Source organism: Gordonia sp. WA4-43 (assembly GCF_020520305.1).
Classification (GTDB): domain Bacteria; phylum Actinomycetota; class Actinomycetes; order Mycobacteriales; family Mycobacteriaceae; genus Gordonia; species Gordonia hongkongensis.
The window spans coordinates 634,387-692,057 of record NZ_CP084736.1 but is presented as its reverse complement, the minus strand read 5'-3'; the positions used below and the strand labels follow the sequence as shown (position 1 = coordinate 692,057).

The 57,671-nt window shown below is 65.0% G+C and carries 41 protein-coding genes, 3 pseudogenes and 1 other annotated feature (2 of these 45 only partly in view); of the genes and pseudogenes, 20 read left to right on the top strand and 24 right to left on the bottom strand.

Going from position 1 to position 57,671, the window contains the following annotated elements; translation table 11 throughout:
- The 4 genes from LEL84_RS03170 to LEL84_RS03155 form a co-directional block, all read left to right on the top strand.
- On the top strand, positions 1-1,152 hold the 3' portion of the coding sequence (locus LEL84_RS03170; protein WP_226513317.1) for an McrC family protein. It extends 135 nt beyond the left edge of the window; only the last 1,152 of its 1,287 coding nucleotides appear in the window; the start codon falls outside the window, past its left edge; the stop codon is at positions 1,150-1,152.
- Positions 1,153-1,434: 282 nt separating this feature from the next.
- The gene (locus LEL84_RS03165) at positions 1,435-4,062 is read left to right on the top strand and encodes an AAA family ATPase (RefSeq protein WP_226513316.1); all 2,628 of its coding nucleotides are present in this window, start codon (positions 1,435-1,437) and stop codon (positions 4,060-4,062) included.
- Positions 4,063-4,412: 350 nt separating this feature from the next.
- Positions 4,413-4,592 carry a hypothetical protein gene (locus LEL84_RS03160; protein WP_226513315.1) on the top strand — a complete coding sequence of 60 codons (180 nt, stop codon included), beginning with the start codon at positions 4,413-4,415 and terminating at the stop codon, positions 4,590-4,592.
- A gap of 409 nt (positions 4,593-5,001) precedes the next feature.
- Positions 5,002-5,250 (top strand): hypothetical protein, encoded by a 249-nt coding sequence (locus LEL84_RS03155; RefSeq protein ID WP_226513314.1) that lies wholly within the window; start codon positions 5,002-5,004, stop codon positions 5,248-5,250.
- A gap of 276 nt (positions 5,251-5,526) precedes the next feature.
- On the opposite strand, the gene LEL84_RS03150 is transcribed toward LEL84_RS03155, so the two are convergent.
- The 8 genes and pseudogenes from LEL84_RS03150 to LEL84_RS03115 all read right to left on the bottom strand — a co-directional run bounded on the left by LEL84_RS03150 (position 5,527) and on the right by LEL84_RS03115 (position 24,754).
- Positions 5,527-7,041, bottom strand: a complete 1,515-nt coding sequence (locus LEL84_RS03150; RefSeq protein WP_226513313.1) for an AAA family ATPase — start codon at positions 7,039-7,041, stop codon at positions 5,527-5,529.
- A 3-nt stretch (positions 7,042-7,044) separates the two neighbouring features.
- Complete coding sequence (locus tag LEL84_RS03145) at positions 7,045-9,585, bottom strand: hypothetical protein (RefSeq protein ID WP_226513312.1); 2,541 nt, start codon at positions 9,583-9,585, stop codon at positions 7,045-7,047.
- A 459-nt stretch (positions 9,586-10,044) separates the two neighbouring features.
- On the bottom strand, positions 10,045-12,846 hold the full coding sequence (locus LEL84_RS03140) for an ATP-dependent helicase (protein ID WP_226513311.1): 2,802 nt from the start codon (positions 12,844-12,846) through the stop codon (positions 10,045-10,047).
- 44 nt (positions 12,847-12,890) lie between these two features.
- Positions 12,891-15,617, bottom strand: a complete 2,727-nt coding sequence (locus tag LEL84_RS03135) for a site-specific DNA-methyltransferase (RefSeq protein ID WP_226513310.1) — start codon at positions 15,615-15,617, stop codon at positions 12,891-12,893.
- Positions 15,607-18,702: a BPTD_3080 family restriction endonuclease gene (locus LEL84_RS03130; RefSeq protein ID WP_226513309.1), complete on the bottom strand. Its 3,096-nt coding sequence runs from the start codon at positions 18,700-18,702 to the stop codon at positions 15,607-15,609. The genes LEL84_RS03135 and LEL84_RS03130 overlap by 11 nt, the downstream gene beginning before the upstream one ends.
- A gap of 235 nt (positions 18,703-18,937) precedes the next feature.
- Positions 18,938-22,281, bottom strand: a pseudogene (locus LEL84_RS03125) (ATP-binding protein).
- Positions 22,278-23,243 carry a DUF4194 domain-containing protein gene (locus tag LEL84_RS03120; protein ID WP_226513308.1) on the bottom strand — a complete coding sequence of 322 codons (966 nt, stop codon included), beginning with the start codon at positions 23,241-23,243 and terminating at the stop codon, positions 22,278-22,280. Before LEL84_RS03120 ends, LEL84_RS03125 begins: the two are co-directional and overlap by 4 nt.
- Positions 23,240-24,754 (bottom strand): DUF3375 domain-containing protein, encoded by a 1,515-nt coding sequence (locus LEL84_RS03115; RefSeq protein ID WP_226513307.1) that lies wholly within the window; start codon positions 24,752-24,754, stop codon positions 23,240-23,242. Before LEL84_RS03115 ends, LEL84_RS03120 begins: the two co-directional genes overlap by 4 nt.
- A 124-nt stretch (positions 24,755-24,878) precedes the next feature.
- On the opposite strand from LEL84_RS03115, the gene LEL84_RS03110 reads away from it, so the two are divergent.
- Complete coding sequence (locus LEL84_RS03110; RefSeq protein WP_226513306.1) at positions 24,879-25,994, top strand: alpha/beta hydrolase; 1,116 nt, start codon at positions 24,879-24,881, stop codon at positions 25,992-25,994.
- A 109-nt stretch (positions 25,995-26,103) separates the two neighbouring features.
- On the opposite strand, the gene LEL84_RS03105 is transcribed toward LEL84_RS03110, so the two are convergent.
- Positions 26,104-26,790, bottom strand: coding sequence for a ZIP family metal transporter (locus tag LEL84_RS03105; RefSeq protein WP_226513305.1), 687 nt, complete (start codon positions 26,788-26,790; stop codon positions 26,104-26,106).
- Between the two features lie 632 nt (positions 26,791-27,422).
- Here LEL84_RS03105 and LEL84_RS03100 point away from each other — a divergent pair.
- The 9 genes and pseudogenes from LEL84_RS03100 to LEL84_RS03060 all read left to right on the top strand — a co-directional run.
- Complete coding sequence (locus tag LEL84_RS03100; protein WP_226513304.1) at positions 27,423-27,947, top strand: MSMEG_0572/Sll0783 family nitrogen starvation response protein; 525 nt, start codon at positions 27,423-27,425, stop codon at positions 27,945-27,947.
- A 37-nt stretch (positions 27,948-27,984) separates the two neighbouring features.
- The gene (locus tag LEL84_RS03095; protein WP_226513303.1) at positions 27,985-28,896 is read left to right on the top strand and encodes a carbon-nitrogen hydrolase family protein; all 912 of its coding nucleotides are present in this window, start codon (positions 27,985-27,987) and stop codon (positions 28,894-28,896) included.
- Positions 28,889-29,401 carry an MSMEG_0570 family nitrogen starvation response protein gene (locus LEL84_RS03090; RefSeq protein WP_226513302.1) on the top strand — a complete coding sequence of 171 codons (513 nt, stop codon included), beginning with the start codon at positions 28,889-28,891 and terminating at the stop codon, positions 29,399-29,401. The genes LEL84_RS03095 and LEL84_RS03090 overlap by 8 nt, the downstream gene beginning before the upstream one ends.
- Positions 29,398-30,669 carry an MSMEG_0569 family flavin-dependent oxidoreductase gene (locus LEL84_RS03085; protein ID WP_226513301.1) on the top strand — a complete coding sequence of 424 codons (1,272 nt, stop codon included), beginning with the start codon at positions 29,398-29,400 and terminating at the stop codon, positions 30,667-30,669. The genes LEL84_RS03090 and LEL84_RS03085 overlap by 4 nt, the downstream gene beginning before the upstream one ends.
- A gap of 411 nt (positions 30,670-31,080) precedes the next feature.
- Positions 31,081-32,136 (top strand): MSMEG_0568 family radical SAM protein, encoded by a 1,056-nt coding sequence (locus LEL84_RS03080; RefSeq protein ID WP_226513300.1) that lies wholly within the window; start codon positions 31,081-31,083, stop codon positions 32,134-32,136.
- A gap of 1 nt (position 32,137) precedes the next feature.
- Entirely contained in the window at positions 32,138-33,568 is a 1,431-nt protein-coding gene (locus LEL84_RS03075; protein WP_226513299.1) for an MSMEG_0567/sll0787 family protein, read from the top strand.
- A gap of 49 nt (positions 33,569-33,617) precedes the next feature.
- Positions 33,618-34,466, top strand: coding sequence for a carbon-nitrogen hydrolase family protein (locus tag LEL84_RS03070; protein ID WP_226513298.1), 849 nt, complete (start codon positions 33,618-33,620; stop codon positions 34,464-34,466).
- Entirely contained in the window at positions 34,463-35,599 is a 1,137-nt protein-coding gene (locus tag LEL84_RS03065; RefSeq protein ID WP_226513297.1) for an MSMEG_0565 family glycosyltransferase, read from the top strand. Before LEL84_RS03070 ends, LEL84_RS03065 begins: the two co-directional genes overlap by 4 nt.
- Positions 35,596-35,820 (top strand): annotated as a pseudogene (locus LEL84_RS03060) (EamA/RhaT family transporter); the annotation flags it as partial. The gene LEL84_RS03065 and the pseudogene LEL84_RS03060, both read left to right, overlap by 4 nt.
- Before the next feature lie 28 nt (positions 35,821-35,848).
- On the opposite strand, the gene LEL84_RS03055 reads toward LEL84_RS03060, so the two are convergent.
- A protein-coding gene (locus LEL84_RS03055; protein WP_226513296.1) for an IS3 family transposase occupies positions 35,849-37,131 on the bottom strand; the annotation gives its coding sequence in 2 pieces (ribosomal slippage) (positions 35,849-36,843 and positions 36,843-37,131; 1,284 coding nt in all).
- Positions 36,725-36,853: a sequence feature (AL1L pseudoknot), on the bottom strand. (Overlaps the previous gene by 129 nt.)
- Positions 37,132-37,176: 45 nt before the next feature.
- Between LEL84_RS03055 and LEL84_RS03050 the strand changes: the two are divergent.
- The 5 genes and pseudogenes from LEL84_RS03050 to LEL84_RS03030 all read left to right on the top strand — a co-directional run.
- Positions 37,177-37,965 (top strand): annotated as a pseudogene (locus LEL84_RS03050) (DMT family transporter); the annotation flags it as partial.
- Complete coding sequence (locus LEL84_RS03045; protein WP_065631913.1) at positions 37,931-38,359, top strand: nuclear transport factor 2 family protein; 429 nt, start codon at positions 37,931-37,933, stop codon at positions 38,357-38,359. The pseudogene LEL84_RS03050 and the gene LEL84_RS03045, both read left to right, overlap by 35 nt.
- On the top strand, positions 38,356-39,390 hold the full coding sequence (locus tag LEL84_RS03040; protein WP_226513295.1) for an LLM class F420-dependent oxidoreductase: 1,035 nt from the start codon (positions 38,356-38,358) through the stop codon (positions 39,388-39,390). The genes LEL84_RS03045 and LEL84_RS03040 overlap by 4 nt, the downstream gene beginning before the upstream one ends.
- A complete protein-coding gene (locus LEL84_RS03035) occupies positions 39,390-39,869 on the top strand; it encodes an SRPBCC family protein (RefSeq protein WP_171011694.1) in 480 nt (159 codons plus the stop codon). Before LEL84_RS03040 ends, LEL84_RS03035 begins: the two co-directional genes overlap by 1 nt.
- 29 nt (positions 39,870-39,898) lie before the next feature.
- Positions 39,899-40,507: an FKBP-type peptidyl-prolyl cis-trans isomerase gene (locus tag LEL84_RS03030; RefSeq protein ID WP_137810810.1), complete on the top strand. Its 609-nt coding sequence runs from the start codon at positions 39,899-39,901 to the stop codon at positions 40,505-40,507.
- Positions 40,508-41,258: 751 nt separating this feature from the next.
- On the opposite strand, the gene LEL84_RS03025 is transcribed toward LEL84_RS03030, so the two are convergent.
- The 9 genes from LEL84_RS03025 to LEL84_RS02985 form a co-directional block, all read right to left on the bottom strand.
- A complete protein-coding gene (locus tag LEL84_RS03025) occupies positions 41,259-42,674 on the bottom strand; it encodes a cytochrome P450 (protein WP_171011693.1) in 1,416 nt (471 codons plus the stop codon).
- Positions 42,675-42,774: 100 nt separating this feature from the next.
- A complete protein-coding gene (locus LEL84_RS03020; RefSeq protein WP_226513294.1) occupies positions 42,775-44,049 on the bottom strand; it encodes a glycosyltransferase 87 family protein in 1,275 nt (424 codons plus the stop codon).
- 210 nt (positions 44,050-44,259) lie between these two features.
- On the bottom strand, positions 44,260-44,709 hold the full coding sequence (locus LEL84_RS03015; protein ID WP_226513293.1) for a globin domain-containing protein: 450 nt from the start codon (positions 44,707-44,709) through the stop codon (positions 44,260-44,262).
- A 134-nt stretch (positions 44,710-44,843) separates the two neighbouring features.
- Positions 44,844-46,115 carry a reverse transcriptase family protein gene (locus tag LEL84_RS03010; RefSeq protein ID WP_226513292.1) on the bottom strand — a complete coding sequence of 424 codons (1,272 nt, stop codon included), beginning with the start codon at positions 46,113-46,115 and terminating at the stop codon, positions 44,844-44,846.
- A gap of 559 nt (positions 46,116-46,674) precedes the next feature.
- Positions 46,675-49,083: an ATP-binding cassette domain-containing protein gene (locus LEL84_RS03005; protein ID WP_226513291.1), complete on the bottom strand. Its 2,409-nt coding sequence runs from the start codon at positions 49,081-49,083 to the stop codon at positions 46,675-46,677.
- Between the two features lie 206 nt (positions 49,084-49,289).
- Entirely contained in the window at positions 49,290-49,700 is a 411-nt protein-coding gene (locus tag LEL84_RS03000) for a VOC family protein (protein WP_137810807.1), read from the bottom strand.
- A gap of 19 nt (positions 49,701-49,719) precedes the next feature.
- Positions 49,720-50,151 carry a helix-turn-helix transcriptional regulator gene (locus LEL84_RS02995; RefSeq protein WP_065632279.1) on the bottom strand — a complete coding sequence of 144 codons (432 nt, stop codon included), beginning with the start codon at positions 50,149-50,151 and terminating at the stop codon, positions 49,720-49,722.
- Positions 50,152-50,169: 18 nt separating this feature from the next.
- Positions 50,170-51,849 carry a phospho-sugar mutase gene (locus LEL84_RS02990; protein WP_413466930.1) on the bottom strand — a complete coding sequence of 560 codons (1,680 nt, stop codon included), beginning with the start codon at positions 51,847-51,849 and terminating at the stop codon, positions 50,170-50,172.
- A complete protein-coding gene (locus LEL84_RS02985; protein WP_165630078.1) occupies positions 51,846-53,075 on the bottom strand; it encodes a glucose-1-phosphate adenylyltransferase family protein in 1,230 nt (409 codons plus the stop codon). The genes LEL84_RS02990 and LEL84_RS02985 overlap by 4 nt, the downstream gene beginning before the upstream one ends.
- 28 nt (positions 53,076-53,103) lie before the next feature.
- Here LEL84_RS02985 and LEL84_RS02980 point away from each other — a divergent pair, with 28 nt between their 5' ends.
- On the top strand, positions 53,104-54,336 hold the full coding sequence (locus tag LEL84_RS02980; protein ID WP_226513290.1) for an NAD(P)/FAD-dependent oxidoreductase: 1,233 nt from the start codon (positions 53,104-53,106) through the stop codon (positions 54,334-54,336).
- Between the two features lie 19 nt (positions 54,337-54,355).
- Here the strand turns inward: LEL84_RS02980 and LEL84_RS02975 are convergent, their stop codons facing one another.
- The 5 genes from LEL84_RS02975 to LEL84_RS02955 form a co-directional block, all read right to left on the bottom strand.
- Positions 54,356-55,363 (bottom strand): oxygenase MpaB family protein, encoded by a 1,008-nt coding sequence (locus LEL84_RS02975; RefSeq protein ID WP_226513289.1) that lies wholly within the window; start codon positions 55,361-55,363, stop codon positions 54,356-54,358.
- 117 nt (positions 55,364-55,480) lie between these two features.
- Positions 55,481-56,209, bottom strand: a complete 729-nt coding sequence (locus tag LEL84_RS02970; RefSeq protein ID WP_226513288.1) for a VOC family protein — start codon at positions 56,207-56,209, stop codon at positions 55,481-55,483.
- The gene (locus LEL84_RS02965; RefSeq protein WP_226513287.1) at positions 56,206-56,529 is read right to left on the bottom strand and encodes a hypothetical protein; all 324 of its coding nucleotides are present in this window, start codon (positions 56,527-56,529) and stop codon (positions 56,206-56,208) included. The genes LEL84_RS02970 and LEL84_RS02965 overlap by 4 nt, the downstream gene beginning before the upstream one ends.
- 36 nt (positions 56,530-56,565) lie before the next feature.
- A complete protein-coding gene (locus LEL84_RS02960; RefSeq protein WP_065632045.1) occupies positions 56,566-56,787 on the bottom strand; it encodes a DUF3263 domain-containing protein in 222 nt (73 codons plus the stop codon).
- Positions 56,788-56,987: 200 nt separating this feature from the next.
- Positions 56,988-57,671, bottom strand: the 3' portion of a protein-coding gene (locus LEL84_RS02955) for a DUF475 domain-containing protein (RefSeq protein WP_226513286.1). The gene runs 468 nt beyond the window's last position; the window shows 684 of its 1,152 coding nt (coding positions 469-1,152); its start codon lies off the right edge, out of view — the gene reads right to left on this strand; its stop codon occupies positions 56,988-56,990.

Sequence of the window (57,671 nt, the reverse complement as noted above, 5' to 3'; positions counted from 1 at the left end):
GAGGTAAAGGCAACTTCTTGGGTAGGAACTGTTCAGCTGACCGACAGCTTGCGAGTGCGAGTCATACCGAAGCTTGCAGGTGGATCTCTCGGTGTCCTGACTATGTTGGCGCTTACGGACGGCGCGCCTCTTCACGAGCTGCCAACGTACTACCGGGGCCTGTCGACCAACGACAGTGAAGATGCAGTTCAGCTGCTGTGCCGGCTGACCGTCCGTCGCACCGAAGACACCGTACGGCGAGGGCTGATCCGGGACTATCGCCCGCACCGCGATGACTTGCCCTATCTGCGGGGGCGGCTCGACGTGTATCGCCAAGTCACTCATCACTATGGGCGACTCGACGCTCTGTCATGCAGTTTCGACGAGTTCGACCACGATGTCATCGAAAACCAAGTATTGCTGGCAGGTGTGCGAGTGGCACGAAGAGTCGCGTCAGACCCGGACATACGCCGTCGAGCGGCAAGTCTCTCAACGTATCTCGCGACCGGCGTCCGCACGCTTCCATCGAACAGAGAAGTCGTGGCCCGACCGATCGTCTATGGGCGGAGAACCGAACATTATCGGGCGGCACATACGTGGTGCCGCGCACTCTTATCCACTCAACAAGTCGACGACAGCGTGGTTGGTGGATCGCTGGCCGTCAACGCGTTCTTGATCAACATGAACACGCTGTTTGAGCGGTTTCTCGAGTGGCTGGTGACCGCTTCCCTCGACGGCACGCACATCAATGTTCAGAAGCAGAAGCATAATCGCTCGCTCATCACCGTCAACGGTGTCCCAAGTCGGTCGATTGCTCCAGATATCGTCCTGCAGCAGCAGGATTGGCAGTGTGCCGTCGACGCGAAGTACAAGCGTTACGACATCAAGGACGTCTCTCCGTCCGACCTATACCAGCTCTTCCTCTACGCACAGTGCTACACCGGGCTCGGCACTGTCCCAACATCTTTCCTCGTGCATCCGACGATATCCGCGCTGACCACGAACAAGGTTGAACTGACTGTGCCTTCGGACAGCGAAGCGCGCAGGGTGCGGGTGCAGGTGATCGGTGTCCCGCTCGTCACCCTCGTCGAGGAACTTCGGACCGGTGTTTCTGACGTCCTGGCACGAACGACAATGCAGTTCCGGTCACTATTTGACGCGACAACGGAGTAGCCATGTCAGGCCGCGACTACTTAAGAGACACAGGGTCTTCGACCCACAGCAGGGAGCTATGCCGAAGGATTGCATCCACTTCTGCGGTGGTCGGGGCACGAGACCCGTAGCAAATCGCCGTGCCTGGAACGTTCGCACGAACATGGACTAACCGCAGGATGCGCTCATGCCGGCGCCTGGTCTACTTCGGGAGCGTGCCGCGAAGTAGACGTGCGGCCGAAGTCCACGAGATGTCGGTCTGGTATGCCAAGCTCACAGACTGCAGCATGCGAAAGGACACCGATGCCTGAGACAGCCCCAATTGGCGAGAAAGCGCTCCTCGATACCGTCTGGGACCTGCTCGACGCCGACACCGACCTTGCGGACGACGCCAAGTATCTCGTCATCGCGGCGCTGGAGAGCGAACAGGCACTCGCAGGACAGCTCGGCGGCGACACAGCCGCCCGCGGTCGGACAGACTCATCGGCCGTGTCGCAGGACCCCGCTGGTGCTTACCTGCGCGAGATCCGAGTCCGCGGGTTCAGAGGCATCGGACCGGAGGCGACCCTCTCGGTGTCCCCCTATCCGGGAATTACAGTCATCAGCGGACGCAACGGATCAGGAAAATCGAGCTTCGCAGAGGCGTTCGAATATGCGCTGACCGGACAAAGCTATCGATGGCGCAACAAAGCCAAGTTGTGGGTCGACTCGTGGCGCAATTTGCACGACGGAAGCCCCTGTGAAGTTCGCGTCCAGTTCACTGTCGAGAATGGACCGCGCACTTCCATCGGCGCAGAATGGGCGGCCGGCGCCGAGCTTGATCAGGCAAAACACTGGTCGCAGCGTCAAGGCGAGAAGCGGCTGGACGGTGTTGGCGCACTCGGGTGGTCCACGGCAATCGAGATCTACCGTCCGATCTTGAGCTACGACGAGATCGGTGGCCTACTCGAGCAGGAACCGTCGAAGCTTTATGACGCCCTCGACAAGCTCCTGGCCCTCGACGAGATCCAGGACGCCGAAACCCGTCTCACCGAGAAGTACAACAACCGGCGCCAGCCGCGTGATGCTTCAAAGAACGCGAAATCGGCGCTGAAGAAGCGGATCATTGATGCCACCGACCCTCGGGCAAAGTCCTTGGCTGGCCTGCTCCGCCCTCGCGAGCCCGACCTTGAGAAGGTATTCGCGCTAGCTTCAGGCACGGACTCCTCTACGTCGACGTTGTCGCAATTGAAAGCGGTTGTCGAGCTCGAACTTCCGGATCAGAAACTCGGGGCCGCGACTGCGGTTCGACTGCGCGACGCACTTGCCAACGCGCGGACACTAGGTGACGACACATTACGCCGCACGGAACATCGGTCTGAGGTCTTGCGTGTTGCCCTCCAATACCGCAATTCCGAGGGTGGCGATGTCAAATGTCCGGTGTGCAACGAGTGCTTGCTGACCGACGACTGGGCGGCGCACACTCAACAGCTCCTTGACGACGAAAACTCGCAGCTTGCGATATACCGAGAGGCACGTGAACAGGCCCTGCAGAATGAACGCGATGCTCGCGAGCTCATTGCTGCCCTTCGGGACGTAGCACAGATTGACGGAGTCCATCTAGCGACGCTCGCGACCTATCGCGAGGCTTTCGCTGCGGTCACCAGGGTCCCGGCGACCGTCGAGGACCTTCCTAACCACCTCGAGACCCGCATTCCGCAACTGGTAGATGCGCTGGCCGCACTTCAGCTCGAGACATCGAAGGTGCTCACCGAGCGCGAGGACACCTGGGCCCCTCTCGCTCAGCAAGCCCTGGAATGGGTAGCGCTGGAACGCACGGCGAGAGAGGCCTCGTTTGAGCTACAGCTACTCGAGCAGGCACGCGACTGGGTGCGCTCCAATGCCCAGGCGCTGCGAAAACAACGACTCGAACCCATTGCCGAAGGGGCGCGGTCCATTTGGGCACGACTGCGCCAGGAGAGCGATGTGGACATCTCTGAGATTGCTCTCGAAGGCGCACGTACTCGCAGAAAGGCCGTGCTGAGAGGGCTTGTAGACGGGCGGGAGACTGGCGTGCTGTCGGTGATGAGTCAGGGCGAGCTTCACGCCCTCGCCCTCGCGCGCTTCCTGCCTCGTGCCACCGCTCCGTCCAGTCCGTTCCGGTTCATCGTCCTCGACGACCCGATCCAGGCCATGGACCCCGCCAAGATCGACGGATTCCTCAACATCCTGCGGGATCTCGCCCAGTCGCGGCAAGTGATCGTCTTCTCCCACGACGACCGACTCGCCACCACGATTCGCCAACGATCGGTCGACGCACACCTCATCGAAGTCACTCGCGAGTCCGGTTCGAAAGTCGTCGTCAAGAGCGCCGACGACCCCGCCCGACGCTACGTCGATGACGCGTTCGCTGTCGTGGCCGACGAGAACATTCCCGAAGACATCAAACGCCGCGCGTGCCCGGGACTCTTCCGGTTCGCATCGAATCCGCAGCGCGGCAGGTGTACTTCACGCGCCGCAATGTGGAAGGCATGCCGCAACAGGAGACCGAGCGAATCTGGTCAGAGCTCACGAGCGCCACCGCGTGCGTTGCACTCGCTCTCCACGACGATCCCAAAGCCGACGTCTCGGGGTGGCGGTCCTGGCGCCCATATCGGGCCACCGCGCTATCCGTTGCCACCAAAGGGGTGCACCAAGGCGCGACCATCACCAAGAACGAAGTCAGCGACCTACGCAAGACTGTCGAGGACATCTTGGAGGGCAAGTGACGCCCGCCGAGTTGTTGGCCTATGCAGATCGGCTACTTCAGGGCATCGGGATCGCCGGAGACACCTCCCGTCTTGCCGCGCTCCTCGCGAGGCAAGCACTCGAGATGATCGTCAACGAACGATGCGTCGCGCTCGGAGCAGACTGCAGCCGTGCGTCGATGCGGTCCCGGCTTGCGGTCGTTAGGGCACTGGACGACCGGAACGTCGCCGACGCGCTCACATCTCTGTGGCACCAGCTGAGCGCATGCTGCCACCAGCACGCTTACGAACTGTCACCGACGACCGCGGAGGTACGCGAGCTGTGTGACCGCGTGTCCCTGGCGGTGCCGTCGCGAGATGAAAAGGGTTCCCGAACATCGGATCCAACGTTGTGCTCGCAGCGCTGAACTACTGTGTTTCGCCACAAGCGCGTGATGGAGGCAGCGCTGTAAGCAGCTGCACCCCTCCGGCAGCCCGACAGATCGGTACCTCAATTTGACCGCCTTCCAGGCGTTCTGAGTCACGCAGGTCCCGGAGACAATGTACTTTCTCGGTATGAGCAGCACTGAACGCTTTCTCACTGCGGGCCAGGTCCTCACACGCGCTGAGTTGGAGGAACAGGTTAGTCCACAACTTGCCGAACTGAACGAGACTCAGGGCAGTAGTTTCTCATTCGAGGACTACCTCACGGAGTCGCTGCTGACGGGAACGATCGAGACCGTCGCCGGAGACTGATTCAGAGGCCCTTTGCTAACCCTCCGGCGCGCGCCGAGCACACCCGTTGACGCTTTACGGACATTCCCTTTCGACCATAACTCGGCGTCTTCGACCCTCGAATGACTAGACCGGTAAGACTGGCACCCCACTCAGCAAGAACACGGAAGCGCAGGCAACCTACCATGAACGCCAGGTACGCGTCGGACGAGAACACTCCGCCGGCCGATCCCGACAACCCCTCCGACCGATGGGACCGGAACAGCTATAGCCGCAGGTTTGCCCACCTTCACCGCACCAAGCTATGCAGCGAGGTCGACGATCAGCGTCGCGAGCTCAAATGCGTCCACAATGACGAGCGCTAGTTTGTACTGGCCCTAGAGGCTAAGTACGTGGCTGGCCTCAGAGTGCGGGGCGGGGCGGGGCGGCGGTGGCGGTTGCCGATTTCGCGCCAGCCACCGCCGGCGGGAATCTTGCCCATCTTTTTGAGTTCGACATGCATGAGATCACCGGGGCTGTTGGTGGTGATGCGACTGATCATGCGCCCAGTAGAGCGGTCCAGCCAACGCAGATGGACCAGGCCGTCGAGGGCCAGAAGCACATTCCCGAAGTGGACGAAGTCAGAATAAGGACACGGGCGATGCGCGCCGGCCCCGGTTGGCGGAAACCCGAGAGTTGACAGTGCGGGTCGGTGTGCGGATCGGGCTGCTGCTCCGGTTAATCACCCCGTGGACCAGTCACGTCCTTCGGCTTTCGTGCTCGACCCCCGTGAGACCGGGGCACTCCTAGGCACACGACCGAGCACGTACACAAGCTAGCCGCCCTCAGCCCGGCTCTCGAAGGGTAGAAAGGCGTCAGTGCCGCTCATTTAGACGTGGCCGATGGGCGAAATCTTCACGGCGACAATGAGGACGATCCCTGCGATGACTAAGCGCGCTACAGCGTCCCCGCGATCCTACCGAAGGGCATTGTGTCGAACAGTAATCCTGCCTACCGCAAATGTCGACAGAATCCGCTGATGCGTTTGTCTCGGCAGATTTCGGTTTCCCGGTTCGCCAAAAGGAGTCCCCGGTCGTGCGGGAGCTTCGTCGAGCAACTGCATCAACCCGGGTCTGGCCAGCATCAGGAGCCCGTGTGTCGCACGGGTGCACGTGACCGCGAGCCTGCCGAACGCGGAGTTGAACTCGTTCAGATCAGTAGCTCCGTTGAGCGGGTGGATAGCGACAGTTATTCCGTTGGTCTGTCCTTGCCACGAGTCGACCGTAGAGGCGACCAACTCAGTTTCCGACAACCCGAACTTTTGCCGCAGCCGATCGACCATGTCTTCGGCGTCGTCGACAGCCTGGTTCCGTGTCGCTAGGACGACCACGAGTGGATCGCCCTCGCTCTTCCCCGGCCGCGCCTTGGTCACGCGCCGAGTTGGAGTGCCAGCCGAATCGTATTCCCTTCGCTCGAGCGAGAACTTGGATGACAGGAGCTCCTCTAGGAGACGCTCGATCACGCCGACCAGCGGGAGGTCAATATCTGCAGCTTCTGCCACCGGCAGGCCATTAACCTCAAGGAGTGTCGGGACGCCAGTACCCACTTGCGTCCAGATCGACAGCGCATCCCCTGTTAAGCCATCTGCATGCAACACCCGATCACCGGGTGCTGCCACACAATTGAGAGTGTCCCATTCCGGGTAAAAGGCCCGCCAGAGGTCGAGTTGTCCGGCGGCTGGCCGCCAAACTGATGGGAGCTCCCTAGCCCACGTTTCTTGGTCATCGACATAGTCAGTTGGCCAGGCCCTATACGGGTTATGGCCTGGGTCTCCACGCCAGGGGTTGTCGCCGACTTCGAGCGGAGGCAACTGTCCGACGTCGCCGACCCCGACCGTGAGGGGTGCAGCTTTGGCCACCTTGTCGAAAAGGTAGTGCGGAAGTTGCCAGGCCTCGTCGACGAAAAGGACATCAAACGCTGACGAACCACAGTGAGCAGGGCCGAATGTCGATATCTGGCGAGTCAATTCGTTGATCGCGCCGAGCTTATGGCTTGTCGAAACAATGACTTCGCAGGATGCAGGGATACTAGTAGTAGACGTCGCCACTTCAACGCATCGGTGGGCCTCGTCGGGGATTTCGTCCCATCGCTTTGCAGAGACAAACAAACAAACTTTCCGCTTTCCCAGCCGATTTCCCAGCGCGATTGCCAAAGGATGAATCTGCTTATTGGTGAACGCGACCACAGCCACTCTCTGGCAACTCGGATGGTCAACTGCGTTACTCACCAGCTCCTGAAGTGCGAACGACTTCCCCGCGCCGGCAGCAGCCTTCAGAAGCACGCGTTTCACATCAAGGCTTCCAGTAAGGCTGTCGCGCAGAACGCCGACCGCCTCTTTCGTGATGGCAGCATTACCTGCTGCAGCTTGAGCATGATGAACGCGGGTACTGCCGCCATCACCGGAACTCGGTATCGAGAACGCAACTGTCACAGACTAGTCCAAATCATCGATTGTAAGAGTGTCAGGAACCGCGCTGACAGAGCTCTGGACCGCATCTCCAGTCGTAGCGCGGCGGGGCGACACCTCAAAGGCATCACCGTCGATGACTGGGGGCCAGGTTTCGGGATTGAGCTCACCGTTTGCGCGGCGCCGCGCCAATTTGTCTGACCATTCCGCCTCATTGATATCGTGGGGCTTGCAACACCATTGATGCACCTGGGGGGATTCGCTATAACTGCTGTTCGTGCATGCGGGCGTGGGCGCCATGTTGGTGTCAGGAGTCGGCCGGGTGATGTTGAGGTGGGTATTCCGCTTGTTGTCGCAAAACCAAGAAAAGTCCGCGACCACAAGCTCGTCATCAATATCGACACTCGGCGAGTTTGCCGGGGTCCACGTAAATCGGCTCGCAGCCGGCGTCTCAGCGATCGGCCCGATCGCGAGGCCACCGATCTTGAAGCTTCCCTTCTGATGGTCAACGGAAACGCCGCGCTGCTCGACACAAGCATGATCCCCGTTGTGTAGGAGAACAATTCGCGCGCCGTCGCCGATTCTGCGCGATGCGATTTCTAGGGTCAGTGGGTGAATCCCCACTACTCGAGCGAAGGCCACCTGCCGGTTCCCGGGATCTCGGGCCAGGTCGCGAGCAAACTGCTTATTCGATAGCGAGAGTAACTGAGCTCGGCAAATCCCATCACTTTCGATTACTGGAACCAAGGAGTTTCTCCAGTGGCGATAGGTTCGGCCGAAGCGTACGAGGTCGGATGCGCGGAGTTCTAGGCGCCGTCGCCACACCGCTTGAGCATCGCCCTCGATCGCGCGATAGGTCTCAAGCAGCGAGGAGTCATCGAATTCGTCCAACACCGTGAACGTGCGGTCGAATACATCCTGTTTGTAGTCAAGTTCCTGCCCTACAAGACGTCGATAACTTTGAAGGTTCTTTCTCGCGCGCTCTCGACTCGATTGCCGCCCGAAACCTGTTTGAGCGGCGTGGATCGTGTCGGATTGACCACTGGTGAGCCGCGCTCCTGGTGTGTGTGCAGACGCCTCAATCTTGTCCTCGACGTCTCGGGAATAAACCGTCCCGTCGATTAACGTCTCTGCCCAAGAGAGCAGATAGTCAAGACGAAGAGATGCAACGGCGGGGCCGCCGGTGACCACATGCCCCGCGAGGACCGATCGTAGATCCACGACGGGCGACCTCAGTGTGACTGCGCGTGAACGGTCTTCCTCGAGTAGAAACGACACAGCAATGCGTTCGTCGTCGGTGAGGGCCGCGGGTATCACTGCGGGCTCGCCGTTGAAGGTGAGCGGCTCACGACCGGCCTCCACGTCTCGGGTCCAACGTAGTCGGCTCAACTCGACCCCGGCGAGGTTGTCTGCGATCGAGACGAGGACGTCAGCGGTCAGTTGGTCGGGCACCACAAGATGTATAGGGCTAGGGGCGTTTGGGTTCTCTTTCTGCTGCGTAGCCATCGCAAGGTCGATCTGACGCCCTATTGTTCGCATTAGGCGTCGTCGCGTCTCCGGCGATTGGGGGTCGTCGAAGACTGTCTTCGACCAGGCAGTCGACGCCTCAGAAGTTTGCCGGGCAATGGAGACGCCGTAGACGCCGAGCGCAGCACTATCTGACTTTGCGATTGCAACGTACACATTGCCAGGGAGGCCAATCGGATCCGTACGGCGCTGACCCGTCACTTCGGCACGACCCGTGATTGTCGCCTTCACATTTGCGTGAACAGAAGCGGGCGCCGTCGTCTGCGCCTCCGAGTTGCCAAGTAGCGGCACTAACAGTGCGTGATGATCCTTCGGGATCCCTAGTTCGACCAACAGATCGGATCGGTTGGATGATGTTCGAAGTTCATGGCGACAGTAGGCAAATAAAGTGCAGGTAGTACAGGTCGACGGATCGAACTTCGCTCTCAAGTGCTCAACGTAATCACTTACGTCCGTCGCCTTCTTGTAGGCCGATCGGCTCGACTCAGCGATACGTTCGGCGACCCGCATTCGGACCTCTTCTCGGTGGTCCTCGAGAAGCTCAACAACCGCCTCCGGCTGGAGGAACGCGTTTCGTGGCACTGCTAGCACCCCGTGGGTGTGGACTGCCATGTCGGTTGGAAGTCGCGACCACTGAGCGGCGGCCTCGGCACCAAGTGCAACTTGAAGGAACCCCTTAAGGAGCCGGCTGTCCTCAATCTTGCTTCGAACCCGTTCGTAATCCTTCGCGTCGCCCATGATCAACCAGGACCGATCGGAACCTGGCTGCGGCGCAACGATTGCGAAGTCAGGTTTGACCTCGGATGCGTCAGCGCCTTCGAAGCCCGGAAACGGCAGCGCCAAGGCATGGATGAGGGTTACCGCATTCTCTCCGCTCGCTCGGATGTGCGCTTCGTCGAGCAACTGCGCGGTCTTCGTGTTGCTGACGTCGGCATTCACCGTAATGACTGCACTGGGACGGGCGAGGCCTAGGCGGCCCACAGCTGTCGTCGCCACTTCACTCGCAAATCGTCGATCACGCACAAGCCTCTCGAAGGTCATCGCGCGCATCCACCGTGCCTCTGGAATCCGGCCTGAATCGTCGGCGAAACCGATCTCTCGAGCGAGAGCACGGCGAGTGCGACCCGTGACCAGTGGATCAGTACCTCGAAACCTTGGGCAGGCAGCGTGCGACGACGCAGCAACTGCACTCGACCCGCCACCCAAAGACGCCTGAGCCATTCGCTCCTTCTAACTACGTTGTGGACTGCCAGCCTGACACTACTTGGCTGGACCGACAGGCGAACGAGTTAACCGTCGTGGTGACGAAACGACATCACTATCGGACTAACGAATGCCGTAGGAAGCAGCGGCGCCCGGCGTAGACCGTGACACGGAGAAGCCGACTGAGACTCACCGCAGCGCGCTACCTACGCACGCCATGCCCAATGCTAAAGCGCGGATCGCGACAAGGCCTCGGACTCGGGATAGACAGCTTGCCCGCCAGCTAACGGAGTGTTGCTACGGCGCGCTTCCTGGCCGGGGTCGACACAGTTCAACTACGTCGCACGTCGAGCACTTGGGCGCAAAGGTCGAGAGCCGCGGCAACTCATTCTTACGAAGCTTCTCACCCGCCGTGCGTATCCGTTCACGTACGTCATCGAGCATGTGGTCGTCCACTTGGTCTCGATGGCTTTTACCACCAGCATCAAGGTTCAGCACTTCCACGACGTCAGCGTTCTCGCCTGTTAGCTCCTCGTACCCGAGCGCGTACACGTGCAACTGATCCCGAGTGACATCCTCGTCCTGGGCTCGCTCGGTCGACTTGAAGTCGACAATCGCCAACTCGTCGGTATCGAGCTTCCGAATCAAGTCGATGCGGCCATCGACCGTGATCCCGGGGGCGATGTGCACTTGAATCTGCTTCTCGGAGTGCACAGTGTTCCCGATCGCGCTTCCGTGCAATTTGAAGTAACGTTTAACCGCCTCGGCCGCAGATCGCTCGAGGTTGCGCCGCAACTCAGGGTAGGCAAACGGAGTATGTAGATGTCTGTCAACCAAATCTGTGGCGTCATCTGCTGTCATGATCTCGCCTTCGGTCGCCTTCTTGTGTACTTCCGACAGCGCATCGTGAAGGCCTTTTCCGTATCCGAGCGCCTCATGTAGCGGTGCGTTGAAGCCGTAGAGGAATCGGAGCTTGAACTCGTAGGGACACTCGAACAGGTACTTCAACTCCGAGAACGACAGAGTTACTTGAGGGATCTCGTGGATGGCTCGAGGCTCGAGGCGCTCACCCGGGATCGGGCTAGTGCTCGTCGACACCCACTGGTTACCGGTGCAGTGGATAAAGAACTCGGACTGTCGCTTGTGGTTGCGGCCAACCCCGGGCGAGAAGGTGACGTTCAGAAACTTCTGTGCCCTGGTCACCGCGACGTAGAACAGGCGCCGCTCGTCGTCCTTCGTCCCCTTGTACCGGTCGGGATCCTTGATCGCCTCTGCCGGGATGACGTGGAACATCGACAGTCCGCCGATTCGCTGGGCCGGAAACCTGTTAGCACGCATGCAGGGTAGGAAGACGGCCGGCCACTGCATGCCCTTCGACTGGTGGACTGTGGCAATGGTGACGGCGTCGGGAGTCGCGTAGCCAACGTCACTGTCCGACTCGGCGTAGTAGTCAGGCGCCTGGTGCTCGAGCCAGCCGGCGAACGTCTTGTATTTCTCGCTCGGCTCGCTCGAGAAGTGGATCTGTTCGAAGTCGGAGATGGCCTGGCTGAACTTCCCCAGTTCGTAGAAGACGAGTTCTCCCCGACCCTTCGGTCCAGGGATTGCCTCTTCTCGGATCTCGAGGGCAGCGAGAAAGTCAAGGTAGAGGCGTTGAATGTTGTAGACCCCCCAACGCTCACCCTTCTTGAAGTCCTTGCCGGCGTCCAGGATCGCCACAGCCGAGGCCCACTTGGCGGGGTTTGGCAGCAAATCGGCCTTTGCCCATAGCTCTCGGAGCAGGCTCGTGTCGATCTCGTTCACCATGTACCGGAAGATGCCGACGCACGCCTTGATCTCGTCCGCGTCAAACAGGCGGTTCAACCCCTTAATCACGTAAGGGATCTGGCGCTTCTTCATCTCCTCAACGATCGGCCCCGCGTCCTTGGCGACCGAGCGCAACAGCACGGCGCAGTCGGAGTACGACAGGCCGCGCGGCTCCGCTCCTGGCTTGTCGGTGAAGGGAACGCCCTGAAGGTGCTCGATCCGATCGCAGATCCAGGCTGCCTCATCCTCAGGGGTGGCAAAGTCGAGGGCCAGGAGGTCGCCTCGCTCCCAGGTCTGGTGACCAGAAGCGACCATCTTCTTTGGAAGACGGTCACCGGTTGGGATCAGCTCGGCTACAGATCGTCCCAGTTCGATGACTCCCTTGGACGAGCGGAAGTTGTCGTTCAGCACGACCTGCTTGACGTCGCGGTGCCGATGGGCGAACTCGATGATGTTCGCAACTTCGCTGCCCCGCCACTGGTAGATCGTCTGATCATCGTCTCCGACGACGCACAGGTTCGCGCCGTACTGGACAAGCCCGCGGATCAGGCGCTCCTGCAAAGGGTTGACATCTTGGTACTCGTCGACGACGAGGTACTTAATGTCATCTCGGATGTGCCGCTGGATGACCTCGGCGTTGTCGTCCTCGTCAGGATCGATCTCCAGGAGTTCGACCGCGAGTGCGATCATCGCAGTGAAGTCGAAGTTGGCCTGCCCGTATATCAGCTTGACATAGGAGTCAAGAGAATCCAGAACCCCGGCTGGGACCAGAGACTCGTCGATCTCGTCCTCTCGAAGCGTCCCGAGGACCTGCAGGTAGAGCCGAGAGTTCTGCCAGCGCTTGAGATGACTCTGCTTCGTCCCGATGGTGGGGCAGGTGGTGAGTCCGGACTGCTTGCTGTACTTGTCGACGAGAAGTCGTGACGTGATCTCGGTCAGCACGGAGTACTTGAACGTGTCGGGCACTAGCCGCTGCAGGAGGTCGAGCGTGTACCCGTGCATGGTGCCGATATACATCTCAGCGAGGCCGGTGACTTCGCCTCGCTCCTCCTGAAGGATCCCCAGAACTCGCTCCTTCAGTTCCGCCGCAGCCTTCTCTGTGAACGTGAAGGCGACGACGTTGCGCGGTTCGACCCCCGGCCGTCCCAAGATCTTCGCGATCCTTTGAGAGATCACCTGGGTCTTGCCTGAACCAGCGCAGGCGATGATCTGCAGCGGCTCGTCGATCGTATTGATCGCGGCCACCTGATCTGCCGTGTATGTGGTCGTCAGACCTTCTGCCACAACTTCCCTCACTTACGCTCATGACCACATCAGCACCGATCGACAAAGGTCCGGCACTACACCTCGAACACCTTCATGACCTCGTCGCCGTAGTCGTTGATGACCTTGACTGCGATCTTTCCCGTGGAGGGCTTGGCGAAGGGCCGCGAGACTGTCTTGTACAAGGACTCCCAGGCGTCAGCGTCGATGTCTGCCTTCAGAGCCGTCTTGAGTCGCTTGTATGGATCATTGCCGCCCGTGAAGTAGCAGTGCCGGACAAAGAACGATTCCTCGTTGTAGTCGGTGTCGATCATCCAGAGCGCGATCTGGCCGGTGTCGCTGCTCCGGACCTCCCCCGTCGTGGGGTCGTAGACATCGACCCCTTTGAGGTCGACGATGTAGCCCTCGTCCGTGGAACGCAGGTCAATGTCGGGCTCGCCAAAGACGGTGAAGAGGTTGCCCGATCCAGTCTTCTTCAGTTCCTCGCCCATGAGGAGGTCGGCATTCATGCGGACCATTAAGACTGGTAGCCGGCCGACGTTGCGTGCTCCTTCGATCTGAGCGAAGCCTTCGTCGGAAGGTTCGATTGTGTAGCCGTCCTCTTCCGTCACGTTGGTCACTTGAGGATCGAACGCGAAGCCTAGGACGCAGAGCAAGTCGACGTCGCCATCACGGATAGCTTCCCGAGCGGCGTCCTTCACGTACTTCGCGCTGACAGTCCCGTACTGCGGCCCGATCGCGACGCCGATGCGGCTTGGGGCGGCGTGCTCCCCGTTCGAGATCTGCCGGCCGATGGCCTGGATGTACTGGCCCGCATAGGTCTCGAACGTCTCGAACTTCAGCTTCTCCGCCCGCTTGCCGTTTTGAATGCCGGCTTTGGCGAGGTTCTCGAGGATCGACTGCTCAAAGTTCGGACCGTCCGCTTTCCTGCCCGCATCTTTTTCGGACAAGGATTCCGGCGCATCACCGAACGACAGAGCCCGGTGCGGGCTGAGTGACTCAACAGTGAATGGGCCAGCTACGCGGACCTTCCTGGCATCCTCGAACGGCCTGTCATAGAGCAGCTCAAATTCAGCATGTCGCTTAATCGCCGCATCGATTTCCGATCGACTCATTCCCGCCTTGATGTCGGGGTTGTTGGCAATCGACTTCAACATCACGTGGGCCACACGCTCGTAAACGAACCCCTGGCGGATGTCACCGCCGAACTGGTTCCGTGGGACGAAATTGGCGGTAAGCGACTGCTCCTTCTTGTGACCCTCGGGAGTGTCAGCCAGGAGGTACCACGGGAATAGAGATGACATCAGCCGCTGACGAGCCAGGGCCAGGGCCACTCTCGACGTGTCGACGGTAATCCACCTGCGTCCCCACTGTTCGGCGACATAGGCCGTCGTCCCAGAACCGCAGGTGGGGTCTATGACAAGGTCACCTGGGTCCGTCGCCATCAACACGCAACGCTCGATGACTTTGGTGGCAGTCTGCACGACATAAACCTTGTCGCCACCGAACTGTCCCTGCCCGAATGTATCTGTCCAACTGTTTGAGAGTGGCGCGGCCGGAAAGTCATCGATGTACCTGATGTACCCAAGGTTCTTTCCTGAACCCGCGTAAACTCGGTTGGCAGCCACCAATCTTTCCATGCCCACACGATTAGTTTTCCACCCGCCTTTTGCTGGCGTCACCGTTTTACCGCTCACCGTGACAGGAAAGACAGTAGTTTGTCCTACGCGGGTGGTTTGCGATGTGAGGTTGTCGATACCGAAAGCTCGAGCGCCTGGGGGCAGGTTCCCTCCGGACTTTTCTTCCTTCGTCAGTGGCCGAGTGGACCCATCTTCAAGTACAACTGAGGTGTAGAGCGAGACAGAGTCGCCGCCGAGAGCCTTGGTCTTGAAGAGCTGGCGGTACTTCACCGCCTCAAGGTTTTTGGCAAAGACGACCACATAGTTCAAGACATTGGCCAGTACGTTCGTGCCTCCGGCGAAGCTCCCAGCCCCGCTAGTAGTAGCGAATGCGATTTGGCTAACGAAATTTTCGGGGCCGAAAACTTCGTCCATTAGCGATCGAACGAGATGCACGTTCTCGTCGCCTATCTGAACGAAACACGATCCTGACTCGGTAAGAAGATCCCGCGCAGCGAGGAGTCGATCTCGAAGGTAAGTCAGGTAGGAGTGGACACCCAGCTCCCACGTGTCTCTAAAGGCCTTAATCTGCTCGGCTTCACGAGCAGAGTCCTCCATCTTGCCGTCTCGGACAGTCCGATCGCGGGCCGAAACCTGCCAGTTGCTGCCGAACTTGATGCCGTAAGGCGGGTCGACATATACCATCTGGGCCTTGCCGCGCAGATGCTCGCGTTCAGCAAGCGAAGCCATCACCTGCAGACTGTCGCCGAGGATCATGCGGTTCGACCAGTTGGCGTCGTGCTGGTAGAAATCGACCTGCTCGAGTTCGTCGAGACCGTCGAAGGTATCGAAGAGAGCCAGTTCCGGTTCATCCTCGGGACGTGCCGTTGTTCGGCGGAGGTTCTCGACCAGCACGCGCGGGTCGACCTTCTCTTGGATGTAGATGGGAGGAGCATCCGTGACGAGGTCGGAATCGTCGCCGGCTTCGTTAGGGGCGGCCGGGTACTTGCCGAGCCAGACGAGCTGGGGGTCGAGGGTTTCGTCGCGCTGATAACGGACCTTGCGGACGGCCTCGATCTCGGGGGTCACGAAGTCCTGTGCGTCGGCCGTGGGAATGTTCTTGCGGGTCTCGCCGTGCTTGATCGAGTCAATCGGGGTCGGGCCCTTGGAAGTCTTACGCGCCACGAGCGCTCCTTGTGGTGTTGATGTCTGCGTTCGTTTCGGCGAAGTCAAGTAGGTCGGGGTCGCCGATGATTGGTTTGTCGCCGTACAGACTCTGGATCGCGTCTGCCAACCTTGTCTTGAACTGGTCGGGTTCCGTCATCTCGATGTAGGCCCATCGGCCCCATCCGCCGTGGTTGTTTACAGCTACGCACCAAGAGTTCCTGGCAGTCTCCGCCTTCTGGTTCGTCGGACCGGGACTCTTCTGGCTGCCGGAGATCTCGATGATCAGGGTCCGCTCGACGTCTTCATCCGTGCGCTTCAGACGGACCAAGAAGTCTGGGATGTACGAATGGCTGCGGCCCTTGTGGACGTACGGGATGGTGAGACCTAACTGGTCGTTCTTGACGAACGCTGCGACGTTCGAGTCATCCTCGAGGATCGCGGCCATCCGTTTCTCCCATGCGTTCCCCTCGGGACCGTTCCCATCGAGCGTCACATGCGAAATCTCGGACTTCTCGACTGGGATGGTTCTCTTCCGCGTCACGAAGTCGACGTCACCGGTCGATCCCTCCGGGTCGAACCGGTTGACCATCGGCCGCAATCGCTCGCGGCGATTGCCGGGCAGCCGGAGAATAGCGTTCCAGACTTGCTCGGCGGCAAGTATCTGAGCCTGGGTGATGGTGACGAGGAAGCCCAGCGAATACCCCTCGTGGACGACAACCTTCGTGTCAATCCACTCCGAGCAGATGCCGACGAGCTTCGGGAAGAGCCACGGTCGTTTGTCGCCCGCGCGCGTGAAGTGCTGGTCGAGGATGCGTTTAGCCAAACGAAAGGCGACTTCCTGCGTTCGGTAGATCGTCGGGTCACCCTCTTCGAGTTCCTTCTGGCCAACGAGACCACCCAGTTCGACCCATGACGGGACGGTGTCCTTGCCGATGGGGAACTCCGGCGCCTGGTCGAAGTCGGGGTGGATGTCCTCGTCGGGGATCTCGACTCGGTAACCGTCGAGTTTGGGGAAGTTGATCCGCAGGTGCTCACGTCCCTCGACCGCATGGACATGGATGGACGGCTTGGGAGGTGCCGACTCACCTTCGGCGGGTTCACCGGCGACGAACTGGAACGGGATCCCGTAGACGTTGGCGTACTCAGGCTCGAACCTGCCTGTCTCGTCGCTTACCTCGTAGGAGCGGCGACGTAGGCCTCGGCCGACGACCTGCTCACAGAGGAGCTGAGACTTGAACGCTCGAACTCCAAGGATGTGGGTCACTGTGTTGGCGTCCCAGCCCTCTGTGAGCATGGAGACGCTCACCACGCAGCGGATGTCGGCACCCAGTTTGCCGGGCTTGCCCACCGTGTTCATGACTTCGCGCAGGAGGTCCTCGTCGGTGAGCTTTTCGACGTCGGCGCCCGGGTTGGTCTTGCGGTACTCGGCCTTGAACTGAGCGATCTCGGCACCAGCCGCCAGCTTGAAGTCAGCCTTCATGGCTTCGCCGGACTCGATCTGCGCGGAGTCGATCAGGATCGTCCGGGGCTTGGACAGCGGCCTACCGTCGACGACGTTGCTGAGCAGAGAAAGTTCCCCAGGCTTGTGGGCGATGATCTCGTCGTCGCGGACCACTTCTTCTCCCGCAATCCACGTATAGACGAGCTTGCTGACCACAGTGTTCGGGCAGACCACGATGAAGACCGGCGGGGTCCCGCCGTACTGCTGGAGGTTTTCCTCCCAGTGCGCGAAGGCCTTCTCGTACGAGCGATGCAGGCTGCGTAGGGCTGCCTCGAGTTCCTTCGGTGGTGCCCAATCAGTGACCGCATCCTTGGCTGCCCTCTTCGGCAGCTCCTTGCCCACGAAGTCCCAGAGCCTGAGGAAGACGACGTGCTCGGTCTCTGCATCGTCGTCGACTGGGGTTCTTGGCACTTTGACGATGCCGGACTCGATGGCGTCCATCAGGGAAAAGTCGCTGACAACCCACGGGAAGATGTAGCCCTCGGCGTAACCCGACCCAGATAGGTAGAAGGGGGTCGCGGAGAGGTCGAAAACCTGCTTGATCCCCACGTATTTCGCGATTGCGCGAAGTCCGTTGAACCACAGCCCGGCCTTCTCGTTGGCGTCTTTCTCTTCGCTGGTCTCCTTGCCCGATGCCAAGGGCCTTGCGAGGTAGCAGTGGTGCGCCTCGTCGTTAAAGACCATGATCTGCTGCTTCTTGCCCGCCTCGGTGACACCGAGGCCGCGAAGCACGCGGCTGACCATCGCCTTCGGCGACTCCTTGAAGGGATCGCTGGTCTTGTTTCCCTTCAGAAGGAGGCGAGTGTTCCGGGCGACGCCCTTGATCTCCTTGGCGTCCTTGAGCTGGAACGCATGGAAGTTCGTGATGACGATCCGCGCGCTCGCCATGCCGCCTTTGAGGTCGGAGGGGATGAGGTTGCGCAGGTCGTAGTAGTTGCCGTCGGTCTCGGGTAGTAGGACGTTGAGGCGGTCGCGAATAGTGATGCCAGGAGCGACGATGAGGAACCGGTTGGTGAACCGTGCGTCGTTCGGCGACTGCGTCTTGTTGAGCGTCTGCCAGGCGATCAGCATCGCCATCACGATCGTCTTGCCGGCGCCCGTCGCCATCTTGAGGGCTGCTCGTGGCAACCCGTCGTTGTGGGCCTCGTTCTCCGGCTCCAGCCGACTGCGCCAGTCGGCATAGGACGGGTGCCTACCGGCCACCTCGGTGAGGAAGATCGCGGTCTCGGCGGCCTCACGTTGGGCGAAGATAACCCGGTTTTCCCGGCTGGGATCAGCCCAGTGCTGAAGGAGCTTGCGACTGATAGGGGTGACGCCGTCGTAGTGCCCGCTCGCCCGCCACTTGTCGACGTCACGACGGATGTCGTTAATTAGGCTGTTCTTCTCACGACGTTCGCCGGTTAGATCGAAGTCGAAGCCTTCTTGCACCGACCCATCGGTCCCCTTGCTACCCTTCCTGGTCACCGCGATAGGGATGAAGGACTCGCTGGGTCGCCGGCCTTGGATGATGACGCCGGTCGGGCCTGACGGTCCGATCTCATAGTGCCGATCGGGAGCGTCGTAGGGCCCGTTCAGAATTGGATTCTCGATGCCGCCGCTCAACGCAAACTACCTCGAATCGCCAAAGCCATAGGAGAACCATACCGACCTTAGAGGGAGCCCCTCTAAGGACACGCGCTGCACGCTCAGACCATGTCCCACCATTTCATGTCAGATCTTTGTCAAATGAGATCGTGGGCGCTGAACGACGGCGCCCACCAGGGTGTACCGCCGAATGCGCCAATTTCGCTAGGACCACCAACCGCAAACAATGGCTCGGTAGGTCCGCAATCAACTGCTACACCGGCAACTGACTCCCCGACCGCCGCAACTCCGAGAACGCCTTGATCCCCGTCGACGTAGCGGTAGCAACCGGCCGCAACTCCGGCCCGGCCTCGGTCTTCGACACCATCACCACGTTGTCCACGTACGGCTGGATCGTGCTGGTGTTCTGGACGGTGGCCACGATGATCAGCTGAAATCCGAACTTGCGGAACGCACCAATGCCTGCTGAGCGAACTGTGGGTCGGACTTGGAGAACGCCTCGTCGAGCATCAGCTGGGCGAAGATAGGTCGATTGTCGTTGCCGTGCGGGCTGGCCAAGTTAAAGCTCAGCGCACCGGCGAGACAGAAGGCCATCAGTTTCTCCTGCTCGCCGCCGGAGTTGTCGCCGGCGTTGGAGTAGGTGCGGATGGTCTCCCCCGACTCGGCGTCGTGCTCCTCGCAGTAGAAGTCGAACCGGTTGCGCACATCGAGAGCGTCGCGCGTCCACTGGCGGTCCTCCGGGGTGTTGCCGGCGAGGCGTTCGCGCAGCAGCAGGATGTCAGAGTACTGCTCGAGGATGGCCTGCTCGTCGCCGAAGCTGACGGCCGTGGCGCGGTTGGAGATCTGGCGGGCCTTCTCGGTCAGCTCTTCGACTGCGGCGAGTTTCTTGCGGCCCGGGCGCAGCCGCAGGCGGGTGCCGCGGTTGAACGCGACCGCGCCGAGGCCTGTGTTGACGCGCTCGATCTGTTCGACGATGCGTCGTTCCTCGGCGTCGGCGGCCATGTGCAGGCCCAGGATCGCGCCCGGGGCCTGTTCGGTGATCAGACGGCGCATCCGCTCGTAGGCGGCGGGCAGCTCGCGCTCGTCGATGCGGCGGCAGACGGCGACGTAGTCGTGGAGACGTTCGTCGAAGTCGTCGCTGTCGTTCGGGATGGCGTCCGGGAACTCCTCGTCGTAGGTGTCGAGGATGCGGGCCAGCTCGTCGCGGGAGCGTCGAGCATCCGACCGCATCCGGTCTCGCTCGCGGCTTGCGGCCTTGACGATCTCCTGGCGGTACGGCTCCGGGTTGAGCACGTCGAGGGTCGCAGAGAGGTCCTCCCGGAAGCCGTCGAGGGTCTTCTCCGCCTGAGCGGGAACGTCTTCGGGCTTGAGCCGGTCGATGAGGTCGAGGAGCTGTGTGCGCCGGAAGTCCTGGCGGGCGATCTTGTCCTTGACCAGCGCAGCCTGCGAAATCGCGTTGCGCACTTGCTCCCACAGGTCTTCGGCCTTGCGCTGCAGGGCTTCGACGTCGGGGTTCTCCTCGATCAGCAGGTCGTACTGATCGGTGAGCTGGTCGACGCGGTCATCGACAGAGTCGACGTCGATCTCGTTCCACTGCGTGAACTGCTCGCACACACGGCGATACGCGTCGCGGCGTCGTTCCTTGGCGCTGCGCTCCCGGTCGAGCTCGGCGCAATCTTGGCGGGCATCCTCGAACGCCCGCTCCTCGTACTCGAGTTCGTCACGAAGCGCGGCGATCTTCGACGCGACGTCGCCGACGAAGATGTACTGCGACCGGCGCAGCTGCTGGCGGTCGTCCTTGACGGCGAGCTTCGCCGAATCCTTGCGCAGACCCTGGTCGGTGACGGCCTTGGCGTGCTGGGAGAACTCTCCGGGACTGTCGACGCACATGTGGTTGCCCAGCTTCGACAGGACCGTCATCGCCTCGGCGGCGCACGGGTGCGAGGCGTCGACGGGACGCAGCTTCGAGGCCAGGGTCCCCGGCTCCAGAACGGGCATCGGGCGGGAGTCGGCCTGGTGCAGCTGGATCCGGCCGCGCATGTCGTGCGAGTTCACGAACCGCAGGGCCGCGCGGAAGTGCTTGTCGGGCACCAGCAGACGCAGGCCGACGTTGCGCAGCACCTTCTCGACGGCCAGACGCCAGCGCTCTTCGTCGGGATCGAGTTCGACGAGTTCGGCGACGTACTTCAGCTCGGACTCGTCGATTTGGAGTCCGTGGGCGATGGCGCGGCGCATCTCGTGCTCGGTGCGCGGGAGTGCAGAGCCGGCGTTCTCGACGCGGCCGAGTTCCTCCATCGCGGCGTCGCGGCGCGTACGCGCGGCGACCTCGCTGGCGAGCGCCTCGGCGTAGTGGGCGCGCCCGGCGTCGAGCTGACCGTCGATCTTGGCGGCCTCCTCGGTGAGTTCCTCGCGGAGCAGCCAGAATCCCTCGGCCCGGGTCGGCGGGGTGAAGCCGAGCGCGGAGACCTTGTCCTCGTACGCGTTGCGTCGGGCGGTGACCTCGGTGCTGAGTTTCTGTGCGCCGCCGAGTTGTTCGCGCAGCGGGGCGAGGTCGCCGGTGGAGGTGGCGATCCGGGACAGCAGCAGGCTGTGGTCCTGGCGGAGCTGGTCGTGCTGGGTGGTCAGCGCGGCGAGATCACCGTCGAGGCGGGTGATCTGGTCGTCGAGGTCGGCGACCTCGGGCAGCGCGTTGTGGATTCGCAGGTTGTTGACGTAGCTGCGGATGGTGGTGTTGTCGATGGTGTCGAGGACGGAGAAGGTGGCCGCCTCCCCCGCGTACCGCTCGTGCACCTCCTCGATATTGCCGAGGATGGTGCGCTTGCGGCGCGCGACGTCGAGCAGTTCGCGTGCTTCGACGAGCGGATCGATCTGATCGAGGGCATCGGCGATCCCGACGATGCTGGTCGGGGCGTCGAGCATGAACTCCCGCACGAACTGCGCGAGACCGCCGACGCTCTTGAGCGACTTGGCCTTTCCGAGGAGCTGCTGCGCGGCGTCGGAACCGCGGATACCGATGAGCGAGTACAGCGTCGAGAGGTACTTGCCCTCGCCGGGTCCGCCACGCCAGCCGCGGTCGCGGAACTTGGCCGAGTTGTAGTTGTTGGCGGCCCACTCGTTGCAGGCCTCGACGATGTCGGCGTCGCCGTCGTAGATGAAGTACGAGCTGTGCGCGTCGGTCATCTTGCCCGCGGCAAGCCATTTCAGCACCAGGCCGGTGATGGCCTCGCCGGAGCTGGAGGTGTAGGTGACCGCGATGGCCGCCCACGCCGGGCCGGTGCCGCGCAGGTACATGATCTCGCGGTGGGCGTTGGTGCCGTCGCGTCGCTCACCCCACGCGCCGCGCACGTACTTGCCGACCGTGCGCTTGCCGCTGGAGGATCCGGCCGCCGTCGCATCGCCGGAGGCGTTGAAGTTGCGTCGATGATCCGGCAGGAACGCGAGCGAGATGGCGTCGAGCAACGACGACTTACCGCTACCCGACGACCCGGTGATCAGAGAACCGTTGGGACTGAACGGGATCGAGTGATACCCGTCGAACACGCCCCAGTTGATCAGCTGCAACCGGGACAGGTGGTACTGGTCGACCTGCCCGCTCACCAGTCGTCTCCTTCGTCGTTCTCGCCGTAGGCGCCGTCGAGGTCGGCCGCGTCGTCGTCGCGTTCCGCAGGCTCGTCGGCGAGGTCCTCTGGCGGCACTTCCCCGGTGTCACCGGACCCGATGAATTGCTCGAATTGCCTCTGTAGATCGGTGATCACCGATGCCGTCATCACCGCGGAGATGACCGGGCTGACGATAAAGGTGTCGGCGTCGTCGCGCTGCTTGCGCAGGAACTCGAGCTCCTCCATCTTGTCGAGCGCGCGTTCGATGCGTTTGTCGAAGAGTGCGAGGTCGCGGTCGATGGTGTTGGTGACGCCGGCGAAGAGCTCGTGAATCTCCTCGCGAGTGATCAGGACGGGCTCGTCGCGAGCGGCGCGCACGTACTTGGCCAGGTGCAACGCCAGGATGGCGTCGTAGGTGTGAATCGTCTCGCGCTTGAGGATCTTTCGGCCCCAGCGGGAGTCGTAACCGGCCTGCTCGACGAAGGCGACCTGCAGCTCGTCGACGATGCGCAGCCGGAGGTCGAGTTCGGAGAGGCGGCCGCGCAGCACATCCTGGTACTCGGCCACCCACGACCACAGCTGCGGCTGCCGGTCACCGCTGATGTAGCGGCGGGTCAACAGGTTCTGCAGCGCCCAGCACGCGCGGTCGGGCAGCTCGCTGACGTCGCCGTCGAAGCGTGGTGCGTTTGGCGTGTGAGTCGCCGCGCGGTTCGCGACGGTGGGGAGGTCGTCGAAGCCGGCGAATTCGGTGGGGGTGGTGGGGGCGCTGGTCGCAGCGTCGGACTTGGGGTCGCCCTTCGTGGCTCGCTGCGCTCGCACCTCAGGGAGCAGAGGGTCGTCCGCTCGCACCTCAGGGGGCAGAGAGTCAGCTTCGCTCTCAGTGGGCATGTCGCCCTTCGTGGCTCGCTGCGCTCGCACCTCAGGGAGCAGTTGGTCAGCCTCAGGGGGCAAAGATGTCATTCGGCGTCGACCTCCGCAGTCGGAATCGGTTCGGTGAAGGTCAGGTCGGGCACTTCGATCGCGTGGTCGTCGCCGATGAGCGACCGGAAGCGGACGGTGGTCATCGGTACCTTCTCCCCTGCCGCTTGCTGTTTCGAGGCCCACGACCAGAGGACGATGACGTGCGCGAGGTACGGCTCCTCGAGCCCGCCGATGACGTCGGCGAGGGCGACCGGCCCCGCGGCGACCGCGGCGTTCACCGTGTCGGTGAGTTCGGTCGTGTCGACCTGGCCTGACAGCGAGGCGAACGAGGTGAGGTCGGCGTCGACCGCGGCCGGGAGCGCGGGTGCGGGCGGTACGTGTTCGCGGATCTCGAAGGCGAGTCGGCCGATCGAGTTCACCGTCGGCGCGGCCAGAGGCAGCTCGTAGCCGATCCGACGGTCGGCCAGGGACGTCTTGAGCAGCTCGTTGGCGGTGGCCAGGGCGTCGTTGAGCTGGCGGGCGAGACCGCGGCTCTGCTCAAGCGTTCCGGACGCGACGAAGCGTCGAATACGGCGTGCACACCGCTGCCGGGTGCGGCCGACCTCCGCCATCTGCTGGGTCACGAGGCCGAAAAAGTTGTCCATCACCGACCGCAGGCCCGGGTCCATGCCCGGGAAGCTGGCGATGATCGTCTCGATGTCGATCTTCAGGCGGGCACGACGCTCCGGATCCTGGATCAGGTGGGAGAACGCCTGGTACGACGCGGACTGCGGCGAGTCGAGGAGCGCCTCGTAGTCGTCGAACAGCTGGCGCTGGCGGTCGCGGTAGGCGAGGTCGGAGTCGCCGGGGTCGTCGAGCAGGGCGGTGGTGATGCGGTCGAGCATCGTGCCGTACTGGCCGATGTCGGAGATGATCTGCTCCATCTGATAGCCGATGGTGCGGGCAGCGTCTTCGGCGACGCGCAGGTCGACCGGGGGTCGTCGGCCGGCGTCGAGGTCGGCGAGTTCGGCGTCGAGGTCGGACATCTGCGCCTCGATCTCCGAACGGATCTGGTCGGGGTCATTGCTGACCTGACCGGCGACGCGTCGGAGCTCGGCGGCGATACCGGTGATGGAGCCGCCGGTGGCGATCGAATCCTCACGACGCTGACGCCGCATGAAGTCCAGGACCGACCGCGCCTCGCTGGTCAGGTGGCACAGGTTGGGGGCGTGCGGGTCGGTCGTGTCGGTGACGCGGTGCAGCCAGCCCTGCCGAGCCCAGAGTTTGACCAGCTCGAGGCCGGTGGCCTGATCGGGGAGGTCGAGGTCGGCGAGGTCGCGGTCCAGGCGCACCGTCAGCTCGGTCTCGGACAGTTTGGCGCCGTAGTCGAGGTGACGTTCCATCAAGGTGACGTAGAGAGCCGAGTTGGTGGCCGCGAAGAGTCGCCCCACCGCCGACTTCTGGATCGAGCGGTTCGATTCCCACGCGTCGGCCAGCGTGACCTGCACGGACTCGGCGCCGCTCGATGCGCCGGGGGCCTCGACCGGAGCCGGGAAGGCTGAGAACTCCATCGCCGCCTCACGGGGATCTCGGGGACTAGAGGACCCGGGTAGTCTGCCACGCCTGGCGGCTGCCGCCACACCCGGTGGGTCGCGTGTCCAGCCGGGCATCGGCACGCTCGTTACGCTTGGCGGCATGGTGATGGCTGATCGTCCGGAGGTCCAGACCGCGTCGGCGCCGGTGACCGCGCTGACCGTCGTCGGACTCGCGCAGAGCATGATCAACGGCCTCGCGCGGGTGCCGTTCCGCAAGCCGTGGTCGGGCCCGTCCGGACTGCTCGACAACCTCGGCCAGTCCGTCACCCGCCAGACCATCCGAGCGTTCATGGGCTACTCGATGGGACTGCCGATCGAGGAGTTCCGGTCGATGGAGAAGATCCTCGACGATGTGTGCCGCGTCGTGATGCCGCACTTCGTCGAACTGACCGACGGCGTCGAACTCACCGACGACGTCGTCGGCGGGGTGCCCGGGCTGTGGTGTCGCGCCAAGGCGAGTTCCGACGCGTTCGTCGACGATTGTGACGACAAGCAGGGGATCGGCGCCACCATCCTGTACCTCCACGGCGGCGGGTACATCGGTACGTCGCCGATGATGTACTCGGCGTTCGCGTCGTCGCTCGTGCGGATCTCCGGGCACGAGGTGTTCATCGCCGACTATCGGATGGCCCCCGAATTTCCTTTCCCCGCAGGCGTTCACGACGCCGCCGACGTCTATCGCGGACTTCTCGGCCGCGGCGTCGACCCCGACCACATCATCGTCGCCGGCGACTCCGGTGGCGGTGGGCTCGCGGCTTCGTTGGTGGCCTACCTTCGGGATCACGACCTGCCGCGTCCGGGCGCTTTGGCGTTGTTCTCTCCCGAGATCGACCTCGACCTCGACCACCCGTCCATCACCGACAACGCGCCCTACGACATCCTCCCCTGGAGCATCCCGGTGACGCCGTATCTGCACGGGGTCCAGCCGAACGACGCGCGAGTGTCCCCCATCAACGGTGAACCCGACCCATCGTGGTTCCCGCCGACCTTCGTCTGCTGGGGCGGCAGCGAGATGTTCCGCGACGGCATACGCGACTTCGCGGCACGGCTCGAGGCGTCGGACGTGACGACCCACGCCATCGAAGAACCCGGGATGTTTCACGTCTTCCCCATCCTCATGCCGTGGGCCGAAGCGTCGAAGCGGGTGTTCCGGGCGTTGTCAGAGTTGGCGGATGGGCATGTCGAAGGAGACCCGGAGGCTGTGCAGACGCACTGAGTGGGTGGGCTGTATGTGTCGCGAGACCCTTCGTGACGGCCCTCCGCAAGCTCCGGGCCTCCTCAGCGGATCCGCCTTTCTCAAGGGCGCGGTAAGGCGGTTGGAGTGATCACCCGAGGACAAATGCGAGCAGGAATCCGCCAGCGGTCGCGAGGCCGACCCACCAACCACCCTCACGGTAGGCCTCGGGAATGAGTGAGTTGGCGAGTACACCAAGCGTGGCTCCACCGGCAAAGGCCTGGACGACGCTGATCGCGGTCGGTGAGATGGTGTCGGCGACGGCATAACCGCCGACGGTTACCGCCACCAGGACGACAGCGGTGAAGATCCACATCGTCAGCGCCGAGCGCATCGAGGCGTCGTGCTCGCGACGCATCAGCGACGCACCACTCACCGCTTCCGGGACGTTGCCGACGGCGATCGCCACCACCAGCACGAGCGAACCACCCGCGGTCAGCGAGACGCCGAGGGCGGTGTTCTCCGGCACGCCGTCGAGGAAGACGCCGATCATCAATGCGGGACCGATCGCCGACGACCCGAGCTTGGTCTCGACGACCCGGTCGGCCACGACGTAAACCGCGGTTCCGGAGAACAGCGCGAAGGCGGCGACGCCGGTGCCGGCCTGCGTGAAGGCGGGTTCGAAGAGTTCGGTCGAGACGGCCGCGATCATCGTGCCCGCGCCGAACGCCATCAGCGTCGCCAGGATCGGATTCGGCAAGTCCCAGCGCAGACCGATCGCAGCACCGACCGCAATCGGGATGGCAGTCGCGAGGCCGTACAGAACCGCGGTGAGCATGAGGACAAGGTTGCTACGTGTCGCGGGCGATGGCGAGTGTGGCGCGCAGACGTGTGGTGGCTTGGTTGCGGAGACCCTTCGTGACGGCCCTCCGCAAGCTCCGGGCCTCCTCAGGGAGCAGGGGGTGCATGGCCCTCCGCAAGCTCCGGGCCTCCTCAGGGAGCAATAGGGTCGCTTGCGCTCCCCGCACCTCAGGGATCGAGTGGTGGTTGCTCTCACATGAGGGAGCAAGAGCCGATCAAGGATCTGCAATCCGACCGGTCACAGAATTGCGGATACCTCGATGGACCGTCGTCAGGGGCGAGGGATACACTGGGTTTTGTCCGACGAACCGGTCAGACCCCCGACCCGACCGGTTCGTCGGATTTTTTGTGTCGGTCACGTCTGGTCGAGTCGGTCGACCGACCAGGGTCGTGTTACGCGAATCCGGGTTTTCTTTATTCCGCCGGAAACCATTCGGTAATCGATGGCGAGTGAACTGTGTGACGTAGCAAGCAGTAGCTACTCGATGAAACCGGATCTCCGGTCGAACCACTATGGGCAATGATGCCCGATCCATCCCCCGCACGTCGAGCCGCCATGCGGCCGATCACTCACAGACACTGTCTCGTCTCGCCACCCCAGGAGTTCTTGTGCCTTCTTTCGACGAATCCATCACCGAGAACATCGCCGCGTCGATGGCGGAGATCCCGCACCCCTCACTTCCCAAGGGCTCCAACATCTATGGCGGCACCAAGATCTTCCCGGACTACCAGGCCGAGAACGGTGAGTCGTACTTCACGCTCGTGCACGGCATCGCCCACGAGTCGTCGGTGTCGTTCGTAGCCGTCCTGCAGGCCACTCGCGCGCTCCGCAAGGGTTTCGAGTCGGCCATGTACTTCTACGGACCTGGTGCCATCAATTGCCTTGCCACACGCGGCTTCCCGACGACGGGCGACTCCGGGTTCCCGGGCGAGCAGAACATCAACAACTCGCTCGAGACCTTCATCTCCGAGGGCGGCACAGTATTCTGCTGCCGCTTCGGCCTCGCACTCCACGGCGGACGTGAAGAGGACCTGATCGAAGGTGTCATCCCGGCACACCCGCTCGACGTCCAGGACGCGCTCATCCACTACGCACGCAAGGGCGCGATCATCAACTCGACCTACATGGTCTGACCCACAGCAGCTTCCGACAACCAACTTTGGGAATCTTATGACCACCATCGGAACCGTCGCGGCCAATTTCACCCGCGATCTCGAGCAGAACTACGCGACGATCGAACAGTACGTCGCCGAAGCACGGACGCGGGGCGTCGACTTCCTGGTGTTCCCGGAGGCGGCGATCGGCGGATACCTGTCGTCCCTGGGGAACCACGGCGACACCCAGAAGAACAGCGCCCGGTCGTTGCCGCCGGCGATCTCCCTCGACGGGCCCGAGATCGCTCGGGTGCAGTCCATCGTCGGAGATCTCGTGGTGGCGATCGGGTTCTGTGAACTCGGCGAGGACGGCGAGACCCGCTACAACGCGGCCGCCGTCCTCGACGGCAACCACATCTACGGCAGCTACCGCAAAGTGCACCAACCGCTCGGCGAGAACATGTCGTACTCGTCGGGCACCGGGTACGACGTCTTCGACACTCCCGTCGGTCGCGTCGGCCTCCAGATCTGTTACGACAAGGCGTTTCCCGAGGCCGCCCGAATCATGGCACTCAAGGGCGCCGAGATCATCGCCAGCCTGTCCGCTTGGCCGGCGGCCCGCACCGCAACCGCGGAGAACCTGCAAGAAGACCGCTGGACCTACCGGTTCAATCTCTTCGACACCGCCCGCGCGCTGGAGAACCAGGTCTTCTGGGTCGCGGCCAACCAGAGCGGCACCTTCGGGTCGCTGCGTTACGTGGGCAACGCCAAGATCGTCGACCCCGGTGGGAACATCCTCGACACAACGCTTCTCGGAAGCGGCCTGGCCGTCGCCGAGGTGGACATCGCGGAGAGCTTCACCGCCATGCGGGCCGGCATGTTCCATCTGCGGGACCGTCGGCCTGAGGTGTACGGGATGCTCGTCGAGGCCGACACCGATGCCGACACCTCGGCGGCCTTCGCATGGCGGGACCTCGCCCATGCCTGAGATGACCGTCCAGGTGCGCTGGCCCGACGGCCTGCTCCGCCAGTACTACTCCCCCAGCCTCGTACTGCACGACCACCTCGCGCCGGGTACGTACCGCGTCGACGACTTCCGGTCGCGGGCCACCACCGCGCTCGACGAGGCCAGCGCGCGTGTCCGTGCCAAGTACGGATTCGCCTGCACGTCGGCCGCGGCGTCGGCGGAGGAGATCGTTATCGACGCCTCTCGGCATGCTGATGCCGCTGAGGTGGAGGTGGTGTCGATGTACCCGCCGTTACCGGGTGCGGAAGTGGCTTCGACTCGGGGCGTCGCTTCGCTCCGGCCCGGCTCAACCAGCGGTGGGGGCGCCGGTGTTGTGGGTGCGGAGGTGGCTTCGACTCGGGGCGTCGCTTCGCTCCGGCCCGGCTCAACCAGCAGTGGGGATGCGGAAGTGGCTTCGACACGGGGCGTCGCTCCGCTCCGGCCCGGCTCAACCAGCGGTGGGACCAGCAATGAGGAGCAGTCATGAACGCACACGTGCCGGTCGTCGTCATCGGCGGCGGACAAGCCGGCCTCTCGGTCAGCTGGTACCTGGGACAGGCGGGCGTCGAACATCTCGTCGTCGAAGCCGACACCGCGGTTCATGCATGGGCCGACAAGCGGTGGGACAACTTCACGCTGGTGACACCGAACTGGCATTGCAAGCTCCCCGGGTACTCCTACGACGGCCCGGATCCGGACGGCTTCATGACCCGCGACGAGGTCGTGGAGTGGTTGCACGGTTGGCTCAAGACCTTCGAACCACCCCTTGTCGAACACACGAAAGTCACTCGCTTGCAACGACTGTCCGGAGATCGGTTCGAGCTGACCCTCGACGGCCCCGACGGAATGCGGTCGCTCACCTGCGACCAGGCCGTCATCGCGACCGGCGGGTATCCCCTGCCGGTGGTGCCTCCGTTCGCATCGTCGTTGGATCCGGCCGTGCACCAGGTGCACTCCGAGGAGTACTTCAACCCGGAACAACTTCCCGACGGCGCTGTGCTGGTCGTCGGGTCCGGGCAGTCGGGCACGCAGATCGCAGAGGATTTGCACCTCGCCGGTAGGCAGGTGCATCTCGCGATCGGTAACGCACCGCGGGTCGCCCGGTTCTATCGCGGCCGCGACTGCATGACGTGGCTGTCCGACATGGGTCTCTACGACACGCCGACCCAGGAGTACCCCGGCGGCCGTGCCGCACAGGAGAAGACCAATCACTACGTCACCGGCCGCGACGGCGGCCGCGACATCGACCTCCGACGCTTTGCCGTCGAAGGGATGAAGCTGTACGGCGTGCTCAGCGACGGCAAGGACTCGACGCTGCGGTTCGCGCCGACGCTCACGGCCGCGCTCGACCGGGCCGACGCCGTGTACAACTCGATCTGCGGTGACATCGACCGCCATATCGACAAGCTCGGCATCGACGCGCCGGAGGCATCTCGGTACGAGCCGGTGTGGGCGCCCGAGGTCGATCCGACCGAACTCGATCTCTCGGCCGAAGACGTCACCTCGATCATCTGGGCCATCGGCTACCGACCCGACTACCGGTGGATCGAGGCCAGCGCCTTCGACGGCGGTGGCCGGCCCATGCAGACACGCGGGATCACCGAAGTCCCCGGGCTCAGCTTCGTCGGGTTGCCGTGGATGCATACGTGGGGCTCCGGGCGATTCCTCGGTATCGATCGCGATGCGAGGTATGTGGCTCAGCATGTTGTTGGATCGGTTTGTGGTGGACGCGCGCAATTGGTTGTTGCGCAGTAGGTTTGGGGTTCTGTGGGCACCGGGGTTGCGTTGTGGAGGACGGTCACCAGGTGGCTTCGACTCGACGCCTCGCTTCGCTCGGGGTCGGCTCAACCAGCGGGGGGTCGGGGTCGGCTCAGCGAGGTCGGGTCACCAGGTGGCTTCGACTCGACGCCTCGCTTCGCTCGGAGTCGGCTCAACCAGCGGGGGTCGGGGTCGGCTCACGCTGCGGGGGTCGGGTTTCGGGTCAACCAGCGGGGGTCGGGGTCGGCTCACGCTGCGGGGGTCGGGTTTCGGGTCAACCAGCGGGGGTCGGGGTCGGCTCACGCTGCGGGGTCGGGGTCGGCTCAATTAGCGGAGGGGGCGGGTGTCGGCTCGTCAGCAAGAAGCGCTCACCGTCGAGCACATAGTTCATTCTTCTAAGGAGTACCCATGACGGTATCGACACGAGTTGACCTGGCGTTGCTCGGTATTCGCGGGGAGCCGCCGGTGCAGCGCACCGGGGGCGCCGGGCCCAGCGACGACGGCCACCTCATGGTCGACGGGTTGCATGCCGCGATCCCGCGGAACCCGCGGAGCCCGTTCGTCTTCGACGGTGATCGCGTCCTGTACGACGGGGTCGACATCGGTGTCGAGGTCAGCGCCATCGGGCGTCCCCGGTTCTACGACCTGCAGACCGCGGACGGGGTGAGCTACGAGAAGATCGCCCGCCTGCACGGCCGGAATGTGCTGGCGACGACCGTCTTGCAGACCTGTATCCGCTACGCCGAGGACCAGCGGTGCCGGTTCTGTTCGATCGAGGAGTCGCTGAAGTCCGGCTCGACGATTGCGGTGAAGAAGCCCGAGCAGCTCGCGGAAGTCGCCCATGCGGCTGTCGATCTCGACGGCGTCACCAACATGGTCATGACCACCGGCACCAGTGGTGGACGCGACCGCGGGGCCCGTCATCTCGCCCGGTGCGTCCGAGCGATCAAGGCGGCCGTGCCGGAACTACCGATCCAGGTCCAGTGCGAACCACCCGCCGATCTGACCGTCCTGACCGAACTCCGCGAGGCCGGTGCGGACGCCATCGGTATCCACGTCGAATCCCTCGACGACGACGTGCGGCGTCGCTGGATGCCCGGCAAGTCGACGGTACCGATGTCGGAGTACCGGGCGGCGTGGGCCGAGGCGGTCCGGGTGTTCGGGCGCAACCAGGTGTCGACCTACCTGCTCGTCGGTCTCGGCGAGGACACCGACGAGATGATCGCCGGCGCCAAGGAACTCGCCGATATGGGCGTGTATCCCTTCATCGTGCCGTTCCGGCGTCACGGGGGGACTCTCGCCGTCGACGTCGACAACGCCCCGGCACCCGACCCCACGATCGTCGAGAAGATCACTCGCGAGGTGGCCGGTCATCTGAGCTTCATCGGGATGTCCGGGTCGGACCAGCGAGCGGGATGCGCGGCCTGCGGTGCCTGTAGCGTCCTGCCGACGGTCGGAGGCTGACGTGCTGTCACGGGGCGAGCTGTCGATCCTGTCCGGGCTGCCGCGCACGACGCCGCGGTCGGAGTTTCTGATCACCGTCGCGGACAGCCCGCGAGAATATGCGGCGTATCGCGTGCTGCGGCACCGCGAATTCGTCGATCGGCAGGCGCTTTTCGACCGCACCGACGTCGATGACATCGACGACGACCCGCGCACCACCGTCCTGATCGCGACACTGCCCGACGGGACGATCGCGGGTGGCGTGCGGATCGCCGCCACGCCGTGGGCGGGGTCCGAGCACACCGACATCGGATGGTGGTTTGGGTCGCGGCTCGTCGTCGCCGACCCTGGCCTGGCAGCCGGGATCGGGCCGGCACTCGTGCGGGCGGCGTGCGCGCACGTCGAACAACTGGGCGCCCTGCGGTTCGACGCCACCGTCCAGGATCGGTACGTACCGATGTTCTCGAGGCTCGGCTGGCAGGACCGCGGGCCAGGCCCGGTGATCAATGAGCGGTCACATCGGGAGATGGGCTACCCACTCAACCGAATTCAACGCACAGTCGACGGGACGAAAGCAGTTCTCGCCGAGGCACTCGCGCCGTTCGCAGACCAACCGGGCGGTCTCGGAGCTGCTGGATTCCGTGGCGACGACGGCGTACCGCTGCCCGGCACCGACGTGATCGCGGCCTGTGACGCGATCATCCCGTCGATGATCGAACGCGATCCCGAGTGGGCCGGTTGGTGTTCGGTGCTCGTCAACCTCAACGACCTCAGCGCGATGGGTGCCCGACCGCTCGGCCTGCTCGACGCCGTCGGCGCGCCCACGACGTCGCATCTCACCCGCATCATCCGCGGGATCAGCTCGGCCGCAGCGGCGTGGCGGACACCCGTGCTCGGCGGTCACACCCAGGTGGGTGTGCCGTCGGCTCTGTCGGTGACTGCGCTGGGCACGACGCCCAGTCCCCTGCCCGCCGGCGGTGGCCGGGTCGGCGACACCGTCACCCTGCACGCCGACCTCGGCGGCTCCTGGCGACCCGGCTATCACGACCGTCAGTGGGACTCGACGAGTTCACGCAGCAGTGACGAACTGTGCGCCATGGCATCACACCTCGCGAACGTTCGCCCAGAGTCGGCCAAAGACGTCAGCATGGCCGGGATCGTCGGCACGCTCGGCATGCTCGCCGAAGCGTCGGGAACCGGTGCAGAGGTGGACGTGACAGCAGTGCCGCGGCCCGACGACGCGTCGATGGGTGCGTGGCTCACCTGCTTCCCCGGTTATGCCATGCTCAGCACCGACCGGGCGGGTGCTCGACGCGACGTCCCTGCACCCGAGCCGGTGACGACCGCCGATTGCGGCCGGCTGACCGCTCAACCGGGCGTGCGGCTGCGGTGGCCCGACGGCGAGACGACTGTCGCCGTCGCGTCGACGGTCACCGGACTGGGCGTCGCATGATTCCCCGGCGACCCGGCCCGCCGACGGATTCGACCGGTACCCTTCGCCCATGAGGACGGTCACCCTCGGCGCCCTCGCCGCGCACTTCGGACGCGACGTGGAACGCGGTGTCGCCAAAGCGGTCGGCATCGTCGACTCCGCGGCGCGCGACGGCGTCGACCTCCTCGTCTTCCCCGACGGCTCACTGGGCGGATACCTCGGCGATCTTCGACAACCCGACCCGGCCGAACTGCCGCCGGCGCTGCAACCGGACGGTCCGGAACTCGCGGCGATCGCGGCCGCCGCCGGTGACATGACCGTGTGCATCGGGTACACCGAAGCCGTCGACGACCAGCGGTTCAACACCGCCGTCTGTGTCACCGGAGACGGTGTCCTCGGCACGCACCGCAAGGTCCATCAACCCGCCGGCGAGGCCCTCGCCTACGCGGCGGGCGATCAGTTCGGCTCCTTCGACACCCCGGTCGGCCGTCTGGGCATGCTGATCGACTACGACAAGACGTTCCCGGAGTCGGCCCGCACGCTCGCGCTCGACGGCGCGCGGATCATCGCGGCACTGTCCGCGTGGCCCGCCAGCGTCACCGACCGCGCCGCACGCCTGCCCGCCGACCGCCAGTCCCGCCTGTTCGACCTCTACGACTGCGCCCGCGCCGCGGAGAACCAGGTGTTCGTCGTGTCGTCGAACCAGACCGGGGTCATGGGATCACTACGCTTCCTCGGACAGGCCAAGGTCGTCGGACCCGGCGGTGACATTCTGGCGACCACCCGATCGAAAGGCGGAATGGCCACGGTGACAGTCGATGTCGATGCTGAAGTCGACCGGGCGCGGCGCGTCCTGAGTCACCTCGCGGAACTCCGGCCGGACACCTACCGGTCGACGACGCCGGCGGACCAGCGATGAGCCGTACGCAGAATCTGCGCATCGCTCTCCTGACCTATTCGACGAAACCCCGTGGCGGCGTGGTCCATACCTTGAACCTGGCCGAGGCGATGACCCGGCTCGGCGCCGACGTCACGGTGTGGTCGCTCGCCCGCGGTGGCGACGAGGGCTTCTTCCGCGCGGTGGATCCGGCTGTGCGGGTGCGGCTCGTACCGTTCCCCGACCAGGAGAACGAGACGATCACCCAACGCATCGTGCGGTCCATCGACACCCTGCGGGCCGCCTTCGACCCGGCCGACTTCGACATCGTGCACGCCCAGGACTGCATCAGCGCCAACGCCGTCGGGACGTCCATCCGCACGATCCACCATCTCGACGAGTTCACGACGCCCATCCTCGTCGACTGCCACGAGAAGGCGGTGGTCAACCCGTACGCGCGGATCTGTGTGTCTCGAGCGGTCGCGGATGAGGTCGAGCAGGGCTGGGACTTGCATCCGACGGTGATCCCGAATGGCGTTGCGTACGAACGCTTCGCGGGCGCGGCGTCGGACTCCCCCAAGTCCCTCGAGGCACGACGACGCTGGTCGGATCAGCTGGGCGACTACGTGCTCGCCGTCGGCGGAATCGAACCGCGCAAGGGCAGCATCGACCTTCTGGAGGCGTATGCCGTACTGCGCGAACGTCACCCGGGACTGAAGCTCGTCTTCGCGGGCGGCGAGACCCTGTTCGACTACCGCGACTACCGTGCCGACTTCGACCGTCGGCGAGCCGAACTCGACGTCGAACCGGTCGTCCTCGGCAACGTGCCCGACGACGACCTGCCGGCACTCGTCGCCGCCTGCCAGGTGTTCGCGTTCCCATCGGTGAAGGAAGGCTTCGGCCTGGCCGCGATGGAAGCCCTCGCCGCGGGGCGTCCCGTCGTCGCGCGCGACCTCCCCATCCTGCGCGAGGTATTCGGCGACTCCGTCTCCTACGCCTCGACCGTCGCCGAACTGGCCGACGCCCTCGACGCCTCCCTCGTCCCAGACACTGATCGCATCGCATCGGGCCGACACCTGGCCGCATCTCTCACATGGGACGACGCGGCACGTCGGCACCTCGAGTTCTATGCGCGACACCCCCATCCGGCGTCGCCGGTCGGCACCCACAGATGAGCGAGTCCCGTCGGACCGAACGCATCGGGATGCTGGCGGTCGCCCTCACCGCGATCCTGTGGGGCACCTCGGGTACCGCCGCGGCGATGGCGCCCGAGCTCAGTGCCGTGACCGTCGGCGCCGTGGCCATGTGTGGCGGCGGCTTGTTGCAGGCGGCGGTCAACGCCCGCGGGATTCGAGCCGCGTGGTCGTCGGTGACGGCACAGTGGCGGGTCGCTCTGAATCGCCCCGGGTTTGCTGGAGGCTCGGTTAGTTGGTTCCAGCGTTTGCGGGGACCGGGTTCTCACGGTAGCTGGTGACGGTGTGGGTCGACCAGTAGGCGCTCTCGTACTCGACGGGTGGGACGTGTCCGATCTCGCCGTGCAGGCGGCGGTGGTTGAACCATTCGACGTACTCAGCGACGGCGATCTCGACCTCGCCCACACCTGCCCAGCCGCCTCGCGGGCGCATCACGGGGTTACGGATGCATTCGGCTTTGAACAGCGAGTTGAACGCCTCAGCCATCGCGTTGTCGTATGAATCCCCTTTGGAGCCAACAGATGTCACCGCTTCGGCTTCGGCCAGTCGTTCGGTGTAGCGGATGGCTCGGTATTGCACTCCGCGGTCGGAGTGGTGGATCAGCCCGGCCACGTCGTGGCCGGCACGCGACCGTGCCCACAATCCCATGTTCAGGGCGTCGAGGGCGAGGTCGGTGTGCATGGTGGTCGAGACCTGCCAGCCGACGACCATCCGCGAGAACACGTCCAGGACGAACGCCGCGTACACCCAGCCCGAGTGGGTGCGGATGTAGGTCAGGTCCGCCACCCACAACGCGTTCGGTGCCGCCGCGGTGAACTGACGGTTGACCCGGTCAGCCGGCCGGGGTGTTTCAGCTCCCTCGCTGCGCGTGGTCTTGCGTGTCTTGAGTCTCGCTATCCCTTGCAGCCCATTGGCTTTCATCAATCGCTCGACGGTGCAGCGGGCAACACTATGGCCCTGTCTGCGCAATTGGGCATGCACCTTGCGGGCACCGTAGACGCCGAGGTTGTCGGCATGCACCGCGCGGACCTGGGTAAGGAGCTCCCGGTCACGCACCACACGAGGCGCCTCGGTCTTCTGGGGGCTCAGGTGGGCTCGTACCGTGGACGGAGCGATCTGGGCGGACGTATCGCGCAATGCCGCACAGATCGGATCGACTCCGTGTTCATCGCGGTGAGCCGCGACGAACTCCACGATCAGCGCTGTGGGCGGTCGATCTCCGCCGCAAAGAAAGCCGAAGCCTGCTTCAAGATCGTGTTCGCTCGCCGCAGTTCACGGTTCTCCCGCTCCAACGCCGCGATGCGGTCAGCGTCCTCACTCGTGGTGCCCGGGCGGACCGCGCCGTCGATCTCGGCCTGACGAACCCAATTGCGCAACGCCTCGGGATGGACTCCGAGCTGATCGGCGATCCGCTTGATCGCACCTCTCGACGAATCGGGATCTTGTCGCGCTTCACATGCCATCCGGGTGGCCCGGTCCTTGAGTTCCTCACTGTACTTGCGTGGTGCTGCCATGCTCTCCATCCTTCACAGGTTCGAGAGCCTCCGACAGACCCGGGGCGGTTCACTCTTCTCGGTGGGATCTGCGTGCTGATCTACCCACTCTGCTTCTTCGGGTCGATGCGGGTCGGCGGCGTCGCGCTCGGAACCGTCGTGTCGTTGGCGTCGGCACCGCTGGTGTCGGCGGTCATCGAGCGCGTGGCCGACGGGCGGAGGTTGACCCTGCGGTGGACCATCGCGTGCGCGCTCGGCATCGTCGGCAGTGCGGCGTTGGCGTTGTCGCGCAGCGAGTCGTCGCATTCGGACGCACTCGGCGGGAGCTCGTCGGCGGCGCTCGGTGTCGGCCTCGGCCTGCTCGCGGGTGTCACCTACGCCGGGCTGTCGTGGGCGATGCGTCGGCTCATGAACAGGTCGGTGCCACGCGGCGCCGCGGCCGGGACCGTCATGGGTCTGGGCGGAGTGTTCCTGCTGCCGATCGTCGCGGTCGGGGTACCGGCCGTGGTCGCGCACCCCGAAACCCTCGGCGTTCTCGCCTACCTCGTCCTGGTTCCGCAGTTCCTCGGGTACGTGCTGTTCAGTCGTGGACTCGGTCGGATCGACAGTTCGACCGCCACCACCATCACCCTGATCGAGCCTGCCGTCGCGACCGCGCTGGCCGTCGGAGTGCTGTCGGAATCCATCACCGCGACCGGTTGGGTGGGCATCGCAATGCTGGCGACGGCGCTGGTCGTCCTGCTGGCCCCTCGCCTTCCGTCCGCAACCGGCCCGGCATCCACTAGCGTCGACGCAGGATCATCGACAGGGAGGTCGACGCATGAAGCAGTTCCGAGAGGCCGTCGAGGCGCGTGACGAGCAGGCCATGAGGGCCCTGCTCGCCGACGATGTGGTCTTCACCAGTCCGGTCGCGTTCAAGCCGTATCCGGGCAAGGCCATCACGTCGGCCATCCTGCGGGGCGTGCTGCGGGTCTTCGAGGACTTCCGCTATATCCGAGAGATCAACGACGCCGGCGGACGCGACTCGGCGCTCGTCTTCGAAGCCGTGGTCGACGGGAAGAAGATCACCGGCTGCGACTTCATTCACGTCAACGATGACGGCAAGATCGACGACCTCATGGTCATGGTTCGGCCGCTGTCGGGAGCACAGGCCGTCGCCGCGGCGATGGGCGCGCAGTTCGATCAGATCGCCGCCGAGGCCGCCGCGGAGTCAGGGAACACTGCGGAGTCCGAGGGGGTCAGCCGGTGAAACTCGGTCTGCAACTGGGCTACTGGGGCGCGCAACCGCCGACCCACCACGCCGAGATCGTCGCCGCGGCCGAGGAGTCCGGTTTCGACAGCATCTTCACCGCCGAGGCCTGGGGATCCGACGCCTACACCCCGCTGGCCTGGCTCGGGTCGTCGACGGACCGTGTCCGGCTCGGGACGTCGGTGCTGCAGCTCTCGGCCCGCACCCCCACCGCGTGTGCGATGGCCGCGCTGACCCTCGACCACCTGTCCGGCGGTCGGCACATCGTCGGGCTGGGTGTGTCGGGACCGCAGGTCGTCGAAGGCTGGTACGGGCAGAAGTTCGCCAAGCCGCTGGCCCGGACCCGCGAGTACATCGACATCATGCGTCAGGTGTGGGCGCGCGAGGCGCCGGTCAGCAGCGCCGGACCGCACTATCCCCTGCCGTTCGACGGGGAGGGCGCATCGGGACTGGGCAAGACGCTCAAGCCGATCACACACCCGCTGCGCAGCGACATCCCCGTCATGCTCGGTGCCGAGGGGCCGAAGAACGTCGCGCTCGCCGCGGAGATCGCCGACGGGTGGTTGCCGCTGTTCTACACGCCGCGCATGGCCGACACGTACAACGAGTGGCTCGACGAGGGATTCGCCCGCCCGGGTGCACGACGCAGTCGCGAGGACTTCGAGATCTGCGCGACCGCCCAGATCGTCGTCACCGATGACCGCGAAGGTACCTACGCCGCGATCAAGCCGTTCCTGGCGCTGTACATGGGCGGGATGGGCAGCGAGGACACCAACTTCCATGCCGAGGTGTACCGCCGGATGGGCTACTCCGACGTCGTCGACGAGGTGACCGCACTCTTCCGCAGCAACCGCAAAGACGAAGCGGCGCAGATCATCCCCGATGCCGTCGTGGACGACTCGGCAATCGTCGGCGACCTGGACCACGTGCGTGAACAGATCAAGGTCTGGGAGTCGTGCGGGGTGACGATGATGCTCGTGTCGCCGGGCAGCGTCGCCGAGGTCGAGCAGCTCGCGGGGCTCATCCACTGATGCTCTCCCCCGCCCGCTTCACCGTCATCGACACGGTGGTCTCGTTCGACGCCCCGATCGAGGTCACCTTCGACTACCTCGCCGACCCGGCGAATCGACCGGAATGGCAGTCGAGTCTGCGCCGCATCGACGACCTGCGGCCGATCGGTGACCGGGCGGGTGACGTCGGCACCAGCTGGACCGACGTCACCGTCGTACCCGGGGTGTCGCCGCGGATGGAGGTGACCGCCTGTGAGTCCCGTCGACGGTGGCAGGAGATCGGACGGTGGCGGTCCGTTGACGCGGTCCTCACGTTGACGTTCGCCGAACGCGACGGGGGCGGCCGGGATGGGGGCACCGACGTGCATGCCGAGGCGGTGCTGACGGTGCCCGCGATCGGTGGGCTGGCGCTGACTGCGACGCGATGGCCGGCCGCGCAAGCCGTTCGGGCCGATCTCGAGCGCGCTGCTCGACTGTTGGCCGGTCGAGGCTCTCGGTGAGGGGCCGCGCCTCGGGTAGCGTTCCGAGGGTGAACATCAAGAACGTGACCCTCGCCCTCGGCACCGCTCTCGTCCTGGCTGTCGCCGGTTGCAGCTCCGACTCCGATTCCGGCTCGGGCACAACCGAACCCACCGCGACCGCGGCGACCGGCGGCGCCGAGACCCCGGTAGCGGGGGCCGAGAGCTGCCCGACCGCACCCGCGAACGCCGATGCCACGCCGCAGTGGACCGAGCAGGGCACCACCGGTGGATTGCAGATGGTCGCGTCCACCGCGACCGAAGCCCCCAACATCACTGTCGAGAATCCGTTCAGCGTCGACGAGACCCAGGTCAAGACGCTCGTCGAGGGTGACGGCGCCGTCGTGCCGGACACCGCGTCGGTGTCGGTCTGCTATGTCGGCGTGAACGGCCGCACCGGCGAGACCTTCGACAGCGCCTACGCAAACGGCTCCCCCGTGACCTTCCCGCTCGACGGCGTGATCCCCGGGTTCAGCAAGGCCATCGCGGGACAGAAGGTCGGGTCGAAGGTGGGCGTCGCCATGACGTCGGCCGACGGTTACGCGCAGGGCAATCCGCAGGCGAACATCGAGGTCGGCGACACCCTCGTCTTCGAGATCAGCATTCTCGGGGCGTCGTAGGGGTTGTCGCGCGGAGTCACTTGGTGACTTCGGGTCACCAGGTGATTTCGACACGGCTCCTCGCTCCGCTCGGTGCCGGCTCAATCAGCGGGGTGGACTCCTCGCTCCGCTCGGTGCCGGCTCATCAGCGGGGGGTGGACTTCTCGACCTCGACGCGCTCCTTCGTCGCTTGCTCGGCCCGGCGGCTTCGCTCGGTGCCGGCTCAATCAGCGGGGAGGGGCTCTGCTGAGGTCGTCGCCGTCGCTCTTCACCCGTTGGGGTCTGCGGTTGCGCACAGTTGGACCTCTGGCGTGCCAAAACGCGTCCCTCTCAGCGTGATCGAAGGGCATATTTCCCTTCGATCGTGCTCAGGGGGATGAGAATTTCTTTTGCGCCTGTCTACTCCTGACCTTGAGTTGCACGAGCAGCGAACCACGAAGGCCCCAGCCGTGAGATCGACTGGGACCCTTCGTGGCTCGTCGCTATCGCTCCTCGCACCTCAGGGAGCGGTGGGTTGGTGCTTGCGCTACTCGCACCCCGGAGACCGGTGGGCTGGTGCTTGCGCTGCTCGCACCCCGGGAAGCGGTGGGTTGGTGCTTGCGCTACTCGCACCCCGGAGAGCGGTGGGCCGGTGCTCGCGCTACTCGCACCCCGGAGAGCGGTGGGCCGGTGCTCGCGCTGCTCGCACCCCGGAGAGCGGTGGGATGGTGCCTGCGCTACTCGCACCCCCGGGGAGCGGTGGAGCGGCTCGCTCCTCGGGTGTGAGGAACCGTCAGATCTTGCGGTGCCGCAGGTTGATCGGGAGGCCGTCGGCGGGGGTCGGACCGGTGCCGTAGGTGAGTTCCGGGCGGTAACCGGCCGGGACGTCCCATTCGAAGCGCTGGAGCATCTGGTGCAGGATCGACTTCACCTCCATGCCACCGAAATACAGGCCGATGCACTTGTGGGCACCGCCGCCGAAGGGTGCCCATGCGAAGCGGTGGACCTTGTCCTCGCGGCGCTCCGGCGAGAAGCGTTCGGGGTCGAAGTGGGTGGGGTTGGGCCACCATTCCTTGCGCAGCATCGTCGCCCACGGGTGGATGCCGAGCAGCGTGCCCTTCGGGATGTAATGGCCGCAGACCTCGGTGTCCTCGATCGCCATGCGGAAGAGCATCCCGACCGGGGCGTTGAGGCGCAGCGTCTCCTTGAAGGCCAGCTCCATGCTGGGGAGCTTGTCGACGTCGTCGTAATCGATCGTCGGCTTGTCGAGGGCGAGAGACTCCTCGCGCAGGCGCTGCTGCCACTCGGGGTGCTTGCCGAGGAAGTAGGTCATCATCGACAGCGCGATGGTGCTGGTGTCGTGTGCAGCCATCATCACGAAGATCATGTGGTTGACGATGTCCTCGTCGGAGAACGTCTCGCCCTCGTCGCTCTCGGCGTTGCAGAGCACACTGAACAGGTCGTCGGCGTCGTTGCCGCGACGCAGCGGGATCTCGGAGCGGAAGTACTCCTGCAACACCTCGCGGCCCCGGAGCCCCTTGGCCCAGGTCCAGTTGCCGACGTCCTTGCGCACGATCGCCTGACCGCCGCGAACCGCCGCCTCGAAGGCGTGCTCCAGGCGGTGGGCCTCGGACTCGCTGACGTGGGCACCCATGAAGACCTCGGTCGCCAGCGACAGGGTGAGGTCCTTGGTGCGGGAGTACATCTTGAAGCCGTTGCCCACCTCCCAGTTGGCGAGGGTCTTCTCGATGTGCGGGGTCATGATGTCGAGGTAGCCGGTGAGGCGGGGGCGGCTGAACGCCTGCTGCATGATGCGGCGGTGCTGCATGTGCTCGTCGAAGTCCATCAGCATCACGCCCCGGCGGAAGAACGGGCCGATCATCGGTTCCCAGCCGAGTTCGCTCGAGAACGCCTTCTTGCGGTTCATCCACACCGCTTCGATCGCGTCCGGACCGACGAGGGTGACCATGTTCATGCCCAGCGCACCCGACCAGGAGACCTGTCCGTAGCGTTCGAACCGTTCCATGGCCGACTTGAGCGGGTCGACGAGCGCTTCGAGGGTGTTGCCGAGCCACGGAACCCCTGGGTCACCCATCACCGGCTTGAGATCGGATCCGGCGGGCGGCTCGGCCAGCGGACGCTCCGAGCTCGGGTACATGCTGCTCGCCTTCGCCAGCACGCTCTGGATCTGCTTTTTCCGACTCGTCATGAACCTGCCACTCCCTGTTGTTCCGATGTGCGTCACATCACTATGCACCATTGGAACGGATTTTAGCGTCTGTTTCAAGAGGAGTCTGCAGACGGGGTGTTCACGCAGGTTGTGCGAGCGTGTCGGCCGACCGTCGGGACGTCAGCACGCGGGGAGCCGAGACCCCCAGCGCGACCAGCACCGCCAGACCCCAGAGAAGGTACGACGACCCGACGAGATGCTGCCACCAGACCCAGGACAACTCGGCGTCGTACCGCTGCGGGATTCGCTGATGCGGCGCGACGGCGAAGATGACGAGCCCGAAACCGACGAGCCACCACCACATCGCCGACGCCTCGGGCCTGGTCGCGAGGAAGGTCAACAGGATCAGCAGCGGGACCACCCAGACCCAGCTGTGGTCCCACGCGACCGGCGAGCAGTACAGCGCGGCGAACGCGACTGCCATCAGTGCCGCGACATCGTGCGGGCCGGACGGTTGTGGACCCGCCGGTGCAACCGACAGCAGACGCCACGCGACCCAGGCGATGAACAGGCCGACGATCAGCGAGACGAGGAACCACGCGACGTCGGACTCGATGCCGAGCCTGCCGAGCTCACCCTTGATCGATTGGTTGTTCGCGAAGTGCGGACTCCCGATGCGGTCGGTGTCGAAGAGGGTCGATGTCCAGTAGGTGCGCGAGTCGTTCGGTGTCAGGAGATGGCCGAGGGCGGCGTAGGCGACCGCTGACGCCGCGGCCACGCCGAGTGCGCGCCAGTCCCGGCGGACGAAGAAGAACAGCAGGAACACCGCGGGGGTGAGCTTGATCGAGATGGCGAGTCCGACGAGCAGCCCGTTCCACCACTTGCCGCGGCCCAGCAGTACGTCGACGACGACGAGCGTCATCAGCACGATGTTGATCTGTCCGAAGTTGAGGGTGTCGCGGACGGGTTCGAGCCAGAGGCCCACCGTCGTGGCGGCCGTTGCGAGCCAACATAATTCGTGCGCCGGCCGCTCGACGAGGCTAGACAGGACGATGCGGCACACCACCAGCAGGCAGCCGATGGAGATCGCGGTGAACAGGGCCTGACCGAGGCTGAGTGGAACGACCGTGAAGATCGAGAACAGCGCTGCGGCAAGCGGTGGATACGTGAACGGGAGGTACGAGCCTTCCGCGAGCCGGGGCAGGATGCCGTACAGGTCGCCGCCGTCGAGCAGGACCTGTCCGCCCATGCGGTAGACGTCGAAATCGATGCGATACGGGGCCGGCGGTTGGTTCGGCAGCACGACGATGGCGACCGCCGAACTGATGAGGAAGACGGCGAGTGTCGCCCACCGGGCCCGGGCTGATCCCAGGTATCGATCCAGCGCACGTCGCGGGTTTACAGCAGCAGTCACGAGCCCTCACTTCCGAGCGGGATCGTATCGCGGAGGGCGTGCGGTTCAGGGTGGCCGGGCCGTGGCCGTGTAGTCGGGCGGTGCGGGTCCACGTGGACTCGTCGGTCGTCGACAGTCGAAGGGTGGTCGCGCGTTCTCCGGTGGGGTCGGTCGACGGGACCGTGGCGAGTCGAAGTGATCGGGCGTCGCCGGGATCGGGCGAAGGGCGGGTCAGGCGGCTCCGGGTTTGCGTCGATCGGCCGGCATGATGTCGACCACGCCGTCGTCCGGATAGCCGTCGAGCATGATCGTCGCGACCGCGCCGAGGGCGCGGTCCCAGGCCAGCGTCATGGCCGGGGTCCAGGACTCGCCGCCGATCTCGCTCATCGCGGCGATCATGCATTCCGCGACCGCCGTGTACATCGGTCTGGTGACGCCGAGACCGGCGTGTCGTCGCCCCAACGCGTGCAGAGTCGTCGTCAGCCACTCGGGATCGTCGAGATGCTCCACGACCGAGGCGACGGCGCTGCGCAACATTTCGGCCTGGGCTCGAGTGTCGCGGCCGAACATGGCGCGAACGGTGGGATAGCGGTCGAACAGGATCTCGTAGAAGCGAACGGTGAGGCCTGAGTCGGGAAGGTCGACGAGTGCCAGGCTGCGTTCGAGCAGTTGTTTGTCCATGCACGGACCTTGGTGCACCGGCATTGCGACTGGGCGCGCTGCGGGGAAGGCCGAGGTAACAGTGGTCTCACAGCGAACCGCAGCCGGTGTGAGGTTCGGGATGGTTCGGGCGTTTGGTCCGTCTTCAGAGGTTGTCAGCTGTCCCAGTCGACGGTGCGGGCCATGTTCAGCAACCGGCGTCGGCGCGTCTCCCCCGTCGCACCGACCCACGCGATGAGTCCGTAGACGTGTGCGCGGAAGTCCGGGTGCTCGTCGTGATTCTGCGACGACGCCCCGTGCCGGCGGGCGTTGTGGAGCAGGGCCCGCAGATTGTCGTAGTCGGATCTGGCGACCTGCGGACGGTCGTTGACGACGAGACCGGCAAGGTGTTGGCGCTGATGACTGTGCATGATCCGGACCTTCTCCGGGTGCACGGTGAATCGCTCGTCTTCGACGATGCGGAGCACGGTCCACAGCGCGCGGTCGGCGTTCATCGCGTCGCCCGAGATCGCGAGGTCGTCGCCGTAGCGGGTGTAGCGGAGGCCGTGACGGCGGGCGTACCCGTCGAGCCGCCGATCGAGCGGCCGCATCACGAGGTTCGCCAGATGCGGCGAGGTCGGCGCACCTTGCGGCAGGTGTCGTTCCCGAAGGAGTGCTGCGTGCGTGTGATCGATACCGCGGAGTTCGTCCACAGGCGTTGCCGTGGTGCACAATTCGGCGAGCAGGCGGGCGATGTGCGGCGGGTAGCCGGCCTGCCGGAACACTGCTCGGACGCGCGGTACGGTGATCGTCTCGAAGCAATGCCGGAGGTCGACGCGCAGTACCACGGGACGGTCCGTGTGCGGCCAGGCGAAAGCAGCCGGTGACGATCCGGGTATGAAGCCGCGTGCTGCGGGATGCGCCGGAATGCGCTCAATCAACCGTCTGAGCAGGCGACGCTGTGTCTCGCGCATACGGGGTTTCGGAGCTTCGATGACCCGGACACCGTCCCGCTTCTCACGCCGCCAGATTCGGTAGTGACGCAACGGCGGGCGCGCCGTTCGTAGCCATTGGCCGCGGTCGGCGAACCATTCGAGCTCGGGCACGGTGAAGTCGAGCCAGTGCGCGAACTGCTCGACATCGTAGAGATCGGGCAGAGCGTCGGACACCGTTCCCGCGGAACGTGGTTCGTGCAGTACGACGGGTTGAGCGGCGAGGGGTGCCGGGTGGGTCCACGGCGCGAGGGCCTGGATCATCACGGTCGCGGGATGTCGCGGTTCGTGAGGCGAGAGTTCGATGATGCCTGCGGCCACGTCGGTGGTGACCTCAGCGGGCAGGACCGCTGTCACCGCCGCCAGGATCTCCGGCCACGTCCAGGCGGTATACGTGCGCGAGAAGGCCGCAGCGACTTCCGCTGCCTCATGCGGTTGCAGGAACGGTTCGGTCACGGCGTCGTGTCGCGTCGCGGGCTGACGTGATGATGAACGACGGATGGGGTGACCAGAACTGAGCAGCGGCGCCGTGTGGCACGTGCAGCGTGCGCGCCGGCGTCGGACGCAGGAACCAGCTGTGAAGTGCACCCAGGGGTTACCCCTGAGACGGATCGCGACGATCCACTCTCACCTTGCCCGTCGTTCATCAACCGACATGATGCCACGGGCGTCTGACACCGTCGGGGACGTTCGCGGTTCGCGCGGAAAAGCGTCACGAGGGGTGCCGTAGTGAGAGGGTCAGCTGCGCTGCGTCGTTTGTGTTGTCTCGCGCGAACCTACTCCCTTGTTGACCGACAGACTTCAACTCGACCGGTAGACCTCGATCGAAGTCCATAGGTCGAGTTGAAGTCTGTCGGTTGGGGGGGCCTGGTTGCTGGACCCTTCGAGGCTCGTCGCTATCGCTCCTCGCACCTCAGGGAGCAGAGGGTACGGGAGTTGTCAACGCCAAGATCGCTCAGATCCTTCTGCTCCTCTGGCATGTGACCAGCAGTTTTGTGGTTCGGGATCCCCGGTGTCAGGCACCGACGTACTCGGCGAGGTGCTCACCGGTGAGGGTCGATCGGTCGGCGACGATATCGGCGGGTGTGCCCTCGAAGACGATCCGGCCGCCGTCGTGGCCGGCGCCCGGGCCGAGGTCGATGATCCAGTCGGCGTGGGCCATCACGGCCTGATGGTGCTCGATGACGATCACCGACTTTCCGGAGTCGACGAGACGGTCGAGCAGCCCCAGGAGCTGTTCCACGTCGGCGAGGTGGAGGCCGGTGGTGGGCTCGTCGAGGATGTAGACGTCGCCCTTCTCCCCCATGTGACCGGCCAACTTCAACCGCTGGCGTTCGCCGCCGGACAGGGTGGTCAGAGGCTGACCGACCTTGATGTAACCGAGCCCGACGTCGACCATCCGGTGCAGGATCTTGTGCGCCGCCGGGAGTTTGGCATCGCCGTCGGCGAAGAAGGTCTCCGCCTGGGCGACCGACATCTCGAGTACTTCGCTGATGTTGCGGCCGCCGAAGGTGTAGTCGAGCACCTCGGCCTGGAATCGCTTGCCCTCGCACACCTCGCAGGGCGCGGCGACGCCGGCCATCATCGCGAGGTCGGAGTAGACGACGCCTGCACCGTTGCAGTTGGGGCAGGCACCCTCCGAGTTCGCGCTGAACAAGGCGGGTTTCACGCCGTTGGCCTTGGCGAACGCCTTGCGGATCGGCTCGAGCAGACCGGTGTAGGTCGCCGGATTGGAACGCCGCGACCCCTTGATGGCGCTCTGGTCGATGGAGACGACCCCGCCCTCCTTGGCGACCGTCGAGTTGATCAACGAACTCTTGCCCGAGCCCGCGACGCCGGTGAGCACGACCAGCACACCGAGCGGTATGTCGACGTCGACATCGCGCAGATTGTTGGCGTCGGCCCCGCGGACCTCGAGATGACCATTGGGCGTGCGGACTTCGTCCTTGACGGCGGCGCGGTCCTCCAGGTGGCGCCCGGTGAGCGTGTCCGCGGCCCGCAGTTCGTCGACGGTGCCTTCGAACACGATCGTGCCGCCGTCGGTGCCCGCTCCCGGGCCGATGTCGACGACGCGGTCGGCGATCGCGATCACCTCCGGCTTGTGCTCGACCACCAGCACCGTGTTGCCCTTGTCCCGCAATGCGCGCAGCAGATCATTCATCCGGGTGATGTCGTGCGGGTGCAGACCGATCGACGGCTCGTCGAACACATAGGTCACGTCGGTCAGCGACGAACCGAGGTGACGGATCAGCTTAGTGCGCTGCGCCTCTCCGCCGGACAGGGTGCCGGCCGGGCGTTCCAGGGACAGGTAGCCGAGTCCGATGTCGACGAACGCGTTGAGGTGGTCTCGCAGCGCGGTGATCAGCGGGGCCGCGGACGGATCGTCGAGGTCGGCGACCCACTGGGCGAGATCGCTGATCTGCATCGCGCATGCGTCGGCGATGCTGATGCCCTTGATCTTCGACGAACGGGTCTCGGCGGTGAGGCGGGTGCCCTCACAGTCCGGGCACTGCGCGAAGGTGATCGCCCGGTCGACGAAGGCACGGATGTGCGGTTGCATGGCCTCACGGTCCTTGCTCAGCATCGACTTCTGAATCTTCGGGATCAGACCCTCGAAGGTGATGTTGATGCCCTCGACCTTGATCTTGGTGGGCTCTTTGTAGAGCAGGTCGTTGAGCTGCTTCTTGGTGTACTTCGCGATCGGCTTGTCGGGGTCGAAGAAGCCGCAGCCGCGGTAGATCCGGCCGTACCAGCCGTCCATCGAGTAGCCGGGGATCGTCAGCGCGCCCTCGTTGAGCGACTTCGACGAGTCGTAGAGTGCGGTGAGGTCGAAGTCGGAGACGTCGCCACGTCCCTCGCATCGCGGGCACATGCCGCCGGTGATGGAGAAGCTTCGACGCTCCTTGACCTTCTGCCCGCCCTTCTCGATGGTCACCGCACCCGCCCCGCTGATCGAGGCGACGTTGAACGAGAACGCCTGCGGCGAACCGATGTGCGGAGTTCCCAAGCGACTGAACAGGATACGCAGCATCGCGTTCGCGTCGGTGGCTGTGCCGACGGTCGACCGGACGTTGGCACCCATCCGCTCCTGGTCGACGATGATCGCCGTCGTCAGACCCTCCAGGATGTCGACGTCCGGACGAGCCATCGACGGCATGAAGCCCTGGACGAACGCGCTGTACGTCTCGTTGATGAGGCGCTGGGATTCCGCGGCGATGGTGCTGAAGACCAGTGAACTCTTCCCGGAACCCGACACCCCGGTGAAGACCGTCAGCCGACGCTTCGGCAGATCGACGCTGACGTCCTTGAGGTTGTTCTCCCGGGCGCCATGGACGCGGATGATGTCGTGCGTATCGGCGGGGTGAATGCCGTCGGCCCGCACGGCGTCGACCTTCCGTGCGGGACGGGTGGCGGTTCGGCTCATCGTCTCTCCATCAATGTGGCGACCGCGGGCGGGCGGTCGTCGGCGTTCGGGGTGCTCGTGTCATTCCGGAGGTCCGTTGCCGCGAGGTCGGTGCGCGGACTCCCGGTCGATCTAACCAGGGTGGAGGACACGTCCGCGGGGTGTTGTCGGTCGACGACCGCGCCGAGTGCTTCCGGGGGCGGGTATCGACCGGGTCCGCACATCTCTCAGCCGGCCTGGTCGATACGGATGAGGTTGCCCGCCGGATCACGAACGGCGGCGTCGCGCACGCCATACGGCTGATCCATCGGCTCCTGCACGATGTCGACGCCGCTGGACTGCAATTTTTCGAAAAGCCCGTCGAGGTCGTCGGTCGCCAGCGTCAGCGCGCCGTAACTCCCCTTGGCGATCAGCTCGAGGATCGTCTGTCGTTCCTCCTCGGAGATACCGGGATCGGCAGCCGGCGGATGCAGGACGATCGACGTGCCCGGCTGTCCGGGCGGGCCGACGGTCAGCCACCGCATGCCCTCGTAGCCGACATCCTTGCGGAGTTCGAAACCGAGGAGGTCGCGGTAGAAGCCCAGGGCGGCGTCGCCGTCGGTGTGTGGGAGGAACGTGTATTGGATCGTGATGTTCATGCGATCAGGCTAGGCAGTCTCACCCGCGCTGTGCTTCTCGATTCCTGATCGGTCTCGTGATGTTCTTCGCCAGGCACGCCGGTATCCCGTCCGTCGCGTCGGCCGACTGTTCGCGATAGACCGTCGGCGGGACCCCGACGAGTTCGGTGAACCGGGTGCTGAACGTGCCCAACGACGAGCAGCCCACCTCGAAGCAGACCTCGGTGACGGTCAGGTCGCCGCGCCGCAGCAGCGTCATCGCCCGTTCGATACGGCGAGTCATCAAGTACGAGTAGGGCGATTCGCCGTAGGTCTGGCGGAACTTCCGGCTCAGGTGACCGGCCGACATGCTCACCCCGCGCGCGAGCGCCTCGACGTCGAGCGGCTGCGCGTACTCGCGGTCGATGCGATCGCGGACCCGACGCAGCAGGGTCAGGTCGCGCAGGCGCTGATCGGAATCGGTTCGCGGCACGGATCGATCGTAGTGCGCTCAGACCCCGAGCACCGCCGAGATGTCCGCACCGAGGGCGTCGAGACGGCGTGCGGCCTCGTCCCGCGGTACGGCGCCGCCCGGGCAGTCGAGGACGACTTCCAGATAGCACTTCAGTTTCGGCTCGGTGCCGGAGGGACGCACGACGACGCGGTCGTCGGCGGCGGTCCGCACCAGGACGCCGTCGGTCGGCGGGAGATCAGCGGATCCATGTGCCAGGTCGCGGTTCTCCACCACCGGCGAGCCGGCCAGTCGTTCGATCGGCGACGAACGCAGGCGCTGCATCATCTCGCCGATCAGAGCGGTGTCCTCGACGCGGATCGTCAACGGTGCGGTGGCATGCAGGCCGTGGCGACGGGCGAGCCGGTCGAGTTCGTCGGTCAGCGTGCGGCCGTCCTTCCCGAGTTCCTCGACGAGGGAGATGACCCGGACCATCGCACCGATGCCGTCCTTGTCGCGGACGGTGTCGGGGTCGGTGCAGTAGCCGATGGCCTCCTCGTAACCGAAACGCAGGCTGGAAGTCCGGGCGATCCACTTGAAGCCGGTGAGCGTCGCGGCGAACCGCAGCCCGTGGACCGCGGCGACCCGGCCGAGCAGCCGGCTCGACACGATCGAACACGCCAGGGTGTCACCGGGGCGCGTCGCATCCCGTGCCGCCTGCTCCCCCAGCAGCGCGCCGATCTCGTCGCCGGTCAGCTGCCGCCACTGCCCATCGGGACCGACCGTCGCCACCGAGCAGCGGTCGGCATCGGGGTCGAGGGCGATCACGACGTCCGCGTCGACGTCGCGTGCGAGATCGAGCGCGAGGTCGAGGGCACCGGGCTCCTCCGGGTTCGGGAACGGCACCGTCGGGAAGTCCGGATCGGGAGCGGACTGCGCCGCCACCACGTGGACGTCGCCGATTCCCGCGGCCCGCAACACGTCTCGGGCGACCGCACCCCCGACCCCGTGCATCGGCGTCAGTACGACGCGCACCGGCGACGGGCCGCCGCCGGGTCGAAGCCGCGCGGTGCGCTCGACATAGGTCCGCACGGTCTCGTCGTCGAGGTGGATGACCGCCGCGGGGTCGCGGGACACCTCGTCGGCGGGCGGTGCCTGCGCGATCCGGTCCGCGATGTCGGCGTCGGCCGGCGCGATGATCTGCACTCCCCTGCCCGCATCGTCGGTGACACGCCCGCCGAGATACACCTTGTAACCGTTGTCGGCCGGTGGGTTGTGCGAGGCGGTGATCATCACACCGGCGTCGCAGTCGAGCGCACGCGTCGCATGAGCGGTGACCGGCGTCGGCAACCGGGGTGGCAGCGCGAACACCGTGAGCCCCTGCGCCGCAAGCACTTCGGTTGCCGCGTCGAAGAACTCGGCCGATCCGTGCCGGGCGTCGCACCCGACCACGACACGCGCGTCGGGACCGACCGTGTCGAGCAGATACCGCGCGACACCGGCCGTGGCGCGGGTGACCACGGCGACGTTCATCCGCGACTCGCCCGCACCGACCTCGCCGCGCAGGCCGGCGGTGCCGAAGGTCAGCGGTCCGTGGAAGAGGGCCGCGAGATCGTCGGCGGCGGCGACGTCACCGGTCACGGCCGCGTCGATCAGATCGGTCAGCACGGCTCGGGTCGACGGGTCCGGATCGTGGTCCCGCCAGTGCCGCGCGGTCGCGAACAGGTCGGCCCGGGTCACCGGATGCGGCGACCCGGCTCGACGCGGTCTCCCAATGCCACCCGGGCACCGCGCAGGATCTGCGTATCCATCCCGACCAACGTGATCTTCTCGGTCGGGACCGGGCGTGTCCGCGGGTGCCCGCCGATCACCGCGTTCGGGCCGACGCGCACCCGTTCGTCGAGGACAGACCATGCGACCGACGCGCCGGCGCCGATGACAACGTCACCGAAGATCACCGAATCGGCCACGACCGCACCTTTTTCGACGACCACACCCGGTCCGAGAACGCTGCGTCGGACCGTTCCGTGCACGTGGGCGCCGCTGCTGACGAGACTGTCCTCGACGACCGCCCCGGTCTCGATACGCGCGGCCGGGCGCTGCGGCTGGTTGGTGAGGATCGGCCGGTCGGCGCGGAAGACGTCGAGGGACCCGTCGATGAGGTCGCGGTGCGCCTGCAGGTAGGTCTCAGGACGGCCGGCGTCGATCCAATAGCCAGACATCGCGTGGGCGACCGTCTTGCCGCGGTCGACGAACCAGGGCACCAGGTGTTCGCCGAAGTCGCCCAGGCCGGTGTCGTCCTTCGGGGACCCCTCGGTCGTCCGGCTCTCCAGGTACTCGAGGCCCTCGATGAGCACGGCCGGGTCGTAGACGAAGATCTCGGTGGCGATCGTGCGCGTGGTGGCGCGTTCGGGTTTGTAGCGGAACTCGCGGACGGTCCCGTCGCGGCGGGCTTTCACGGTGGCGTGCTGCGCAGCCTCGTCGAGAGGACACGTCGTGGTGACCACAGTGCATTCGGCGCCATGGCGGCGGTGGGTCTCGATGGCGTCGCGGAAGTCGAAGTCGTAGACGTGGTCGGCGCTCATGACGATGACCTCGGCCGGTGCGTGGGCGGCGATGCGGCCGCGGATGCGATACAGCAGGTCGGCGTTGCCGGTCGCGAAGCCGTCTTCGGTTTCCGGGGCGTCGGTCTGCTCCGGCATCACCACGCGCAACCCGCCGCTCGTGCGGTCCAGATCCCAGGGACGGCCACCCGCCACGATCTGGGTGATGGTCTCGGCCTCGTACTGCACGCACAACCACACGTCGTCGATGTGACTGTGGTGCAGGTTGGAGAGCGGGAAGTCGATGAGCTGATAGTTGCCCGCGAACGGCAACGCGGGTTTCGCCCGCCGATCGGTCAGCACCTCCATCCGCGAACCACGTCCACCGGCCTGCACGATCGCGAGAACCTCCGAATACCGCATCACCCCAGTCTGCCCCACGCCGCCGGGTTTGCCCGGATACCGTGGCCGACGGAACTCGACGAGAAGCGACGAGGAGGTACGAGCGGTGACGCGCATCCACCGGGCCGAGCACGCGACGACGGAGCGTGTGGAGGTCGACTGCCTCGTGATCGGCGGCGGCATCGTCGGGCTGGCGGTGGCGCGGGCATTCACCCGGCGAGGACGCGACGTCGTCGTCCTCGAGGCCATAGATTCGGTTGGCGCGCAGACGACCTCGCGAAGCTCGGAGGTGATCCACGCCGGCATCTACTACCCCGAGGGCAGCCTGAAGGCGGAACTGTGCGTCCGCGGTCGCGAGCAGTTGACCCGATTCTGCGACGAGCACGGCGTCTCGTGGGCGCGGCCGGGCAAACTCATCGTCGCCACCGACGGCACTCAGAGCGAACGCCTCGACGTCTTGCTCCGACACGGTCTGGCCAACGGCGTTTCCGACCTTCGACGGATCGGAGTGGACGAACTGCGCGACCGGGAACCGGCAGTCGCAGGCGTCGCGGCTCTGTTCTCACCGTCGACCGGGATCGTCGACGTCGACGGTGTGGTGCGTGCACTGGTGCGTGACCTGGAGGCACACGGTGGCGCGATCGCGTTGCGCAGCAGGGTGATCGGCGGACAGATCAACGCACAGGGGGTCACCGTGCAGACATCGGACGGCGAATCGGCCTCCGCCCGGACGCTCGTCAACTGTGCCGGGATCGGCGCGTGGGAGGTGGCCCGGGCGCTGGCCGGCTTCGGCGGCCGAATCCCGCCGCGCTTCCTCGCCAAGGGGAATTACTTCGGGTTGTCCGGCGTCCGGGCGCCGTTCCGTCACCTCGTCTACCCGATCCCCGCCGACGGCGGATTGGGCGTGCACTACACGATGGATCTCGCCGGCGAGGCCCGATTCGGCCCCGACGTCGAATGGCTGACGCCGTCCCCCGACGGGGCGATTGCCGGAGAGGAACTCGACTACGCCGTCGACGAGGCGCGCGCCGACGCATTCGAACGAGCCATCCGCACGTACTGGCCGCACTTGCCGGCCAACGCCCTGGTGCCCGCCTACGCCGGGATCCGACCCAAGGTCGCCGGGCCGGGTGCCGGTGCCGGCGACTTCGTGATCCAGGGTCCGCGGTCACACGGCATCGCGGGCCTGGTCAACCTCTTCGGTATCGAGTCGCCGGGCATCACGTCGTCGTTGGCGATCGCCGACCATGTCGTCGGTCTGGTCACGCCCCCGACGACGTGACCAGACCGACCGGGAGCGCTCAGCCCTGGTGCGCCGCACCCTCTTTGGGGTGGTACTGGTAGGCAGCGCTTGCCTTCTCGCGAACCTTCATGGCCTGGATCGCGTCGTGATGACGCCGGGCGTGATAGGCCAGCGGGAAGTACGTCAGCCGCTCCGGCAGGGTGCGGTAGGCGAATCGCAGATTGCGATGAATCCGCTCGAGGTGACGCTGCTCGGCGTCGGACCAGCTCAGACCCAGGATCTCCCGCACGCGCGGATCCATGACGCCGACGGTGGTCAGGTAGTTGAAGTTCTGGAACGGCACCGACGCGGTGGCGGCGGCCTTCTTCACGGCGGGGCGCAACGCCTTGGGCACCGACTTCGGGACGACCGGCGCGGCGCGCATCTGACCGATCAGTTCCAGCGCGACCGGGTGCCGGACGAGCTTGTTCTCGATGAAGTCGTCGAAGTATTCGTCGAACTCCTCGAGCGTCTCGGGGTAGTTCTTCATCGGTACCTGGACGATCTTGGCGATGCGGCGGTTGTCCCGCAGGAGTTCTTTGCGCTCGTCGAGGGTGAAGTGCCGGCCCAGCACCAGCGGCGCGGCGGTCTCGATCGTCGGCAGCGCGGTGGCGATCACCCAGGCGTACGCCTCCGGGTTGAGTGCACTGATGTGCTTGCCCTCCGAGTTGCGCATCTGCAACGGCTGGTGCAGCTTCCGGAGACGCTTGCCCTCTTCGAGAGCTTCCTGGCCGCCGTAGGTCCAGCGCAGCACCGAGTCGGCGGAGCGGATCGCACGTCCGACGGGGTCGGTGCGGAAGACCGAGTACTTGCCGACGACGTCGCCGATGACCGGGTGCATCACCTGCATCACGAACGCCGCCCCGTTGATCGGGAGGAACGTGTACATGCCGGTGAGCTTGGCGGTCAGCGAGTCCGGCGGGATCAGCTCGATCTCGTCGTCGCGGTGGTTCAGCAGCGGCTCGCCCGCCACGAAGTCACTTGCTGCGGGTTCGGACGTTGTCCGTTCTTCGTGTACCGCGGTCATGGTGCCCCCAACATCGGTCTCGGAAACTGCTAATTCGACAACATTTGTAGTCAGATTAGCGCAGGCGTTCTCGAAAACCCACCTTTTGTCGGATTTCGGCTACTGAAACGAGTCGGGTCAGGCGTCGGGACCGATGACCACGGTCCGCGTGGCGAGTTCGCGGTGGCGAACCGTGAAGATCCGCGTGCCCTTCTTGCGACCGATGCGGACCTCGCTGAGATCGAGTCCGTCGGCCGTCAGACGCGCGTGGGTCGTGTCCACATCGGTCGACCGCCATGCCACACCCCAGAGCATGACCGGCGACGACGGCACCTGGTCGGCCGGCGGACGGGGCGCGGCGACGACCTCGACGATCAGGTCGTCGCGCCGGAAGAACAGCTGGCGGGCGCCCTGCCCGAACGGCTGGTCGAGACGGAAATCGAGGCCGAAGGAGCCGGCGAACAGCGCGACGGCGACATCGCGGTTGTCGCAGGTGAAGACCAGATGGTCGAGGCCGGTCAGATCGCCGTCAACGGCGGCTCCGGACTCGTGTCGTTCGGCGATCCCGACCGGACTGGTCTCACCCAGCGCTCCGAGGACGGTGTCCCCAAGCGGATACCCGCGCCGGCCGAGTAGACGCCGGGACGCGGCGACGTCGTCGACCGTGAAGTACACGTCGTGGGTGTCGGGCTCGCCGGCCGACGGCCGGATCGAGAGGGCGACGTTGCCGAGGCTCACCACTCGCCGGCCGTCGGCGCCCGTACCGACCTCGCGTCCGAGCAACCGCCGGTAGGTCTCGGCGGTCGTCGACGGGTCGTCGCTCGCGAGGTCGACGAGTGCGTGCGGGCCGGCGGGCGGAATCGTCACCGCTTCTTCTTACCCTTCCGACGACGAGCCGGCGCCGGCGGCACCCGTCGATGGATCAGTTGCGATGAGCTGGTGATATGCCAAGCGCGGCAAGAGCACTCGTAGTAGCGCAGCTCCGGAGCGGTACCGATGAGGTGGCGCCGGAGTCGATCGATGCCCTCACGAGCGTCGGCCGGCGAGGCGAACGGCAGTTTGTCCGGCGTCGGGCAGGCCGGATAGTCGATGCCGGCGCGGCGCCGGCGTCGAGGTTGCTCGCGGAACGCCGTGCGTGCCTCGACATCGCGATAGAACGCTTCGAGATCGTCATCGGAGAAGGACACCCGTCGATTATCCCCCGGGCAGCGCGCGGGCTGGGATCAGCGGGCCATCCACAGCCGACGGCGGATGACCTGGCGCATGCGGCGCAGCTCCGCAGCGGTCAATCCCGACGGCGGGTCGGTGTCGACGAGGCGGTCGACCTGGGAGAAGAAGTCCCGATCGGTGAGGCCGAACTCCTCGACGATCTGCCGGGAGGAGCCCCCGCCCAGGGAGTACCAGTCCGTCTCGAACTGGATCATCTGCTGCTGTTTGCTGTCCATGAAGACCACCGAATCTGCGTTTTCGACCTGAAACCCGGACCTGTGTCGCGGAGCCACTCGGCTTCGGCTCCAGCGTGACACACGTCACCGACGTCGTCATTTCTACACCTGTCGACCGACAGAAGACAGCAGGCGACCCATGCTGATTCCAAAGGTCCCGCAGATGTTCACCGCACGTTCGAGGACGGCCGGGGAGAAGCTCAGACGGCCAGTCGATCGCCGGTCCCGGCACGCGCTTCGCGCCGGTTCGCGCGGATGCTGCTGGCGAGCGACGCGCCGATGAACGCCACGCCGACGAGCCCCGTGATCACCTCGTTGATCTCGATCTCGATGCTGATCAACAGGATCGCGGCCAGCGCGCCGATGGCCCAGTGCGCACCGTGTTCGAGGTAGCGGTACTCCCCCAGCGTGCCCTTGCGGACGAGGTAGATCGTGATGGACCGCACGAACATCGCGCCGATGAATCCGAGCCCCAACGCGATGATGATCGGGTCGGAGGTGATGGCGAAGGCGCCGATCACCCCGTCGAAGGAGAACGACGCGTCCAGGAGCTCGAGATAGAGGAACAGGAAGAACCCGGCCTTGCCGGTGGCCACGGTCACCGGGTGCGGACCGGAGCCGTTCGATCCGGACCTGTGTGATCCGGGCCCGCCTGATTCCGTCGCGTCTGATTCCGGCTCGTCCGATTCCGGCTCGGCCATGAACAGCGAGCTGAGCCCGTCGACGGTGATGTAGGTGACCATGCCCAGGATTCCGGCGATCAGGACGGTCGCGCGGCTCTCGTCCGGCGCCAGGAACTCGGCGGTGAGAACCAGAGCCAGGGCGGCCAGTACGACCGCGAGCTGGTCGAGCTTGCCGAGCGTGGCGAGCGGCTTCTCGAGCCA

Bases quoted from the DNA above. Each gene is read 5' to 3' on its own strand.
- LEL84_RS03165 (WP_226513316.1), top strand. From the start codon at position 1,435: ATGCCTGAGACAGCCCCAATTGGCGAGAAAGCGCTCCTCGATACCGTC.
- LEL84_RS03160 (WP_226513315.1), top strand. From the start codon at position 4,413: ATGAGCAGCACTGAACGCTTTCTCACTGCGGGCCAGGTCCTCACACGC.
- LEL84_RS03145 (WP_226513312.1), bottom strand. From the start codon at position 9,585: ATGACCTTCGAGAGGCTTGTGCGTGATCGACGATTTGCGAGTGAAGTG.
- LEL84_RS03120 (WP_226513308.1), bottom strand. From the start codon at position 23,243: ATGACATCTTTGCCCCCTGAGGCTGACCAACTGCTCCCTGAGGTGCGA.
- LEL84_RS03115 (WP_226513307.1), bottom strand. From the start codon at position 24,754: ATGGAGTTCTCAGCCTTCCCGGCTCCGGTCGAGGCCCCCGGCGCATCG.
- LEL84_RS03110 (WP_226513306.1), top strand. From the start codon at position 24,879: ATGGTGATGGCTGATCGTCCGGAGGTCCAGACCGCGTCGGCGCCGGTG.
- LEL84_RS03105 (WP_226513305.1), bottom strand. From the start codon at position 26,790: ATGCTCACCGCGGTTCTGTACGGCCTCGCGACTGCCATCCCGATTGCG.
- LEL84_RS03095 (WP_226513303.1), top strand. From the start codon at position 27,985: ATGACCACCATCGGAACCGTCGCGGCCAATTTCACCCGCGATCTCGAG.
- LEL84_RS03090 (WP_226513302.1), top strand. From the start codon at position 28,889: ATGCCTGAGATGACCGTCCAGGTGCGCTGGCCCGACGGCCTGCTCCGC.
- LEL84_RS03085 (WP_226513301.1), top strand. From the start codon at position 29,398: ATGAACGCACACGTGCCGGTCGTCGTCATCGGCGGCGGACAAGCCGGC.
- LEL84_RS03080 (WP_226513300.1), top strand. From the start codon at position 31,081: ATGACGGTATCGACACGAGTTGACCTGGCGTTGCTCGGTATTCGCGGG.
- LEL84_RS03070 (WP_226513298.1), top strand. From the start codon at position 33,618: ATGAGGACGGTCACCCTCGGCGCCCTCGCCGCGCACTTCGGACGCGAC.
- LEL84_RS03065 (WP_226513297.1), top strand. From the start codon at position 34,463: ATGAGCCGTACGCAGAATCTGCGCATCGCTCTCCTGACCTATTCGACG.
- LEL84_RS03045 (WP_065631913.1), top strand. From the start codon at position 37,931: ATGAAGCAGTTCCGAGAGGCCGTCGAGGCGCGTGACGAGCAGGCCATG.
- LEL84_RS03035 (WP_171011694.1), top strand. From the start codon at position 39,390: ATGCTCTCCCCCGCCCGCTTCACCGTCATCGACACGGTGGTCTCGTTC.
- LEL84_RS03025 (WP_171011693.1), bottom strand. From the start codon at position 42,674: ATGACGAGTCGGAAAAAGCAGATCCAGAGCGTGCTGGCGAAGGCGAGC.
- LEL84_RS03015 (WP_226513293.1), bottom strand. From the start codon at position 44,709: ATGGACAAACAACTGCTCGAACGCAGCCTGGCACTCGTCGACCTTCCC.
- LEL84_RS03005 (WP_226513291.1), bottom strand. From the start codon at position 49,083: ATGAGCCGAACCGCCACCCGTCCCGCACGGAAGGTCGACGCCGTGCGG.
- LEL84_RS03000 (WP_137810807.1), bottom strand. From the start codon at position 49,700: ATGAACATCACGATCCAATACACGTTCCTCCCACACACCGACGGCGAC.
- LEL84_RS02985 (WP_165630078.1), bottom strand. From the start codon at position 53,075: ATGCGGTATTCGGAGGTTCTCGCGATCGTGCAGGCCGGTGGACGTGGT.
- LEL84_RS02975 (WP_226513289.1), bottom strand. From the start codon at position 55,363: ATGACCGCGGTACACGAAGAACGGACAACGTCCGAACCCGCAGCAAGT.
- LEL84_RS02960 (WP_065632045.1), bottom strand. From the start codon at position 56,787: ATGGACAGCAAACAGCAGCAGATGATCCAGTTCGAGACGGACTGGTAC.